The organism is Hungatella sp. SB206 (genome assembly GCF_051132295.1).
GTDB lineage: Bacteria > Bacillota > Clostridia > Lachnospirales > Lachnospiraceae > Hungatella > Hungatella effluvii.
This window is the reverse complement of sequence record NZ_CP096603.1, coordinates 1350515-1408185: the sequence shown is the minus strand read 5'-3', so window position 1 is coordinate 1408185 and position 57671 is coordinate 1350515. Positions and strand designations below refer to the sequence as shown.

The following is a 57671-nucleotide window of genomic DNA, read 5'->3' as shown; positions in this document are numbered from 1 at the left end:
CCGGTTGCAGTTCTGCGATTCTTTCGGCACATTACAACACCAGCGCCGGTGACGCAGCGGCGGCCCTTTTAGCGGAATCAATTCCCAAAAGGTGGTCCGCTTTCCTTTATAAGTGGGATAACTGACCGTATAGGAAATTCCCAACTTCTCCCACCGTTTTTTCTCCCTTCTCACGTAATATACGGTTTCCGGATAGTCCACTGTCGTATGGTTATGTACAATTTCAAATGGTACACCTGACAGATATGCCAGCTGCTTAATCACATTGGAATCTTTTCCTCCACTGTCACACACCACAAAACCTCTCGGGTCATTTAGTATTGCCCGATCAGCTAATACTCGGATTCTTTCAATCGCAACCTCTACTTTATCAACTTCACCAAACAATGTAATATCGTCGAGGATAAGACACCTCTTTCATTGCTCGCTGTCTCTTTTCTTGTCATTAAGTCTCGATATCCTTGAAGTTCCAACCATAACCCGCAATTTATACGGGAACCCCGTTGCAGGCTTTGCCTGCAAGCTGTTTTACCGGCGGGTGGAACCCGCCTATTCCTGCCTTAAGCCAAAATCAAAGATTTTGTTCCTAAGTTTTTGATGTCCCGCAAGCGGTCCATCATTCGCTGCGCTGCTTTCAAAAGCGGAAAAGAATATGGTCGGCGCCCTTACCTGTACTCCTCCTCTCCGAGCATTATTCCTAACGCTCATAACCGTTTTCCTCACTTTCGTATAGATTTACCATTGCTATCCCATCTTGAAACTGGTGATCTGCTGGTATGATTCCCTCCTGGTACAAAGAGACTGCCCTGTCTGCTCCAACAATAATATGATCAAATACCTTTATTGCCAATGCACCGAGCGCATCCCTCAATTGATTTGTAATAGCAATATCCTGCTCGCTTGCCTTCAATGAATTCCCCGGGTGGTTATGAGCCAAAACAACTCCTACTGCGTCTAGCTGAAGCACTCTTTTTAAGAGTTCACGGGTAAAAAAAGGTGACCGGTCCACGGTCCCTTCCGCAACTTTTTCGCAGGATATCACCCCACAACCGGAATCAAGATATGCACAAAGGATCATTTCCCGTTCCCTGTAATATGCCAGTTGCGAAATAAAATATTCTTTCGAACGCTCACTGCCACTTAGTATGATCCGTTCCTCCCACTCGATTTTCCTCAACGATTGATATGCATTTAAAAATTCTCTTAGCTGAACGATCTTTTTATACTGCGCTTCCGTCACCCCCGCCGCAATCGGGTGGTCAACGATATGCAATAAATCAAACTGCTTGGAATACTCCTCTATTTTCCTTTTACTGATTCCGGTGATCCGGCTGAATCCGTCCATGAAATGTTCCCGGCTGGTTCGGACTGTCTCCATGATACATCCCTTCCGTCATATGACTCCAACATGGCAATTGCCTCCAATTTTCTCTCAGTCTCTACTGACAGCCCCAGCACAGGATATTCCCTAAGCAAAGCAGTGAATGGATACTTCTCTAAAAAAGTCTCCATTTCTGTCTTTTCTTCTTCATCAACCTCTAGCAGTGAAATCAAGAGATCGGCCAGCAATATCTCCATATGCTTTTTCCCTATCTTTGTTTCCCCTGTTCCTCCCATCACCGTTCCATTTCCTCCCCCTTCTTTTCCTCCTGTTCCTGCTCTGGAAAATGGTAGTATTCCATCAGATCCTGGTTAAAATCCTTCAAGTGCGGTGTCTGAATCGCCGTCCAGTAACCCAGTTTCTCATATTTCTTTTTCATTTCTTCCGCTTTTACCTGACCATGATTATGCGGCGTCCCATCCGGCAGATGGCCCTCGCTGTCATTGTCATAGCAGAAAACAATCTCCTTAATCTCCGGGTGGTTTTTCAAAAAACGTTCCAATGCGCGATCCGAAAGGCAGCCCTCTGAGATACGGTAATCCTTCGTCCAATCAATCCCAAACCGCTTACACAATGTAGCGTGACTAATGGCATCAATCGGTGCTTCAAACTCGTATACCCGTTTGCTTCTGCCAGGCATAAGAAAACCATAAGTCTTATCAGAATTTTCAACATCCTGTCGGAATCCCCCATGGAGTTTCATTTCCCTCAGAGAACAATAACGGGGCGTATCCTCCTGATCGTAGCCCACGAATGCACAGTTAATATATTTCTTCCCATTGATCTCCTGTCTCACTTGAAAAATCCTGCCCTGATCCATCAACGCATAGACAATATCCTCATCCAGTTTCCGATCGCTTACCAGATATAATGCGGCCCGATTATTATTTCTATCACGGGGCGGCAGAACCATCTTCTTCGTTTTCTCTTTAACGGGTTCCGCAACCGTAAACGTGGAACCGTAAGCGCGGCTTCCCAGGACGCTCTCCATGGCTTCCACCTTGCTCAGTCCAAAGTATTCCATGGCAAATTCAACGATATTTCCATGTTTCCCCGTTGTGAACCAGTGAAATCCACGGCCATGCTTAAATAAATACAACCCACCGCTGTTCTTTACGTGGACCGTATTTGCATCACCCTTTTCAAGAATCAAACCATTTTCTACTGCAAAATCAATGATATTCGTATTGTAAATTTTTTCGACCTCTTCCTTTGTAAATGGCATCGGTTTCTGTTTAGTAACCATGTCAACCTCCTCATTGTTCCATACAATCCTCATAAAAACTCTCTGATTTACTTTCTAGCACTTCATCAACAGGAGTATCTTCGGGCCGCTTATCTTCTTCCATCTGAAATTCAAGTTCCAGAGCCAGATGAACCTGTTCTTTTAATAATTCTCTTAACTTTTCCTCATCTTTAAATGGTTTGGACAACTCCAGCTTTGCAGCCTTTAACTGTTTCTCCAAATCTTCCAGCTTCACTTCCATATCCAGTTTTAGCTCATCCAACCTTCCGATCGTATTCTCAATCCTTGTGATATTTCCCAAACTAGATGGACCTGCGGTAAAACCGTATATGCCTTTTCCAGTCAGTTCAACATTAATGATGCCGCTAATGCCACGAGTCAAAGAGATCGTAAATCCCGCGTAACTTCCAATCACCAAAGTGTCTCCCTCACTTTTTCCCAGTCTCCAAAACAGGAGTTCCAAATGATCACTGGCTTCACTCCTGCCTCTGTGGGCCTTATGTTCTAAAGTCATAGAAAAATCCACTCTCTTGTTTTTGTGGTAGCGTTCTACATCGACTCTGTATTTTTCAATCTGATCCCGACATTTCTCGATCCGGCTTGGATAACTGAAAATCACATCATTTTGAAGCTCCTGGTGATTGGCTTTCCAGGAGGCTTTCAGTGTCTGTAAGCGATAAATTTCATTATCTACTTCCATTTTATGTTTCATCCTGGGATCTGCAGCCAATGTCTTAAACTCTGCATATTGCAGTACCGTTTCATCGATATCCTCACAGCTTCTGGCCGCTGAGCGTCCCGTCATAATCTGGCTGATATACTTCTGCTTCTGCTCTAAAATCTGCCACAGATAAGCGTCAAACGTCTGCTCCGTAATATAGTTAAAAATGGAAATCTCCTCATTTTCATTTCCCTGCCTAAGAATACGGCCATTTCTCTGTGTCAAATCAGCCGGCCTCCAAGGCACATCGAGATGATGCAGCGCAATCAATTTATCCTGTACGTTCATGCCAGCTCCCATCTTTTCCGTACTTCCTATCAGGATCCGGATCTCCCCTGTCTTCACCTTTTCAAACAGCTCTGCCCTCTGTATATCCGTATTATAATCATGAATAAAGGCAATCTCCTCATCCTTTACACCCGCAGCCGTCATCTCCTCTTTTAGCGCCTGATAAAAGCTGTAGCTGCCATCCGGTTTCGGTGTCCCCTTATCGCAGAAGATCAGCTGTGTAGACTTTTTTTCTGCAGTTTCATGGTAAATAGACGCTACATTTTGGGCACATACGTTCAGTTTGGTATTCGGGTTGTAAGAAATACTAAAATCCAGGATCCTTGGATCAATGGCTAATAGCCGGGCCTCATTCGTCAGTTTCAAAAAGTTGTCTTCCGTACTGTCCACTCTCCCGTTTCGGATATCCTCTGCCCGCATGACGAGTTCCGCCATTTTTTCTTTCTGTTCCGGTGTAATCATGGTCTTTACTGCCTGAAATGCTCCGGTCCTCAGCTTTGGAACCGGTATCTCCGGAAGCATATCCGTTGTTTTGATATCGGCAACCAGAGTAAACATAGACATCAGTTCTGGAAGATTGTGAAAATGGGCAAACCGGCTCTTCATCTGGTACCCGGTACCCTCCGGTCGAAGCTCCAGGGAAGATTCCACAACACCAAACGTGCTTGCCCAGGAATCAAAGAGAAAAATACCTCTCGATCTTAATTCCGATGGCTGCAGCGCTTTCTGCATCACATACAACTCACTCATAGAATTTGTAACCGGCGTACCCGTTAAATAGATCAGTCCCTTCTCCCCAGTAATCTCATTGATATACTGACTTTTCATATACATATCCATGGCCCGCTGGCTGCTCTTTCCTCCTACACCGGCAACATTCCGCATTTTAGTAAAGCTGTAGTTGTTTTTATAAGTATGAGCTTCATCAATAATCAGGCAGTCCACGCCCAGCTGCTCAAAATTGATTGTATTGTCTTTTTTATCTTCATTAAATAAATAGTCATAGCGGAATTGCAGATTTTTCTGAAATGCACAGAGCTGTTTTAAGGTCCAGCTTTTCCCCAGCCTTCCTTTTTCGTCTGCAATTGCATCGCTGATCTCATTCAACTCTTCCTGAATCGCCGAAAGCTGTTTTTCCTTCGACAGATTGATTAATTCAAAGCTGCTGTGAGCCATGATAATCGCATCGTAATCTCCTGTCGCAATCCGGCTGACAAAGCGTCTCCGGTTCTTCCTCTCCAAATCCTTTTTCGTAGCAACCAAAAGGTTATCCTGAGGATAGAGTTTCATATAATCTGCGGCCCACTGCCCGACTAAGTAATTGGGTACGGCAATCAGCGGCTTATGGCAGACTCCCAGACGTTTTCGTTCATGCGCAATCACAACCGCGCTGAACGTTTTGCCTGCTCCTACTTCATGGGCTCCCAGAACATTCGTATTTCCATAAATCCCACGGGCAATTAAGTCTCTCTGATTTTTTCTCAAGTGGATGGCGCTGTTTAAATCAGGAAACATTAAGCCGTCTCCATTAAATTCTCTGGGCCGGATATTATTGAACCGATCGTTATAGAGCTTCGTAAGCGCATCTCCCCGTTCCGGTTCCTCAAACAGCCAGCTTTCAAATTCCTGCTTCATCTGTGCCTGCTTTTCCCTTGCCAGAAGGGTCTCTGCGCGGTTTAACACGTATTTCACTTTATCTTCCCCGGTGTAAGAGTCCACATATTCTACCCGGTCTTTCACCTCCACGGTCCTCAGATTTAAGGATATCTCCAGGATTTCATAAGCATTTTTCCTTGCGGTTCCATAAGTTGCGTTGACGCATACGGAATTCGGTTCCGCACTTTTTCGGGTGATGTGATACTCTCCGGTATAGGGAGCAAATTCAATTCCGATGCCAGAACTTCCGCCCTGCAGATAACTCGGCGTCTCAAACTTTTCGTACATAAATGCTTCATAGTACTCGGTCGGTATCCAGGTGGCTCCCAATGTAAAACTGATATCCTCCGGTGTCAGCGGCTGCGGCTGAACCTGTTGCAGTGCTTCCACATTGCGGTTAAATCGCTCCGGTTCTTCTTTTGCGTAGAAAACAGCTTCCTTCAGCTTATCTTTTACGTAACCGCTCAAATACTCTTCCGCTATGACCCAGCCTTTATAGGGTTTCCCATCATAGGCAGCCGGATCCTGATAAATTCTCGTCCCCAATTCTGCAATGATCTCATCCTTGCTGAAATTTTCATGATCAGGCGTGTGGTATAGATACTGTATATAATCCAAATCAATACGGCCTTTCATGTTAATGGATAACTGAAGCGCTTCTTCCGCACTATCTGCCCGTTTCGGAACCATTTTCGGTCTCACTGTTGCCTGATAGAATACAATAGCCTTTTGATACTCTCCTTTGATCTTTTTTCTGTCTTCGTCCTTTTTGGGGTCCTCAATGGAACGAAGCAGTGGACTGTCACTATCCTTTGCAAAAGCAGTTATATTGGCAAATGAGTTCACATACCCATATCTGGCAGTAAACCGGTCATATACCAGATTCAGTTCATTTAAATATCGTTTCAAACCGATGTCAAAGTCCGCAGGGTATCCGTCATCAATCCGTTCCTCTTCTGTCCTGGATTGGAAATTAATTAAGTTCCATAGTGCGTCCTTTATCTCCAGAAGCCCTTTTATCCGTTCTTCCTTCATTCCACCGATGGCCTGCAAATACATTCTGGAATCTTCCCGATAGTACAGCTTGTCTTCGATCAGGGCATAGCAGCCATTCTTCACCTCAGGTCTTGCCGGAAGCCAGTCTTTCACTTCCGAATCACCATCCACTGCAAGCTCTGTATCGGGCTCCCGATAAACTGCCTGCAGCTTCCCCACTGCATTGTTAAGCAGCTCTTCCAGAGGCTGATCTTCAAAAGGAAGGCAGCTTGTAGTAGCCTCATTCGCATACATACTCGCGTCAAATGCCATTGTTCCCAGTATCATTTCCGGATGATCGATGAAATAAGAATTGACAGGAACACCATTTTCATCTTCCTCGATAGAAAGCCAGTTAATCTCCCTTTTATCCGGAACAATCTCCTGTTCCCGTTTCTGTAAAAACAAAATATCCGTCGTCGCTGTCGTTCCTGCAACTTGATAAAATGCATTTTTCGGCAGACGGATCGCTCCAATCAACTCTGCACGCTGCGCGATGTAGCTTCGGATCGAAGAATTTTTCTTGTCCAGGGTAAACTTCGATGTAATAAATGCAATGATTCCACCAGGACGGACTAAATCCAGTGTCTTTGATAGCGATAGGTAATCCTTTGAAGTTATCTTCGGATTTTCCCCCGCTCCACACCGTGCGTGCGACTTTCACCGCACACGGCGTTCCACCGTTTATGATTCGGTATTAACTAAAGTAAACTTACAATTTTCGAGCAGTAAAGAAACTCATTTTAATATTAGATGGCTTGCATATTTGCCAGTTGGCGTAGCTTGTTCAGCTTTGCCTTTTGTTCGTAGGTGAGCTGTAGTTGTGAGAGGTAAGCCTTGATTGTTTCTTCTTTTGTTGCGTGTAGCAATCGGTGTATATCCTTGTGTAAAATAATCAAGTTTTCGTATCTGTCGTCTCCACCTTGACTGACAGGCTTTTTGTGGTGACAATGAATTTCGTGTAATTCCAGTATTTTCCCTGTAATTGCACATTTTCCGTACTGTGCCACATAGAGAGAAATTCGGTTATCCATATACTCAACACTTCGACCTACTTCCTTTGTTCTCATAAGGAGAAGCATTGTTCTGGTATCTATGCCAAGATTTTTATGAATTTCTCGTCTGCCCTCTGACGTGTATTTGCCTACCGATTTTTTCTTCCACATTGGATTTTTGTGCTTAACATAAGCAACGGGTATCAAAGGTTTGCCACTATAGAATCTGATTTGTTTGCTTTTTCCGTATTTCTTTTCAATGAACGAAAATCCTTTGTAATCTCCTTTTGCGGAAAGTGCCTTTCGCTTTAATTGGCTTAGTTTCACAACATCAACTTCTCGCCCCATATCTGCGAAATCCGAACTCACACAGGTTGCAATCTGAAAATAGTTATGCATACCCATAATCATAGAATTGTATTCGTTGATAAGAGTAGCTCGTTCCTCATCGTTTTTGGGATGTGCTATCTTTTTGATTTGACCTTTCAGTTTGTCCGTTTCTCGGCGCTTTGCTTTGTCGCATATATGCGATTTGACAACATAGGACGCCCCTTTTTTCATAAGAGTGAGCTTAAACCCAAGAAATTCCGAATAGCCTTTTTTCAGATTGACGATTTTAGACTTTTCTTCGCTGATTTCCAGCTTCAATCGCTCCTGAAGCCACGCCTTCGTTGCATGATATGCTCTGTCGGCATCTTTTCGGGTAGCGCAAAATATCTTAAAATCGTCAGCGTATCTTACCATGTGCATCTCTTTTAATCCCGATTTACGAAATGCGTCATAAGCTCGCCCTCTGTGGATTGCTCCTGTTTTCGTGATATGGTCACGAACATTATGGGCAGGTTGTTTCTCCCACTGGCTTATTATCCACCAGTCCAGTTCATTAAGAACAATGTTGGACAGTAGAGGCGATAGGATTCCGCCTTGCGGCGTTCCTTTCTGGGGGTAAATTGTGTCGCCGTTTGGCAAAACAATCGGAGCTTTTAGCATCTCCTTAATCACACATAGCAACTTTTTGTCCTGTATTCCTATGTTCCACATCTGCTTTATCAGCTTGCTGTGGTTGACATTATCGAAGAATCCTTTAATATCAATGTCCACAACAAAGTGCAGATGGGATTTTTGCATAAACGCATATGCTTGTGCAATAGCGTGCTCTGCTGACCTGTTCGGTCGAAACCCATTGCTTCTGTCGCTGAATTTAGCTTCACAGATAGGTTCAAGGATTTGCAAAATACATTGTTGGACTATCCTATCCCATATCGCAGGGATACCGAGCGGTCTTAACTTTCCGTTCGGTTTTGGAATTTCAACTCTTCTTACTGCTTTGGGTTTATACCATTGGAGTTTCTTTCTCACAATTTCAACAAACTTTGTTTCGGGAATCTTTTCAATATCCTTAATCGTTAGCCTGTCTATTCCGCTTGTATTGCTTCCAGAATTGCGTTTTATGTTTCGATAAGCAAGGCGAATGTTTTCTTCGCTCTCAATGAGTGGCATGAGATTATTGAAAATCTTCCCACGCCCGCTATCTGCGTACAATGTGTCAAGCGTATTTTGCAAGTCATAATACTCCAAATGGCGTATTTTTGAGTTCTTTTTCTGCTTCGTAGTTGTCACAGGCATCTCCTCCTTTCGGATTTGATTTTCTTTGTCATACTCGAAGCTGTGAATGTTTACTTTGTTATTATTTGAAAATCATAGACGGCTAATGGCTGTTCCTCCGTTCCCATTACAGGAACATCAACGGTCGTGCCATCGCTCTCACAGAAAACTCACGCAGTTATGATTTCCTGCGTTAACTAACCTTTGGTTAGCTTTTCTGCTTTCCTCGTTCCAACAATTCTATCTATACATATACCCGTAGGTGTCCTCTCTGAACCTGTATGCTTGATCCCGCCTGTAACGGCATAGGGTATTTCATATCTTCGATTTTTACTTTACCCCACATACTATCCCTCTGGATAACTGCACATTTCTATACAGCCTACTTATAGACCCTTACATTCGAGGATTCGTCAGACTTTTTACAGTCATTCTCACCATAGATATTTTGTAGACCTCCGGCATATAGGCTACACCATCCACCTCTGGATAGCTTTCGTTACAGTTGTTTTCACAACTGTAAGACGGTAACTCTCTGCCGACTTCACCGAGCTTCTGAACATCTGCCTTTTGAGCAGAGCCAGTCGGAGTATCAAGGTTGGCGTTTCTGGGCGTTACCCCATCATTCCACCAATCGAATTGTTAGTTTGCAAATATACTGTTTCACCTCGCTTTCCAATTTACACCTAAGCTTTTCACTTAGGAACGAGTCGCACCGATAAAATAGTCATGGATTCGGAATCCATATCGGTCATACCGGCGGTCACTGATCTTAATAGAGTTAAATGGAATATTCCCCACCGCCACATCAAAGAAGTTATTAGAAAATTCTATATCCTCATATCCCTTTATCTCGATATAGGCGTTGGGATATAATTCCTTTGCAATGCTTCCCGACAGCCGGTCAATCTCTACCCCATAAAGAGCCGATTTTTTCATGCTGTCTGGAAGAACCGAGTAGAAATTTCCGGTTCCCATAGCGGGATCTAAAATATTTCCTTTTTGGAATCCAAACCGTTCTAAAGCTGCATAAATATGTTTAATAATCTGCTGTTCGGTATAATAAGCTGTCAGAGAAGATTCTGCAGCACTCCGCATTTCGTCCTCATCGAGAAGGTTCTGCAGGGTATCGTATTCCTTTTCCCAGCCGCGTTTTTCTGGTGTCAGTGCGTTGGCAAGCCCTCCCCAGCCTACGTATTTAGCAAGGGTAAGCTGCTCTTCCGGCGTTGCATGGCGGCCTTCCTGTTTTAGTGTTTTTAACAGGCGAATCGCCTCGATATTGTTTCGGCATTTTTCTTTCGGACCGCCATCGTATAAATGGTGATTTTCGGAATAGACGTAGTTATATCTGACTGCAGGCGGTTCTTCTGTGACTGATTCTTCTTTGGTTGATTCCTCTTTGGTCGATTCTTCTTTGGTTGATTCTTCTTCGTCTGTTTTTTCTATTGTCGATTTATCTTTATTTGATTCTTCTGTAGTCTGTTCCTCAGTGACTTGTTTTTCTGTAACTGATTCTTCTCTACTTGATTTTTCATCTTTTCCCTTAGATGCTGGTGGTTCTTTGATGACTGGTATTTCTATCGCGGTTTTATCTGGAATCACTATTCTCGTTTCTTCAGGAAGTTCCCCCAGAATACCGCCCACGTCATCGGTATTCTCATCAACTAATCCGAATTTGAAAAGGCTAATCTGGGAATCGCTATCTTTCTCAAAATCTCTTCTATCTCTTACACTTCGCTCTGCAAGATCTGCTACTGGATACAAAATCGTATCCGTCAAAATCTCCCTATAATACTGCCGGTTCTCTCCATCGTTGTATCTTCGTGGTACAAAAAAAGCACGCCCCGATGAACCTTTCTCTCCATCAGACCGTGCTGTTTCTCTGTCTTCTATTCTGTTTATCTCATCTGGCAGACTACTTCCCGAATAATCACTTCTTCCGCTGTCATCATTAAAAGATTCATGTGTGCCGCCCGGTTCATCATGGTTCCATTCACCGGCATCGGCTGATTCTCCAATAATTTCTGTATCAGCTGTTCTTTCCGCTCCTCCGCTTCCTCGTCTACTTTCGTTATCATCCGGTTGATTTCTCCCCTCAGGATTAACTCGGTCATCCGTTCCGGATGGCATTCCATCATGAACTCCTTCCAGATTTTCCCGTATTTTCCGGTCGGTATCTGGTCGTACTGTTTCTCCTTTGAAATGTTCAGGTTCGGATACAGCATTCCATCTTCCCTCTCGGTGTATTCCAGAGGCATTAAGGCTTCTCTGCTCATATAAGCGGCTCCTTTCTTCCTTGATATTCTCTATTTCCTGATAAATCTGCCTCAAAACCGTTCGCGCAGCTGCTGTCGAACAGGCACCCAGCTGCATAAATAATTCCAGGCTTCCATAATGGCTGATATGGTTAAAAGCATCTTCACTTATGATATCCGTGGAAAGACCACATTTCTTTAATACGATATAGACAGCGCTGTTTTGAACGTATGTGGCAAATTCATCTTTCACAGCCTCCAGTGGCGCTCCATATAAGATTGATTCCGGTTCCCGCACCGCAAAGCCTTCCATATAAAGGTTCAATATTTTTTCTGTTTGCTGCATAACCATCTGAACCAGTGCTTCTTCAATACTCTTTCCGGCAGTTCCATATTTCTCTTGAAAACGCATCAGCAGATCAGATTTATACTGATTTTCTACTTTCCAGATCAGTTCCATCGTCTTCTGAAGGCTCTCCAAGTCTCCATGCGTATCGGCAAAATCGAAATAATACGTTAATCTTGCTTTCGGATCGCTCATATCCAGCACGGCAATCGCTTTTGAGTGTTTATTGACATAGCGGCCGGTTCTGATATTCCAGTCCCTCATTGTGGCAATCAGCCCGGCCTCCGGTCTCTGCATATACACCAGCACATTTTTATCGAAAGACAGCTTATAAAATTTAGCTGCGCTTGCCAGAAGTCCGATCCATTCCTGCGGGTTCTGGGTCAGCATTTTGACAGCGTTTTGATAAAGTTCACATAAATCAGTTGCTCTTGACAACGGTCTGCTCCTTCATCTCGTCTTTGGAAAAATATAATTCCAAAGCCTTTTCAATGGTCTCTTCAATCTCCTTCTTACTTTGAACGGGTGTAAAATAGCGTGAAATAACAGTCGGCTTTAATCGAAAAGTTTTATGCTTTGCTATTTCTAATATTTCACTTTTCTGCCCTGACAAAATCTCTGCTATCGTTTTCTCCGTGAGATTGCCTTCTTTCGCATAAGAATGGAACAGTGCAGCTTTTGTTGTATCCAGACGATATCCACCTTGTAAGTATTCTTCCAGTATTTCCTGATACGCTGTGTTTTCGATAAAAGAAAGATCATAGGCCGCGAGAAACGTGATCTCTCCCTGGTCAAACCGTTCTAATAAAGGTGGAATCAATCCAGCGATCCGGACATATTTGGCAACCTTATCCCGGTTTAATCCATACTTTTCTCCCAGCTTTTCATCGGTCCGAAACCTCGTCACAGTTTTTGACACAGTTGATGCTTCGTTCTCTGGCGTTTCACCATTCTGCGACCTCGTCACAGATTCTGACACGGTTGAAGCACCTGCGTTATCATCAGAATTTAGTAACTCATCTAATTCATTTAACAGGTCTGTACGTTTCCCCTGACTTTTTAAAGCATCATAATGCTGCTTCAAACAAAACGCGCGCTCAGACTCGCTTAAATCAGAGAAAGAACGCTGTCTTAAATTCGTCTCCGCCATAATCAAAACAGCCTCTTCATGCGACAGGTTCTCCTTTATCACCACAGGTGCTTTCTTTAAACCTGCCAGGATTCCCGCATTCCGCCTGTTATAACCGCTGAGGAGAATATATTCCTCCCTCCTATGCCACAAAATCAACGGCTGCAAAATACCATAATTTCTTATGCTGTCCACCATATCTTCCAGGCGTTTTCCTGTATAGAGTTTAAATCGGTGATCGGAAAATGGCTTCATCTGATCAAACTCCATCTCTAGTTGTTCTTTTGAAGCAGCAGAAAATTGGTTCCTTTCCGTTAATACTTCCGACACTCCTGGTTTCTCTGGTTCCCCCTTTATCGGGAAATCCAAAACATTATCTGCACTTTCCAGACTGATTGACAAAAGCGAACTCTTTGTAGGAATTTTCGGAATTCTAGTTGCCACTGTCGATCACCTCCTGCGCAAATCTCTCATATGCCACGGCTGCCGGGTTCGCCGGTTCCAGTTCGCAGATTGTCATTCCAGCATCCACGGAATCTGCAACCCTGACAGAACGCGGTATGGTATTAGAAAAAATATGTACCTTTTCTCCCAACGAGTTCTCCACCTGACTTTTCACTCGCTTGGAGACCCTGGTCCTCTGATTGTCCATCGTAAAAAGGATTCCTTCTATTTTCAAGTTCTTATTGCATCGGCTCTGTATCTTATGGTAAGCCCGTAGAAACGCGCTCATTCCCTCTGCCGCCAGCGTCTCAGATTGCAGCGGAATAATAAGACTGTCCGCACAGATCATAACATTAATCATTGGAATTCCCATCTTTGGCATACAATCAATGATAATATAGTCATAGCTGTCTCGAATGGTATCCACGAACTCTTTTAGTTTGTACTCACAGAACGTAGCATCACTCATCAGCTTTTCAAAGTTATCGAGTTTCTCATTGGCAGGTATTAGGTGAACACCGTTTTCTGTCTGAATGACATACTCGCCTGCCTCCGGCAATGGCTCATCCATTACCAGCCTTTTCAGAAGATCATAGATAGTAAATGGTAACTGCTCCGGGCACAGCACTCCGGAAAGAAGTGTACTGTGCCTCTGGCCGTCAAAATCAATTAATGCAACCTTGTACCCCCTTTTCGTTAGCAAGTACGAAAGAGTGGTGGCGGTAGTGGTTTTACCCACTCCGCCTTTCTTATTTACGATACCGATTACCTTTCCCATTTTTGTAATTCCTTTCTTGCTGCTTCAAAGTTTGGATAAAAAAGAAAAAACGACACGATCCTCCTCTCATTGGTACTTTACAGTATGTTTTCTCTTCACCTATTCAGATTAAATGGATCAACTGTAGTCAGATATCAGGACTTCAATGCAGACAGCTCTCCTTCATTAATTTTGTCACTGTAATATTCCATTCTCTACTGTTTTTATCCCCTACGTCTGAATTGCTGAATGAATAGAAAATAAGCATAACCCGGTGAAAGCCGCATGGTTGCAAGCTTTTCTGAGGTTATGCTTATTATAACTCAGGCGTTTGCCGGGAATCCGAGGATAAAGGCCAGCAGTATGACGCCGTCCATTCCGATGATCTGGGCGAACGGATCCAGAAATCCGGAGCAGTGTGCAAGGAGTGTCGCATCGCCCACGGAAATATTGGCCATCAGCCAGATGATGAGTCCCGCCGGTGCTGCGACTACGATGGCACGGCCCAGGACGAACAGGGTTCTGTCAAAAATCGAGCGTACGATGACTTTTCCGATCTGCGGCTTCCGGTATGGCGGCAGCTCCAGCGTGAAGGAAGAGGGAACGCCTTTTAATACCGTGGCGGACAGAATCTTCGAGATCAGAAGTGTCATGAGCACTCCCAGAACGATGACTCCCGCCAGAATTGCAGCAGACAGGACTGAGGAGAATGCCCCGGCAGCGCTTCCTACGAAAAACATGGTAATAATGGCGATCATCGTCGGAAAACGTCCGTTACAGGGCACAAAGTTATTGGTGATCATGGCGATCAGCCGCTCCCTCGGAGAATCGATAATACGGCATCCGATGATTCCGGCGGCATTGCAGCCAAATCCCATGCACATGGTCAGTGCCTGTTTTCCGCAGGCGGCACACCGCTTAAAGCACCGGTCCAGGTTAAATGCAACTCTTGGAAGGTAACCGAAGTCTTCCAGCAGCGTAAACAACGGGAAAAAGATTGCCATTGGAGGCAGCATAACCGATATTACCCATGCCAGAACCCGGTAAACGCCATGAACGAGGAGATCATTTAAAAGCACTGGCATACCGATGGCAAGAAACAGCTCGCTGATCCGGTCTTCCACCCAGAATAAGCCTGTGCTCAAAAGTTCGGACGGATAGTTGGCTCCCGTAATAGTCAGCCAGAAAACGCCTAAAAGAATCAGAAACATAATGGGAAATCCGGTTGCTTTGCTTGTAAACAGACGGTCCAGAAGACGATCCTTCTTATCATACTTCTGATTCTCGTACACCACTGCCCCCCGGCAGATAAACTCTGCTTTTCGTACAAAGACCGATGCCATGTCATCACTTACGCGCTTCTGCGTGATGCCCCGTTCCTTCCACTCTTCCCGAATTTCCGCCAGAAGGGAACTTACTTCCAGCGATTCTGCCACGGGAGTGAGATATTTGCGGACGGCTTCCATCAGGTTCTCGTTAGAATCCAGGAGCCGTGCGCAGAGCCAGCGGATATTGACGCCATCGCCAGCCGTCTTCCTTACCACAGGTGTGAGCCGGGCGATGGCCGCCTCGATGTATTCCGGATACCGGATAAGAATCCGCGGCGCCGGATTTTCATCGAATCGTCTGTCTGCCGCCTTCTCTGCTGTTTTTTGAACTTCGCTTTCTGAGTCTTTTACGTTTTCAGCTTCTGATTCCGCTGCTTCCATATCTCTTGCTTCTATATTTCTTGCTTCTATATTTCTTGCTGCTATGTTTTTTGCTTCCGCTTCTGCTTCCTTTACAGATTCTGCCGCTTCCGCTTCTGCTTCTGCTTCTTTTGATCCCGCTTCCTCTATTTTCATTTTCGCTTCCGCATTTTCTGTTTCTTCTGCTTTCGCTTCATCTTCAGCTTCCATTTCCACGTCTTCCGCTTCATCTTCGGCTTCCATTTCCAGGTCCGCAGCTTCCGTCTCAGCATATTCGCCCTCCACCACTTCCATGTTTCGGGCGCTCTCCAGCCTCTTGTTCAGCTCCAGCACGTGTTTCAGGCCTTCATAAATCTGTTCCAGTCCTTTTCCGCTCCTGGCCGCAGTTCCGATGACGGGCACCCCCAGGCGCTCCTCCAGGACATCGAACCGGATAGAGATCGATTTTTTCTTAGCCTCATCCATGAGATTGACGCAGACCACCGCCCGCCGGTTGGCCTCCAGAATCTGGAGCACCAGATTTAAATTTCGTTCCAGACATGTGGCATCGCAGACAACGATAACCGCGTCCGGATTTTCAAAACAGATAAAATCTCTTGCCACCTCTTCCTCTGAGGAATGAGCCATCAGAGAGTAACAGCCAGGGATATCCACCATAACATATCCCTGCTCTCCATCCTTTGCATAGCCCTGGGCGTTTGCCACCGTTTTTCCGGGCCAGTTTCCGGTATGCTGATTCATCCCTGTCATTTCATTAAATACGGTACTCTTTCCCACATTTGGGTTGCCGGCCAGGGCGATCACCTTATCGTCTTCCTGGCGCTTCCTGATTTCCAGCCCGCAGTCTACGGACTTGATTCCGACAGAATCTCTGCTTAACCCCATATTACGTCCTCCGTTTCCTCCTGTTCTGACTTGCCCTCACAGATCGAGGCAGTATCTGCGGCCGAAACCATGCCTGGATTCTTCTCCGCTTTTGCTTTCCGGTATCCCGGCTCCATCCTGCATACCATCACACGTCCGGAGTCTTCACTCCTCAGCGCAATAACGGCCCCGCGGATCACATAAGCGCAGGGGTCTCCCAGAGGGCTCTTCCCCACACACTCCACTACGGTTCCTTCAATCAGACCGATGTCCTGAAGACGTCGTCTCATATCATCAAAAACGGCCAGCTCGGATATAACTGCCTTCTGGCCCTTTTTTAAATCGGTTAACTGGATTACTTCTGTCATTAAAATTTACCTCCGAAAATGTTTCCATATCCTAACATATGCGAAGGCTGGTACAGTGGTTCCGCAGGATTTTTGCATTTTTTCAGACAGCAGGCTAATACAGCGTTGCATAAGTTCCGGTGAATTCTGCACTCGCTATTCACGCCAGGATCACGTCCACGAAGCTAGACATAGGGTCCACTACGCCGTCGCTTCGCGGACGCGCCCCTGACGCAAATATCAAGCACACAATTCACCGAAACTTACGCCGGGCGGCACTAGTTTCCCTGACCGCAATGATTAAGAAGCGCTTCCCCAGGCCTGTCATAGAACATTCTCCGCCGGAATATACTAAACTGATATGCGGATACCGACAAGGAGGTAACAAATGGACCAGGAAGATAATTTTTATACATTAAAAGGCTATTCCCTGCTGGAACACGTTCAGATCACCTACTCCATGGAGGACTATTTGGAAATGATCTGCCGCCTCAGCCAGGACGGCACTCCGGTCCGGATCGGAGACCTCGCCAAATGCCTTCATGTCCGGCCTTCATCCGCCTCAAAAATGGCCGGAAACTTACGCAGCAGCGGGCTTGTGAGGTTCGAAAAATACGGTACGGTCACACTGACCGAGGCGGGTCTTCAGCTTGGACGCTATCTCCTGTTCCGCCATACGGTGCTGCAGAATTTCTTCTGCTATATTAATCAAACCACCGATGAACTGGAACAGGCCGAGAAAGTAGAGCATTTCATCGATCCGAAAACCGTGTATAATTTAAAAAAATGGCTGGATAAATTTACATAGACAGTCTTGTGCGAATCCGTAATTCGTCGTATACTATAGGTTACACGATGAAATTGTAACAGTTCAGACGGCACATCTTCTTGACCGAAAAAGCCGGTCAAGAAGCATCGGACATTCATCCGATGTAAAAATTGGCGCATAAAGCCGCTTACAAGCTAGCTTGACGCTACTTCCTGCGCCAATTTTCCCGCCATCTGAACTGTTACATGAAATTCAAGGAGGAACAGACACATGGATAAGATTAAGATGACAACCCCCATCGTCGAGATGGACGGCGACGAGATGACCAGGATTCTCTGGAAGATGATCAAAGATCATTTACTGCTTCCCTACATTGACTTAAAAACAGAATACTACGATCTCGGCCTGGAATACCGCGACGAAACAAACGATCAGGTCACCGTCGATTCCGCCAACGCCACTAAAAAATATAAGGTTGCAGTCAAATGTGCCACCATCACCCCCAATGCCGCCCGTGTAAAAGAGTACAGCTTGAAAGAGATGTGGAAGAGCCCCAACGGCACGATCCGCGCGATCCTGGATGGCACCGTATTCCGTGCTCCGATTGTGGTTAAGGGAATCGAACCGTGTGTAAAGAACTGGAAAAAGCCGATCACCATTGCAAGGCATGCTTACGGCGACGTATATAAGGGTTCCGAGATGAAGATTCCGGGAGCCGGTAAAGTCGAATTAGTCTATACGGCAGAAGACGGAAGCGAGACCCGTGAACTGGTACATAATTTCGCAGATGCCGGTATTGTACAGGGCATGCACAACATAAATAATTCCATAGAAAGCTTTGCCAGAAGCTGTTTCAACTACGCTCTGGATACGAAACAGGATTTATGGTTTGCCACCAAGGACACCATTTCCAAAAAATATGATCACACCTTCAAGGATATTTTCCAGGATATTTTCGACGCAGAGTATACTGCAAAGTTTGAGGAAGCCGGAATTACTTACTTCTATACTCTGATCGACGATGCGGTCGCCCGTGTCATGAAGTCCGAAGGCGGCTATATCTGGGCCTGCAAGAATTATGACGGTGACGTTATGAGCGACATGGTTTCTTCCGCATTTGGCTCTCTTGCCATGATGACCTCTGTTCTCGTATCTCCGTATGGCGATTACGAATATGAGGCAGCCCATGGAACCGTACAGCGCCACTATTACAAGCACTTAAAAGGAGAAGAGACCTCCACCAACTCGGTGGCCACCATTTTCGCCTGGACCGGTGCTTTGAGAAAGCGCGGAGAGTTAGACGGCAACAACGATCTGATGGATTTCGCAGACAGACTGGAGAAAGCCACCATCGATACCATCGAAAGCGGTGAGATGACAAAGGATCTGGCACTCATCACCACCATACCGAATCCTACTGTGTTAAACAGTGAGGATTTCATCAAAGCAATCGCTGCCCGTCTCTAAGGGAGAGCTTCACTCAACAGCCTTCAGCGGAACGTAATCTGACTGCTGCTATTACAATCCCTCCGAACCGCGAGTCTTCTCACGGTACCGGGGGGGATTTTCATAAACCAGCACTGGTATTTGCGCAATACAGTACTGGCTATTCATTATTATCAGGAGGCTCTGTCCATGAGATACAAACCCAAAGACCACACACTGAAAAACGGTGTTCTCTGCCACTTAAGAAGCCCTCTTCCCGCCGACGCGGCTGCCATCCTTCATCTGATGAAGGCCACCTCAGACGAGACAGACTTCCTGGCCCGGTACTCCGACGAAATTACCATGCCCACCCTGCAGGAAGAAAAATTTCTGGAGTCCACGCTGAGCAGTCCCACCGACTTAATGATCTGTGCCGTTGTGGACGGAACCATCATCGCCCACGCCGGCATAAGCCCTATCGCCCAGAGGGAACGGTACCGCCACCGCGCGACCTTCGGCATATCCATCCGGAAAGAGTACTGGGGCCTGGGAATCGGCTCCCTGCTTCTGTCGGCCATCATTACATGTGCCGGAGAAATGGGGCTGGAGATGATCGAGCTGGAGGTTGTCTGCGAAAATAAGCGTGCGATCGCCCTTTATGAAAAACATGGCTTCCGCATTTACGGCACCCGCCCCCATTCCTTTAAATACCGGGATGGCAGCTACGCCGATGAGCATCTCATGCTGCTGGATCTCTGATTGTCCGGACTTCGAAGTACGGTTCACAGACTGTCTCCCATGACTCTTCTGTGAACCGTTCTGATTTTCGACATTAATTTTAAAAAAAGGACAAAAATCCCTGTTCAATTCATTATCAGAATGATATAATATTTATTATCATATGTTGTATTGGTAATGGAAGGGATCCTGATCATGAATTTAAGACATCTTACTATCTTCAAAACCGTCTGTGAAGAGGGCAGTATTACCGGAGCGGCGAAAACGCTGTCCATGACGCAGCCGGCTATTTCTCACGCGATCAATGAACTGGAGGAATCCGTAGGCGCCTCTCTCTTCGACCGGGTTTCCAGGAAAATTGTCATCAATGAGAACGGCAAATTCTATCTCTCTAAAGTGATACCGCTTCTGGAGCTTTATCACGATCTTGAAACCTGCTCCGGCTCCTTAAACCGCCAGACTCCTCTTCGGATCGGCTCCTGTGTGACTCTGGCCAGCTTCCTGCTGCCCGGAGTTATTTCCCGTTTTATGAAAAGCAATCCGGAGTCCGTCGTCAAGGTCACGGTAAATAATTCCAAAGAGATTGCACAGCTGCTGCTGAAAAATGAGCTGGATATCGGCCTGATCGAGGGCGTCGTGCCGGGCGAACAGCTGGAGAAAATTCCATTTTCCTCCTATCCGCTGGCCGTCATCTGCGCGCCCGACCATCCATTTGCCCGCCTGGCCAGCCAGCCCGTATCCCTGGAACGCCTCGTGGAAGAGCCTCTCATCCTGCGCGAGGAGGGCTGCACGATCAGAGACGCCTTCGACTGCGCCCTGACTCTGCACAACTTAACCGCCGCGCCGCTGTGGTCCAGCACCAATTCCGACGTAATCGTCCAGGCCGCCCGTGAGAACCTGGGAGTCGGCGTTGTTCCCCGAATCTTTGCAGACCCCTACATTCAGCGCGGGGAGATTGTGGAGATAGACGTAAAGGATTTTGATGTCAGCTGTATGAACCATGTGGTATTTAATAAAGATAAATTTCAGAGCGAGAGTTTCCAGGCATTTATTAATCTGGTGCTATTCGATTAATCTTGTTATCCAAAAAGTACGGCGGTGAAACAGGCTATTTACAAATCCACTACACTACCACAGAAAAACCTCTTTCCCCGCAAGCTTCATCAACGCCTCCAGAAAGTAGTAATCTCCATATATAATCGAAAATTCGTGTTCCGTGTCGTGGTAGGCCGCCGTACATTTCTCCAGCAGCTGATCTTCTTCCTCATTCCAATTGCACCGCTCCGAAGCAAGCGTTCTCAAAAGGCGCAGCGCCGCCTGCAAATAGACACGGCTTTCCCGGCCCTTTACCTGCTTTGCAATCTCAATAAGCCCGCAGGCGCCGATGGCGGCGGCGGTGGAGTCTTCCAGCCCGCAGTCCTCCGGCTGCCGGAAATCCACCGGAATCAGATTGCTCTCCGGAATATTGGCGATAAAGTAGTTGGCGATTCTCTTGGCGGCGTCGAGATACTTTCTGTCATTCGTGTGTAAGTAGCTCAGGACAAATCCGTATAAGCCCCACGTCTGGCCTCTGGTCCAGGAAGAGCCTTCGCCGTATCCCTGGCCTCCGTAGTCTCTGACCATCTCCCCCGTTTCAGAATTGAATTCCACGATATGACGGACAGACCCGTCAGGCCTGACAAATGCATTCATCGCTGTATCCGCGTGATCCACGGCGATCTCATAGAATCTCGGGTCCTTCGTCTCCTCAAAAGCCCAGTAAAGCAGCGGAAGGTTCATCATGCAGTCGATGATGGCCCAGCCGCGGTTATCTTCCTGCCGATACCCCATCCCGTCGTTCCAGGCCCGTAAGAACCTGCCCCGCGGATTGTAGCGGCCCGCCAGGTTACAGGCGGCCAGCATACTGCGGTTTTTCGACTTCCCGTCACCGGTCAGCCGGTAATCGGCAACGGAGGTCAGAAGCCACTTAAATCCATTGTCATGGGTCAGCCCTTCCGCGCACATCAAGTTTCTGTCCATCTTCTCTTCCGTTTCCACGGCGATTTTCTTATATTCCTCATCATGGGTCAGAGCATACAGCTGCCACATCATGCCTCCCCAGAATCCATTAGTCCACCAGTCTATCTGGTCATCCCCCGACCGGTCGTCATGAACGCCGTCAACGGTCGTATACGGGATCTTGTGGGCGGAGCGTCCGCTCACCTTCTTAAGTTTCATTTCTGCCCTCTTCAGAGTTTCACCGGCCCATGCCAGCTCCTCTTCCTTTAATAGTAATTGTTCTGTCATATTTTCGTCTCCTCCGTCAACCTTTCACCGATCCAATCATAACGCCCTTTACAAAGTATTTTTGAATAAACGGATAAATCACAAGTACGGGAACCATGCTCACCACGATCAGCGCGTACTTGATTACGCCCGCCGCCTGGGCGAGCTGTGCCTGCAGCTCCGGATCCGTCACAGTGGATGGATCGATCTGATCCGCCATTAATATCTCCCGCAAAAACAGGGTCAGCGGGTACAGTGCCTTGTCATGAAGATAGATCATGGCATTGAAGTAGGCATTCCAGTGGCCCACGCCGTAGAACAGCACCAGCACCGCCACAATTGCCTTCGAGAGCGGCAGGACGATCCGGATAAAATACATGAAATCCGAGCAGCCGTCTATCCTGGCTGCCTCCAGCAGTTCTCCGGGAATCGAATTCTGGATAAATGTCTTCGCTATAATCAGGTTGTAGACCCCGATCGCCCCCGGAAGCAGCAGCGACCACACCGTATTCAGCAAATGCAGCTTCTGCACGAGTATGTACGACGTAATCATACCGCCATTAAAGAACATGGTAAATGTAAAGACCAGCATGATCGCGTTCCGCCCAGGAAGATCGTCCCTGGACAAGCAGTAAGCCGCAGTCAGCGTCATGATAATATTGACTGCCGTCCCCACAAACGTATAAAACAGGGAGTTACGGAATCCCGTCCACACTGTCTTCGTATGAAACACGGTCTTATACCCCTCGAGACTGAAATCCACCGGGAACAGGACCACCTTGCCGCTCTGCACCGCGGTGCCGGACGAAAATGACGCGCTGATCACATAGACACAGGGATACAGCACAAGGACAAAGAAAATCGTCAGGAGAGCCGTAATCACAACGTAAAACACTTTGTCATTCAGACTGTAATTCTTAAATTTCCGCATTTTTGCCCTCCTTAAAAGATCCCATTGCCGCTCAGTTTCTTGCTCCCCCAGTTTGCTATCATCAGAAGGATAAAGTTGATTACCGAGTTAAACATACTGATGGCCGTCGATAGCGAGAAATCATTGATTCCGCTGGCGAGTCCCACCTTGTATACATAGGTCGATATAATTTCACTGTAATTCAGATTCAGATTATTCTGCATCAGCAGGACTTTCTCAAATCCCACATTCATGATGTTGCCAACCGCCAGAATCAGCATAATGCTGGCGGTTGGGAGTATGGTTGGAACGTCGATGTAGAGCAGCCGCTGGAACCTGCTTGCCCCGTCAATCTCAGCCGCCTCATGAAGGGACTGATCCACACCGGCCAGCGCAGCAATATAAATAATCGCGCTGTAGCCTGTGCCCTGCCATACCCCCGACCAGACGTAGATGTGCTTAAACAGCTTCCCGTCCGCCAGAATATTCGGCGCCGTCCGGTTAGTAAACATCGTATAAAGACTCCCATAGATTCCGCTCCGGTTGTTCAGCACCTGGAAAATCAGCCCCACCATGACTACGGTCGATATAAAATACGGCACGTACGTGATCGTCTGGATCGCCTTCTTATACCGCTTCCCCAGCATTGCATTCAGCAGCAGCGCGAAGATAATGGGAATTGGAAATGACACCGCGAGGCTGTATAAGGAGATCATCAGTGTATTTTTCATGATGATCGGGAATTTGTATGAGGTGAAGAACTTGACAAAGTTGTCAAGTCCCACCCATGCGCTGCCCCAGATTCCCTGCCTCACATTATATTTCTTAAATGCAATCACCAGCCCGCCCATGGGAACGTATGCAAACACCGCTATGTAGATGAGCGGCAGCAGCAGCAGCAGATACAGCTGCCATCTGGCGAGAATCTGTCTCTTCAAATCTCTTTTGCCCGCAACCGGGCTGTCTTTTCTGTTTCCTGCCACAATAAATTCCTCCGGGTTCCTCTCTATTCCACAGAACGGTCATAGGCCGCCTGCGCGCACTTTTGCCACTCATCGAGGCCCATTCCCTTTAGTTCTGACATATAAGCATCCCATCCGCTCTCAATATCTCTTGCCCCGGTGATAAACTCTGCCATCGTCTGGTTTACATAAGTTGGTATATTAGAAAGGGCTTCCTGAATCTGCCCTGCCTCATCCTCGGTATAGTGAAGAAGCGGGAGAACCTTCTCCGGATGCTTGTCAAAATAATACTCATAACTCTTGGCATTTAGCTGTGTCTTGTCTTCCGGGTTGTACGTTACCATGCCGTTTGCAACGGTGTTCATCTCCGCAAGGCTCGCATATCTCGGTGATACGCCGTGCCATGTCTTTGCTGCCGGCTCCAGCCAGTAGTTGGAGATATAAACCAGCGTCACCTTGTCGTAGAGGCCGGCCGCCACATAGGCATTGTTCATCTTCTCCAGTTCCGCCGGGTCGTCGGTATAATCAACACCCTTTTCACCGAATCTGGCTACCGTGGATGCCTCATGGTCATAGAACGCGTCCGCCAGTTTCACAGCCATATCTACATTTTTACAACCATTAAAAATAAAGAATTCCTGATTTGGCGAGTATTCTGTATATGGTGTATAGTTGGTTCCGTCCGGTCCCTTAACCGGATTTAAAATCTCCATTTCCAGGTAATTGCTGTTGTTTGCCGCATCCGGATAGTTGGAGAGGGAACCGAAGGACACCAGCCCTACCACATTGGTTTCCTCGTTTAAAGTAGCCTTAAACTGCGTATCGTCATCGGTAAAGATGGCCGGTGAGAGCAGGCCCTCATTGTAAAGATCGTTCATGTAAGTCAATCCGGCCTTCCAGCCCTCCGTCGTAAACGGAGCGATAACAGTCTTTCCGTCCTTGTCAAGGGCGAGGCCGCCGTTTAAATTGCCGCCGTTCCAGAATTCAAAGGAGTTCATGAGTGCGGCCGTGATATTCTGGCCGTAGCCACCTGCCTGATAGCCGTAAGCGCCGATCTCATCCTGCACGCCGTTTCCGTTGGGATCCTGATCATGGAACGCCTTCAATACGGTTTTCAGTTCATCCGTTGTCGTCGGCATGGTCAGTCCCAGTTTGTCGATCCAGGCTTTATTGATAAACATACGATTGGGCGTTACATTCCAGGTCTCCGGTTCATATTTGGATAAGCTGTACATGTTACCGTCCGCCATTGTCTGGGCCGCTTCCATCACCTTCTTGTCTTCTTCCGGGATTGCGTTGTAATTCGGCATCCTGGAAGCATCCTCTGTATATTCATTTAAAGGCAGGAACACTCCGCTGCTGCCGTATTCCAATATTGTCTCCGGTGTCAGTGCATTATCCACAATCAGCACATCCGGCAGATTGTCATTGGAGGTGGCCATCAGGGACACCTTTGTCCTGACCTCATCCGTAGCCGCCGGAAGCTGATAAAACTCAATCTCAATCCCCAGCTTATCTTCCAGATATTTCGTGAAGTAGTTGTTATCGTAATCCGTCACATAGCTGTTTGTCTGGATCGCAACCACCAGCTTGTTGTCTCCGCTGCCCTGTGCCTCCGTCACAGCCGCCGTTGTATCGCCTTCTGCGCGGTCTGTCCCGCCGGCCGGCCCGCCGTTTCCTTTCTGGCAGCCCGATAATGCGGCTGCGGCCATCACTGCGGCCATTCCCAGCGCCGCTGCTCTCTTCCCATTTTTTCTCATGATACTTCTCCTCCTTTAAGATCGTTTCTCATTACTGCTTCCTGGTAGGAATACGTACGGCCATCGGAAAAAGCCACTTCCATATCCCCATCCTCTATGTTTTCACCCCCGTAAACGCGGCAGGCCGTGACCTCCCCTGCGCCGTGCGGGTATAAAACCGTTACCATTCTAATAGTGTCAGACTCTGCACGGGCGACGATACAGTTGATCTCCCGGTACATTCCCTGCTCGGTCCCTGTGGCCGCATACCCCTGCCACTCCGGCTCTTCTCTCCCGCGGATTATTTCCATGGTTTTCCCGTTCCCGGAAACGCAGACGGCCATCTCCTCCAAGTCCACCCCCGCCTCCGTGATCACTGGATTTTCACTGTCTACATGCCAAAGGAAATCGTACACATGAGTATTCCTGGACTCCAGCCGGTCCACCACAAGGAAAAACGGGTTCAGCCCCTCCGGCGCTTTTTTGATAAAATAGACCGATCTTGTATGACGCACGCCGGTCTCCTTGGGCGGAACATCGTCTTTTGCATTCTCCTCATTCTTTCCGGGTTTTCCCCAGTTCCAGCATTCCATACCGCCGTACGCCCCGTCATAGCAGCCTTCCGCCCAATCACAGGAGTCTCCGATTCCCCACTTCATCCCGGAAAGCTTTTCGATATCGCTGTCTTCCCAGACATACGAAGCTCTTCGATTCTGCCCCTTGTGGTCCACGAGGACCGTATTGTGTGCCCTGGAGGACAGACAGTAGTGTCTCATCTCGGAATCGTCGTAGGCATAATTTCCGCCTTCGGTCAGCAGGTACTTCCCCTGTGCGTAAATGAGTAAATTCAGCTTATCCTCATGCTGATGGCCGCGACCAAATGGCGCGGCGTCCAAAAGTCCCCAGACGCTGCCGTTCTCCCATCCATTTCTCATAATGAAGAAACCCGAATAGGGAAGTGCGGTTGACAAGTAATCAGGACGGGTTCCCCGTGTTCCGCCGCTGGCCGCCCAAAGAATAGTTTCCGCCTTCTCTTCTCTTATGAAGGAAAGCTTTGGCTCCAGCAGTTTCCGGCTCGCCTCCCTCCTTCCATCGTTAATATCCGGCAGACATCCATCAGGCATCATAAGCTTCACATCGATCTCACAGGCGGTTGTCAGCCGCTCCATCATTCGTTCCGGGACCGGCACACCGAAAGCCCTAGCCACCAGAATCAGCCGCTCGTAGTTATTGATTACAACATCGTGATATCCCGTGGACAGTTCATACTGGAAGCCATCCGGATATATCTGACGCCCCAGCTCTTCCTCCAGCGCGGCAAACGCAGACTGAAGCCACTCTTCCCGCTGTTTAAACTGAGGATAGAGAATTCCAATCTGAGCCAGCCCGTTCATCTCCATAATCAGCCAGTTTCCATGCGTCCTGTTTCTGTAAAGCCTCTGCCCGTGTTCCCAGACCGATTGATACCAGTCCACCAGAAGATCGTCGGTAAACGCCTCCGTATCAAAGAATGTGAAAAGCACGTACGGCCAGTTCGCTCCCATCCGGATCCCGCATTCGATCGTTCTCCAGCACTCGGTATCGTACCCGGATACTGACTGCTCCGGGCGTACTGCCTGGCGAACCCAGGAACGGAAAAATTCCGCAGCCTGATAAGCGTATGCCTCCTTCTTTGTCCGGTTGTACTCGTGAGCCAGCATCTTCCACTCATGATGGCGGTTCAGCTGCCACGTCCACTCCCTGTACTGATTATAGGTAGGATTGGCTTTCCAGTTTATCTCCCCCGCTGCCCCAAAATCACAGGGGACCCCTACCGAGATCAGGACGTGCTTTTGCAGACGCTCACATGCCTCCTCATCCGTCTCGCCCGGATATTTATAGACGTTCTCCGGTTCCTCATACGGGATTGCCAAAAAGCGTTCCCTCCTCGCGGCAAGACCGGACCGCAGCGAAGCTGCCAAAGCTTTTCTCGCCTGACCGTAATCATGGTTCTCTGCAAAATGGCGCACTTCGCTCATTTCCGGCCGGTCCAAATCGAGACAGCTATGGAAAAATGTCTCATCCGTAAGAAGAGGGCCTTTTTCTGTTTCCGGCATCTTTATGCCTCCTCTCCAATATGAAATTTTTTGTATGGCCGTATCGTACCATACCTCTCTGTCTTTTGGATACTGTCATTGAATAAAAAGAATACCGGAGGGTAAGAAAATGGTATCTCATATTTTTCCTGCCCTCTCATATGGTAAGAATTCAAATTCTGCTTTCATTTTATATGGTTTTGTTGCATAATAAACGTATTGATTAAAATAGGAGATTGAATATATGGATAAGAAAAAAGAATTTCTTGATTACCTCCTGGAAAGATTTCAAATCGAAAGAAAAAAGTTTGACCGATCAGGAATCTATGGTTATACCCAACGGTTATTAGCCTACAACTCTAATAAGATTGAAGGAAGTACATTAACAGAAGAACAGACTGCATCTCTGTTTGACACAGGTATTTTGCCGGGAACAGATGATTACTATAGAGCAAAAGATGTGGAAGAGATGAATGGACATTTTCTTATGTTTAATAAAATGCTGGAAACATTAGAGGAAGACTTAACACAAGACCTGATCAAACAATTTCATTATGAGCTTAAAAGTGGTGTATTTGAAGACCGGGCAAATGGGTATGCAATTGGAGATTATAAAAAAAGGCCCAATATGATTGGCACATACCAGACTGCACGGCCGGAAGACGTAAAAAATGAGATCATTTCTTTATTACACTGGTATCGCAAACAGGAGGTTAATCTGTCTGTTCTGGCCGAATTTCATGCCAGTTATGAATGCATCCATCCGTTTCAGGATGGAAATGGCAGAACCGGCAGACTGATCATCTTTAGAGAATGCCTGAAAAATGGACATGTACCGGTTATCATTGAAGATTCGAACAGATATCGATATTGGGAAGCGTTAAAACAATATAGGGAAGAAAAAATTGTAAAAAATCTTGTTAAATTATTTGAGGAAGAGCAGCAAGTCTATTATGATAAAGCGATTTATTTTATGTAAACAATACGATTTGGCTTTTGATTCCTGGCTAAGATTTCTGCCGTCACAGAATGTACCGTCAAAACAACATAAGGGACAGCGCTGATAAAATTCTTTCAGGCTGTCCCTTGTATGATCTGACATGAGAGTCCCTTACCGGGCCTCACAGTTCTCCTTATACACCTTCGGTGTGACGCCCACCTGTTTACTGAAATTCCGATAAAATGTATTGACCGCACCGAAACCGGTCATCTGGGCGATCTTATCGTTGCTGTAGTCCGTCGTCGCCAAAAGTTCCTTCGCCTTCTCAATCCGCAGCCGCAGAAGGTACGAGGAGAAGGTCTCACCGGTCTGTTCCTTCAGGAACTGTGATAAATACTTTTCGGAAATTCCGATCTCGCTGCTGGCCCGGTAGGCCGAGAGACCGGCCTCCTCGTAGTGGCTGTTTAAGTACTGGGTAATCTTCTCCTTCAGCCCCTCGTTCTTGCTTTTCTTCGTCTGGCTGATGAAGTCACAGAGTTCGGCAGAACTTCTCCGCAGCATCTCCATCATTTCCCCGCACTTTAAATTCTTCTGGAAGACCGGAAAATTCTCCCTGGAATCCGTCTCTCCGTCCAGATGGAGCCAGGCCGAATACATGATATTCCGGATCGAATAGAAAATCTGTTCCTTCTGTGCCTCATATAAATAAGGCATCCTGCTGTAATAGCTCTCCACCTTATCCAGCTGGGTGCAGATTTCCTCCTGCTGCCCGCATATGAGAAGAGTATAAAAATGATTCAAAAAATCCATATTGACCGGATTTGCGTAGAGAGCGTTAGCAGAGATATCGTACGTCTTTACCACATTTTCATTGCTGCAGGCATACTGTGCCCGCACGACCTGGCGGGCCTGCTCATAACATTTGTTCACATTGGCAAGGTCTGTTCCGATAGCGCTGATTCCGACATGAAGAATCACGTCGTACGCGGCGGTAACCATGACGGCCACCTCCTCAAAGAGCTTCTTGATGCCGGAAACATTGGCCTCCTGTTCCGGTTTCAGTTCAAAAAGGAACAGCTCGTCGGTCAGACCGCTGTATACATTCGTAAATTTCCCGGGATAATGCTTTTTTAAGTACTCCACCATGGCAAGTGTTATGATATCTGAATTTCCGTATTCCTTCTGCTGAAGGCGCACCACTGCCACGCAAAAGAATTCCGGCACCTTCTCAAAGCATTTCTCAAATACCCGCCGTTCCTCGGGAAGCCAGATTCCCATAACGATCAGATGCTCCAGCATCATGGCTTCATTCTGCTTCGCCAGCTCCTCCATCTTCGCGCGGTACTCATTGCCGTTCTTCTTCAGGGCCAGTATATTGTCTGTCAGAATCCCGTACTCGTCAAACCTCTTTTTGCTGCTCTCCACTCCGTTTTCCGCAGGGAGGGCAAATAAAACCCGTTTCATGCCGGAATACTGCTGGTAACTGTAAAATGCAGTCAGCCCGATTACCAGCAGCAGACCGATGCAGAGATAGATGATCAGGAGTCTGCTCACCGGCCAGATCTGGCTATCAATAAATGTCATGGGAATCCCGGTAACGATCTTCCACTGCAGGTCATCCTGCTGCTTCACAATCAGGCGGTAACTGCCCCCGTCCCCGACGATCTGTCCATTCTCATACGCGCCGATCCCCTCCGGGACATTCCCATACTCCAGCAAGACATCCCCTGTCCTGGAATCCTGAATATAGAGGAATCCATCCTTCTCCAGCTCTGGCATCATAATGCTTTTAATCAGATAGTCTCTGTCGATGACAAAGCACGACAGGTACTGCGGGTTCAGCCGCGTAAATTCACTGCTCGTTAAGTAGAGGATCGCGTCATGAAGCTTACGTTCCTTCTCATTATAGATAAACTTTATCTGATCCAGACGGACGAACTGGCTATGCTTCGCATACCGGCCAAACAGTTCGTCACGCACGGCATCCGAGTCAGAAAAGTCCACGCCTTCCCGCTGGATCCGGAGAAATTTATTGTAGTAGTCCTGGAAATTGAAGCTGCACTGACTGGTGGATAAGTACAGGTCATTCTTTTTGAACAACATAAATACGTAGGGGGTGTAATCCGCCACAAAGCCAATCTCACTGAACATTTTATTGGCCTCCTTAAGCTTTAGCACATCCTCCTTTGGAATCTTTCCCTGCTGGTAGACAATGGTGCTGAAGGTCTGATTCTTCGCCATCATTTCATTGATCAGCTCCATTTTATTTACCATCTCATAAATACCGTTGATTCCCTCCTGGTTCTTCATCTCCCCTTTTTCAATTATGTAGTCCTCAATACTGCGGCTGGCTACGAAGGCCACCAGAATACTGCTCAGGAAAACAATCAGAAAACCCAGAAAGTATTTTGTTATGTAGTGCATCAGCATTTTTGTAAATTTCATAAATTTCGGCTCCATTTTTACTTCGACTGTTTTAATCATCGTGTGTTGAGGCTGTGATTCATGACTTTGCCGGCAGCATACACCGACAAAAATAAAGTCATATATCGTATTATAGAATGCAAACCAGGTATCAAAAAAATAAGGCACAGAATACTTATATTTCTGCCCCTTACTTTTCTGTTTCTATCTATTTATAAAATTCGATCCTCAGTTCATCTCAGCCAGCAACTTATCAATGCTCACAATCTTCACACAAAGTGCGAATAATTCCATCGCCAGAATCAGGTCAGATAACGGCGGATAGGAAGGAGCGATACGGATGTTGCTGTCGTGCGGGTCCTTTCCATATGGATAGGTGGCGCCGGCGCCGGTCATGATGAGACCTGCTTTTTTACATCTGCCAACGATGGACTTCGCACATCCGTCCAGAGAATCGAAGGAAATGAAGTATCCGCCCTTCGGACTGGTCCAGGAACCGATTCCAAGGCCGCCCAGTTCTCTCTCCAGAATCTCGATTACGGCTTCGAACTTCGGTCTCATGATGTCTGCATGCTTTCTCATGTGCTCCACCATGCCGTGGATATCTCCGAAGAAACGCACGTGACGCAGCTGGTTTACCTTGTCATGGCCGATGGTCTGGATCTTTAACTGTTTCTTGATGTCTACCAGGTTGTTCTGGCTGCAGGCGATGGCCGCGATACCGGAACCCGGGAAGCTTACTTTGGAGGTAGAAGCGAACTTGTAAACCAGGTCCGGATTTCCCGCTCTCTTGCATTCTGCCAGGATTTCGATTAAGTGATCCTGGTCGTGGTCGTATAAATGATGGATCGTATAAGCATTATCCCAGTAGATTCTGAAATCCGGAGCAGCCGGTTTTAATCTTGCAAAACGGCGTACAGTCTCGTCGGAGTAGGATATCCCCTGTGGATTGGAGTACTTCGGCACACACCAGATTCCCTTGATGGAGTCGTCATTTTTAATCAGTTCTTCCACAATATCCATATCAGGGCCTGTTGGCGTCATGGGTACATTAATCATCTCGATACCAAAATATTCCGTAATGGCAAAGTGTCTGTCATATCCCGGAACCGGGCAGAGGAATTTTACTTTGTCTAACTTACACCATGGAGTATTTCCCATCACACCATGGGTCATAGAACGGGAAACCGTGTCATACATGACGTTTAAGCTGGAGTTGCCATAGATAATAATCGTATCCGGGTTAACCTCCATCATGTCGCCAAGCAGTTCTTTCGCTTCCTTGATGCCGTCGAGCACGCCGTAGTTGCGGCAGTCTGTACCGTCTTCACACGTTAAATCGTCGTCGCTGCTTAAGACATCCATCATTCCCATGGATAAGTCCAGCTGATCCACACTTGGCTTTCCTCTGGACATATCGAGGCGTAAATCCTTGCCCTGATACTCCCTGTACTTGGTGGAAAGCTGTTTTCTAAGTTCCTGTAACTCTTCCTTCGTCATCTCTGCATACGGTTTCATCGCTTTCTTCTTCCTCCTCATATGATCTCCTTCATTCAATTCCGGGTTTTTGCCTCCCATGGCGGCATCTGCCCGGGTTACAGCAGTTCCTCTAATACCTTGTTTACCATGGCGGGGTCAGCTTTCCCTTTCATCGCCCGCATCGTCTGTCCTACCAGAAAGCCTCTGGCTCTCTCTTTCCCATTATGGTAATCTGTCACAGACTGTGGATTTGCTGCTATAACCTCCCGGATCACGGCGCGGAGCGCTCCCTCGTCACTTACTACCTTAAGCCCGTTTTCTTCTACGTAGGCCTCGGGATCGATATCTTCAGCGAATATTTTTTCAAATACTTCCTTCGCTACCGTGCGGCTAATAGTACCATTATCCACCAAAACAATTAATTTTGCAAGATTTTCCGGTGAAAATCTTATGGCCTCCGGTTCCAGGGCCTCTTCCTTCAACAGCCTCATGGTCTCGACCATCAGCCAGTTGGCCGATTCTTTCGGCTTTCCACACAGGGAAACAGTGGCTTCGAAAATATCCGCCATGTGCTTCGCCTCCGTGATGATATCCGCGTCATACGCGGAAAGGCCGTACTCTTCCTGGTATCTCGCCATCTTTTCGGTCTTCAGCTCCGGCTGGCGGTCCTTTATCTCCTGAATCCAGGCATCGCTTATGGTCACCGGCGGCAGATCGGGATCCGGGAAATAGCGGTAATCTTTGGCGTCCTCTTTGGAACGCATGGCACGGGAGCTTTCCTTATTATCATCCCAGCGCCGCGTCTCCTGAACCACCTTCTTCCCATCCTCCAGAAGCTCGATCTGGCGCTTCCTCTCGCCCTCGATCGCTCTGGCAATGGCCTTGAAGGAGTTTAAGTTCTTCATCTCTGTCCTGGTACCAAACTCCAATGCTCCCGCTTCCCGGACGGACAGGTTCACATCCGCCCGCATAGAGCCTTCTTGAAGCTTGCAGTCCGACGCTCCGAGATACTGGATGATCAGCCGCAGCTTCTCCAGGTACGCGATCACTTCATCGGCGCTTCGCATATCCGGCTCCGAGACGATCTCGATGAGCGGTACGCCGCTTCTGTTATAATCCACCAGGGAACAGTCTTCCCATTCATCATGGATCAGCTTTCCCGCGTCCTCCTCCATGTGAATCTCGTGAATCCCCACCTTCTTTTTACCGCCCGCTGTCTCGATTTCCACGAAACCGTCGTGGCAGATGGGGAGGTAGAGCTGGGAGATCTGGTAGTTCTGAGGATTGTCGGGGTAAAAATAGTTTTTCCGGTCAAACCGGCAGTACTGGTTGATTTCACAGTTCACTGCCAGCCCCACCGCCAGGGCGTATTCCACCACCTGCCTGTTGAGGACGGGAAGCGAACCTGGCATTCCGGTGCAGACCGGACAGGTGTGGGTATTGGGCGCTCCGCCAAACTCCGTGGAGCAGGAACAGAAAATCTTCGTTTTCGTGGCAAGCTCCACATGGACCTCCAGTCCGATGACTGTCTCATACTGTCTGCTCATTTGCTCTGCCTCCTTTCCTGCTGACGGCTCCTCTCAAACGCATACCCCGCGCGGATAATCAGTCTCTCCTTAAAACAGTCCCCGATTAGCTGCAGGCCAATCGGAAGGCCTTTGGAATCTGTCCCGCAGGGAACGGAAAGCCCCGGAAGCCCTGCCAGGTTGATGGAGATCGTATAGATGTCGCCGAGGTACATTTTAAGGGGATCGCTTAAGCTCTCTCCCAGTTTCGGCGCCGTAACCGGCGACGCGGGTCCCAGTATCACATCGTAGCTCCCAAACGCACGGTCAAATGCTTCTTTGATCAGCGCCTTCGCCCGGAGAGCCTTCAGATAGTAGGCATCGTAGTAGCCGGAGCTCAAGACGAAGGATCCCAGCATGATACGGCGTTTCACCTCCGGCCCGAAGCCCTGGGAACGGCTCTTTTTATACATATCGTGAAGCCCTTCATACTCCTTTGCCCGAAAGCCGTATTTTACGCCGTCAAAACGTGATAAGTTGGAGCTGGCTTCCGCGGATGCAATCACATAATAGGCAGGAATGGCGTATTCCACCATGCCAAGATCGAATTCCTCCACGACGGCGCCCTTTTCTTTCAATACCGCCGCGGCTTTTAAGATGGCCTCCTTTACCTCCGGATCGAGGCCGTCTCCCATATAATCCCTCGGAATTCCGATTCTCATTCCTTTCACGTCGTCCACCAGGGCCGACGTGAAACGGGTACTCTCCTGCACCTCCATGGAGGTGCTGTCTTTTGAATCATGGCCTGCCAGCGTTTCAAGGATCACCGCACAGTCCGTCACATCCTTCGCCACCGGACCGATCTGATCCAGAGATGATCCGTAGGCAATGAGACCGTACCGGGAAACGGTTCCGTAGGTTGGCTTTAAACCGGTCACCCCGCAGAATGAGCTGGGCTGCCGTATGGACCCGCCCGTATCGGAACCAAGCGCATAAAAGCATTCATTTGCCGCAACCGCGGCGCAGGAACCGCCTGACGAACCGCCTGGCACATGATCCGGGTTCCAGGGGTTTCTCGTGACTCCGAAGGCGGACGTCTCCGTCGTACTGCCCATGGCAAATTCGTCCATGTTCGTCTTACCGATAATTACGGCCCCCGCCTTCCTTAAGCGCTCTACCGCCTCCGCCGTATAGGAAGGCACAAAGTTTTCAAGAATCTTCGAGCTGCAGGTGGTGCGCATGCCTTCGATGCACATATTGTCTTTTACCGCGACCGGCACCCCGGCCAGCGGTCCGGTAAGGGTGCCTTCGTCGATCCCCCTCTGTACCTCCTCGGCCTGCTTAAACGCCTTTTCCTCTTCCAGCGTTACGTAGCAGTTAAGCTCTGGCTCCCGCCTTCTTATCTGGGCAAAGACGGCCTCCAGCGCCTCTCTGCACGTTACTTCTCTCTCTTTTATCTTCTTTCCCAGCTGAACCGCAGTCAGTGATAATATCTCTTTTTCTTTCATGGGATCTCCTCCTTATTCCACTGTTTTAGGAACCTTAAACGCACCGTTTTTCTGCTCTGGTGCATTTTTCAGGATGGATTCCCTGTTGATGAGCTGGCGCTCCGCCAAACCAGGATGAGGAAGGCTTTCTTCTCCCGGTATATCCTCCCGGAATACATTGGTCAGGGGGAATCGGTGAGTCATGGGTTCTACGCCCTCTGTATCCAGCTCGTTCAGCTTGTCGATATAGGCAAGCATGCGCTCCATGTCCCTTTTGGCTTCCTCTTTTTCGGCCCCGGACAGCTCAAGCTTTGCCAGAATTCCCACGTATTCGATCATCTCATCACTAACCGCTGGACGAACGTGAATGGGGCCGGCTTTTGAAGTCTTTTCTGTTATATCTGCCATGGTTCTTTCCTCCGTTTCTATGGCTCCAGTCTGGTCACGTCGCGCGGAAACATGGTCGTCTCACGGACATTCTGCTCGTTTAACAACCGCATGGTCAGTCTCTCCAGACCGATTCCGAGACCTCCGTGAGGCGGCATACCGTATTTGAATATCATCAGGTAGGATGCCAGCTCCTCCGGGTCCATGCCCCTCGCTTCCATCTTCTTTATGATGGCATCGTAATCGTGGATTCTCTGGCCTCCTGTGGTGATCTCCAGACCACGGAACAGCAGGTCGAAGCTCAGCGTATACTTCGGATCCTGGGGATCGTCCATGGCGTAAAACGGCCGCTTCTTTGACGGGTAATGTGTGACGAATACAAAATCGCTGCCGAACTCCTCTTTAAAATACCGGCCGATCAGATTCTCTTCCTCCGGCTCTAAATCGTAGGGGTTGCGGATCGGACGGCTGTATTTCTCTGAAACGAGTTCCTTGGCCCGTTTAAAGGTTACAGCAGGAATCTTTGATACGTCCGGAAGTGTAACATTTAACATCAGGAGCTCCTTCTCATATTCCTCAGAAAGAAGCTTCATTACGTATTGAAGCATGGCAGTTTCCATGGCCATCACATCTTCAAAGCCGTCGATATACCCCATCTCAAAATCTAAACTGGTGTACTCGTTTAAATGACGGGTGGTGTTGTGCTTCTCGGCTCGGAACACCGGAGCCGCCTCGAATACCCGGTCATAGACACCGACCATGGTCTGCTTGTAAAACTGCGGGCTCTGTCCCAGCTCTGCCTTCTTGTTAAAGTAATCCAGCCGGAACACATTGGAGCCGCCTTCTGCGCCGCGGGCCACGATCTTCGGCGTGCGGATTTCCGTAAAATGCTGGGAATGAAGGAAATCCCGGAAGCCTCTGACGATGCCTTCCTGAATGCGGAATTTCGCCCGTTCCATGGGGTTTCTCAGCGTGATGGGGCGAAGGGCAAGCTTCGTCTCCAGGGAAGTGTTCAGCTTCCACTTGCTGACGGCGATGGGAAGAACCTCGGCCGGAACCGAGAGAACCCGAATCTCCGACACGCGGATTTCCAGGCCGTGGGGAGCACGCGGCTCCGGCGACACGGCGCCGGTGACGATGACGGTAGATTCTTCTTTTAAGTCATCGGCGGACGGCGGCTCCGCGCCCTCCGGGGACCGCTCGCGGACACACTGGATTAAGCCTTCTGCTTTTCTCAAAATGATAAAGCTCAATTCTCCCATGTCGCGTATGGTGTGGACCGCCCCGCTTACGGATACGGTCTTTCCGGTGTAAGCACCGGTGAGTAAATCGGCCAGTTCTGTTGTTTCTTTCTTTTGGATACCTTTGATAAATTCCATGTCTGCACTCTCCTTACCATAGTTGCTAATGGTTGGATTCCGGGAGAGGGTTTTTTTCAACCTGGCTGACGAGTACGCAGGAACCTTTCAAATGCTTCGCATTCGAAGGTCGCGGGCATTGTTCCAATACCTGCGGCCGCCAGCTCCGTGCTGTAACTATTTGCCTTCGCGAAAAGAAAGAGCCCCGCCCCGGAATACAGTTACATATTCCGGGACGGGGCTCTCTATGATAAGATCCCGCGGTACCACCCGCATTGAGATACTTTGCTTGCTATCTCCACTCTTTCACTTAACGCGTGTCACGGACATACCTACTCCTGACACCGGAATGCTTCCGGCCGCTTCGGGATGTCGGCTCCGGAGTGTTCCCTTAACTCAGTCCCTCATGACGGCGCTCTCAGTCGGTGACGCCCTCTTCCTGTCAAGTTTCTTAAGTCAGAGTCTCTTTCTCAGCCTTTGGTCTTATAAACAATTCACCACTTCACTACGATGAATTTCATTTATGATAGCACACCGGTTTTCTCTTTGCAATACCTATTTTTCACAAAAGAATCGGGGCTTGTTGACTTTTATTGTCGAAAAGGTTACAATTATCTGCACGTTTACTACGTAAGATAGGGGGGTTTTACATGTCAAATATTACCATCTCTGAGGCGCCGGCTGAAAACAAAATGGGTGTCATGCCCGTCAACCGCCTGCTGTTCTCCATGTCTCTGCCCATGATACTTTCCATGCTTGTTCAGGCCTTATACAACATCGTCGACAGCATCTTTGTGGCTCAGATCGGAGAGACCGCGCTGGCGGCCGTATCGCTGGCATTTCCGGTGCAGAACTTAATTATCGCGGTGTCCGTCGGCACCGGAGTCGGCGTCAATGCGCTTCTGTCCCGCTCTCTGGGAGAAAAGAACCAGGAAACCGCCAACCTGGCGGCCGTTAATGGGATCTTTGTGTTCTTTTTAAGCTATCTGCTGTTCGCTGTCTTCGGCCTCTTTTTTGCCAGGACGTATTTTACGGTTCAGACCTCGAACCCGGAGATCATTGAACAGGGGACCATTTACTTATCCGTCTGCTCCATCTTTTCCTTTGGGATCTTTTTAGAGATTGCGCTGGAGCGGATCATGCAGTCCACCGGGCGGACAATCTATAATATGATTACGCAGGGACTTGGAGCCATCATCAACATCATTCTGGACCCGATTCTCATCTTCGGGCTGTTCGGATTTCCCCGAATGGGGATTCTGGGCGCCGCGGTAGCTACGGTAATCGGCCAGATTATCGCCATGCTCCTGCTGCTCTATTTCAACATCAGGAAAAACAGCGACGTGAATCTGAATATGCGCCGTTTCCGTCCGGACACAGCGATTATCGCTGAAATCTACAGGGTTGGGCTGCCTTCCATCATCATGCAGTCCATAAGCTCGGTCATGACCTTCGGTGTCAATAAGATCCTGCTGCTCTTCTCTGAGACAGCGGTATCCGTATTCGGAATCTATTTCAAGCTTCAGAGCTTCATCTTCATGCCTGTATTCGGCTTAAATAACGCGATGGTGCCGATCGTCGCCTACAACTACGGCGCCGCGCGGAAAGACCGTATCATGAAGACCATCCGCTCCAGCGTGACTGCGGCGGTCGCCATCATGCTGGCCGGGCTTGCCATATTCCAGATTTTCCCGGAGCAGCTTCTGTATCTGTTTGACGCTTCGGAGCATATGATGGGAATCGGCGTTCCGGCTCTCCGCATCATCAGCTTAAGCTTCCTGTTCGCAGGGTACTGCATCGTGATCGGCTCCGTATTCCAGGCACTCGGCAACGGCGTCTACAGCCTGATCACCTCAGCCGCCAGGCAGCTGGTATGCATACTTCCCGCCGCCTGGCTCTTCGCTTCGGTGTTCGGCCTTCACGCGGTCTGGTACGCATTCCCGCTGGCGGAAATCATATCCGTCGTACTTACGACCCTTTTATTCCGCAGGATCTATCAGAAGAAGATTCAGTTGTTGTAAAGATACAGCAAAAGGCTGGCGCATCTGCCAGCCTTTTTATTTCCCCTCACGATCCTCCGGCAGCACCAGGCAGTACGCCTGCCGGTACTCTTTGGCCGTGATTCCCATGTATTTTTTGAACAGCCGGCGGAAATAATCGACATCCGTGTATCCGCACTCGTAGGCGATCTCACTGCCCGTCAAACTCGTTTCAATCAACAGGCGGCAGGCTCGGTTGATTCTGGCCTCGTGGATGGCATCGGTTAAGTTTCTGCCGTACACGGCGTGATAGACCCGGCCCAGATGATCGGGGCTGCATTCCAGCCTGTCGGCGAGAAACGAGGCGGACAGCGGCTCTTTCCAGTGCTCCCTGATATACCGCGCCGCCTGGTTGGCCAGATAAACCTTCTGCCCGCTGACCTCCAGCGGAGAGAGGGAGTCGGAAAGCTCACACAGCAGCTCCAGAAGCACCAGATTCAAAAATGTCTTATCATCGCGGCATACGTTCTGCCTCCGGATAAACCGCCGGAACAGCTCCTCAAAAGCCTCCGGCTTCGCCAGACGTATCAGCTGCGGAAGGGCCATAATATCGCTGCCCATGCGGAGAGCCTCTTCCTCTATGGTAAAATGGAGCCAGTAAAAAGTAAGGTCCTCGTCAAAATCTCTGGTTCCCCCATGATGGCGTCCCGGAAACAGGATGAGCGCCTCCCCTTTTTCCACATCGTACTCCACGTCCTCCTCGAATATCCCCAGAGTCCCCGAATTGACGTAAATAATCTCAAATGTATCCATGGTACGCTCCACATGGCGTCCCCGTCCCTTTGTCACCAGATAGCCGGCATTTAACGCCTGTACCGGCAAAAGTGCCTTTAAATGCAGAAAATGTTCCATCCTTCTCTTTTCCGATAGTCGGAATCCTCCAGTTATTCTCTCCTTTCTCCTCTTGTATAATGCCACGGAAACTGGCAAGATAGAGAAAGATAAGAATTCTTATAAACGCGGAAAAAACCGGTCAATTTCCCGCCTTACCAACACAAGAATACCAGAAAATTTTATAAATGAAAAGAGGATAGCGGCATTTCAGCCGCAAATATTGGCTTATGGTTACAGTTCTACAAATTAAGCAGATGGTGTCCCAGGCCTATTTCGGGGATGCTGTCATGACGGAAACGGATTATTCCAGGGGCCGGAAGCTGTTTATTGCCGAAGGCTGCTGCGCCAACGGCGTCGTCACCCTGACAACGGGAGCGTTTCTGTCCGGCTACGCAGGCTATCTCGGCGCTGACGATTCTTTAAACGGAATCATCGGTTCTATTCCGGTGCTCTTATGCACCCTGCAGATGTTTTCTTCCGTCGTCCTGGAAAATTTAAGACAGAAGAAATTTTTAATCGCCTGCTTCGCGCTGATCCACAGGCTTCTGCTCTCCTCTGTCTTTTTTGTGCCTCTGGTGGTCGAAGATAATGCGGGCCGCCTGGCGGCGGTCGTGGCCATCTATGTAGTCGCCCATTTCTTCGGCGCGTTTATCGGCACCGGTACAGGCAGCTGGCTTCTCTCCCTAGTTCCGGAAAACATCCGCGGAACCTATCTGGGGCGGAAGGACGCGTTCGCCTTTGCATTTACCACGGTACTCAGCCTGCTCTGCGGCCGTATTCTGGACTGGATGAGAGGCGCGCATCAGGACCTGCTGGGGTATTATATCATCGGACTTATTGTACTTTCCACCGCCTTCACGGATTTCTGGTGCCTTTCCTCAATCCGGGAACCGGTGCAGGAGACTCACCGGCGCAGCTTAAAGGCCGCTGTCATCGACCCGCTCCTCGACAGGGAGTACCGGAAGGTCATCGGCCTTTACATGTTCTGGAACCTGGCCCTGCAGGTAGCCGGACCATTTTTCAGCGTGTACATGGTTACCGGCCTCTCGCTGGATTACACCTATATCACCTTCCTGGGGCTGATCGCTTCCTCCGTCCGTGTCGTGGCGGCCTGTTTCTGGGGACGTCTGGCAGACGCCACCTCCTGGCTTCACGCGGCGCGCTGCTCCATGCTCCTGCTGGGCCTTGTACATACGTCGTGGCTGTTTATGACACCGGCCACCTGCCTGATTTTACAGCCCATACTCCAGGCTCTCTCCGGGGCCGCGTGGGGCGGAATCGCCATCGCGGTTTTCAGCCTTCAGTACCAGTACGCCCCGGCCGACAAGCGGGTCACGTACGTCAGCGCCAACTCCTCTTACGCAGGCTTATGCGGATTCTTCGCCACGCTGCTTGGCGCGTCCCTGTTAAAGATCCTTCCGGAGTTTTCAGTCGGGGGATTTAAAGTGTCCGGGATGCAGATGATTTTCGCATTGTCCGGAGTGTTGATTATGCTGTGCGTGAGATACATGAGACGGTTAAAATAAACATTTGCCCGCTGCAGAAAAAGGCAGCCGCTTCAGAATATTCTTTAGCGGCTGCCTTTTTCCTATCGGTATGCATCCATGCACTGATCCAGATATCTCGGATAATTTTCATTGATCCACAGATTGGTGAGAAGAGTCTCGGCCTCCTCAAAGCTGGCTTTTCCATAGTCTGTCTTATCCAGCACCTTCAAAATTCCCTGGGAAGCTCCGTAATCCAGACAATCGCTGTACTGTCCCGCTGACATGCCGCGGGTCTGCTCCGCAAGCCAGGCCAGTTCTTCATTATCGCGCGGCAGCTGGTTCGAATCATATTCCACCTCTTCATATTCAATCGGTGTCGAAAATCTTTGGCCGGCTGCCTCTGTAATCAGCTCCGGGGGCGTCCCATTCTCCAGTTCCTCCTTCACAAAGGCCCATACTGACTGTAATTCTTCAGGATACTCCCCGACCTTCATGCCATAATACATATAGATACCAACCCTGGCTTTACAGCCCTTATCCAAATAAGCGTCATCCGCCTGCTCATATAACTCCTGAAGCTGTTCTTTCGTTGGCTTCAGCCTGGTCTCCAGGAGTTTTTCCTTCAGAGCATCCCTTACTTCCATCTGCGTCCTGGATATGTATTCCATCAGACCGTATGTTTCCGGCCCATAGGCAGTCTGTCCAGGTTCCGCTCTCCTCTTATTTTCCCTGTCCAGGGATTTTTTTATGTCATCCAGAGTGATGTCCACTTCGATTTCATACCTGGCTGCCTCAATCCGCTCCACCGTATCCGTAAACAGCGCATTGACCGCCTCTGTCCGCAGAACCTGGGAAGGCGTCTCCCCCCCAATCGTGCTGTCCCAGAATCCCTTTTCGTTGGGGTCCTGCTGATAGGTCTGGTAGAAATAGGAGCTGACCTTTGCCCGGAGATCATCCTGGTACAGCGCCAGATGTTCCCGGGTGATCGCATAGTTTCCAATCCGCATAACAGGCTTATCCGCCTTTTTATACAGCCAGATTCCCGATGCCACCATTCCCGCCATCAAAAGCCCCAATAAAATGCACATCAACGCATTGGGGTAGGAAAGCTTCTCAAGTTTTAATCGAAACGCCATTCGCCTCATGATCTCCTCCGCTCCTCATTTCTGCCGTCACATTCGGGTATGAGCTGTTTTCAGCCCATACCCGCCATAACTCTCTTAATTCTTTCTGTATTTTACCATTTCCTGTGTCAAAAGTCTCTCTATTTCGTGAATTTCTTCCATAGAAGCATCTGCATCGGCAAGTATGCGCTCTGCGTCAGCGATAAGCTGTTTTAATCTGGCTTCATCTACATGACTGAACTCGCTTGTTTGAATCTCCTTTGCCAGATTCACGATGAAGCTGAGATTCTTTTTCACTATTTTTTCCGGCTCATACTCTGATTTCCACGTTAATGCCGGTTTTACCGCCCCCTCCTTTGCAGTTCTGGAGGAGTGGATTCCTACATAATTGTTTGAAGCAGCTGTCGGGATACTGATCTCAAAGGATATTTCCCGTTCCCCTTCACGGATCGCATCACGCACAGCTTTGGTCACATCAAGCTGTTGGACCAGACTTTCCGACGCCATGCTTTTTGTCATAACTGCAGCAGGTTCTGCATCGACTCTTTCCGGGAAGCTGTTAAAGGTTACTGTCGCTCCCTCCCAGTCATTCTCCACCCGGTAGATATGAAGCAGCTCGAAATCAACGCTTGGCATGCCAGTTAATTCATATGACAAATAAATATGTTCCGCGTCCCCGGGCACATGTTCCAGATCAAACTTCATTAAGGACTTTCTCGTATAACTCTGAGCGCCCGTATCGTATTTTACAATCAGGCTGGAGGAGCCGCTGAAATTCTTATCTCCATCGGTTCCGCCCTGAACGTAGACGTCATCCATCGCGGCCGCCGCTTCATCTCCCACCTGTACCTCTACCGATGCGGTAATTCCTGCGGTGTTAAAAAGCCCCTCTGTCAGCTGTAAGATTCCGGTCAGTGCATACACACCGTAAACGTCCTTTTGATAATCGCCTCTCTCCCAGGTAATTCCCAGCATATGGGTATTTCCCGCGTTGTCATAGGCCTTAACGGTCTCCGGAAGCGCTATCCCGGCAAATTTTGTTCCAGGCGCCACCTTAATTCTGTCAAACTCTTCGGCAAGCCCGACAAGCTCAGGCTTATCCGTTTCAGCGATTTTCAAAGTCACTTCGCTCGTCTTTCCCGTCGTTCCTGCGGTTTTTACGGACAGCTTAATAAATGGTGTCTTCTGAATCACCTCTACGTTAGCAGCCTTTTCTACAATCTCTCCTCCGGCGTATGGGATTGAGACTTCGATGGTTCCGTTATTTTCCTGTGTCGGGTCTGACACGCCTACCGACACCAGTCCATCGCTTACCTGCATGGTCACAGAAGCGGCCTTGCTTGAGGTGATCCCTTCCACCGTCTTTCCCTTGCTGTTCCAGAAATTCACAGCGGTCAATCCCAGTGAGTTTTCTCTTACTGCATGAGCGTCCCCGCTGCATTCCAGGACTTCAATATCAGGATTGGCAGCATAATTTTCCGTTTCTTGCGCATCCTTGCCCGGCAGAATGACATAAGAGTAATCCGCATCGGTTGGTTTCTTTCCGTGCTCAAACCAAAATGCCGCAAACTGGTTTGTCTCTTCGCCTTCCGTGGTTCCCTGGGTGTTCCAGTTGCCGGTTCTCTTCTCTTTTAAAGCCATGATATCGGCTTTTCCAGGGAAGTAATAACCAATGTCGGAATGATCGGTATTTCCTTCCAGATAGATCCACGATGCCTCCGGTATTTTTGTTCCTTTTCCTGCGCTTTCAGCACCGTCGTCTCTGATCGATCGTTCTTCACCGTCGATTAAGACCTGGTTGCTTCCATCTTCCTTTAATTTCCTGTTTTCAATCACTGTTTCCACATAATTTCCTGTGGAAGAGGTAATTCCGCTTCCGACTGCAACGATCTCATCGTCAAACAGGAACCAGGACTTTTTCGCATCCGTACCGTTTCTTGTGCTTCCACTGTTTCCCAGTGTTTTATAATGCATTCCGGCCGTTCCGTAATCTCCCAGGCTGGAGCCGCCAACCCAGCTGTAGATATTCCTGGTGCGGTCTCCTGCTCCGTCTGGACGCGTGACGTACTCTGTCGTTGTTCCTGCCAGACGCTTCGGATCCACCGTAGCCCAGTAACCGGTTCCGTATTGATCCTGATCCCCGTTATAAAGGTAGGTCATGCCGTCTGAAATGTTCCAGGTGCGTTTTCCTTCATCATTGATCAGTTCATGTCCATATGTTCTGTCTGAGTGCATCGACAGTGCAAAACCGTAATCCGGCCTTATATGCACCAGCTTATCCATGCTGGCAAACAGCTTATGAAGCACGTATTCGCTTCTCGGCTCAATGGAACCGTCATTCATGATCTGATTCGCCTTCATCAAGGACGCGATATGGCTGCTCTGGCTATAATAATACGCCTCGTCAATGCCGACATAATATTTGATCATGCTGTTAAAGCGCTCCTGCTGCTCTTTTGGCATCGCATCCCCGATCAGCATCATTGCATCCAGGATTTTAGCCCCTCTCAGCCTGTCATTGGACGTATTTCTCGTTATATCTCTTCCGGAAATCATGTCCATACACAATCCATTGTAAATAAACGGTTCAATTCCATCAAATACCATATCGAAGATGAGCTGCTCCGCTTCGTCGTCATAAGTCAGCTCGTACTCCGATCCGGCAAATACGCTGAAAAGGATACTCAGCTTTTCATACAGCTGCGAACCGTATCCGCCCATATAGGCCAGCGCCTGATGTTGAATAAAGGAACCATCTTTGTAGAAACCGTCTCCCGAAGTCACATACTCAAACACGGTCTTGTACGCATTCTTTACATGCTCCAGTTTGCTTCCGTTATCCGTCAGAAGCCCTGCCTGAGCCACTACCATACCTTTATCGATCAGGTTGGCCCCCGTCATCGCCGGTGATCCGGGATATCCCGACGGCTTGTCACATACATTGGTAAACCGGTTGACTGCCGCCGCATAGCCCGTGATCTGCTTCAGGGTAAGATCATCGTAAAGAATCAACGCCGTATCCATAAAGGCAATCGGCCCGCCAATCTCCCAGTGCCACCAGTTTCCAAAGAACGGGGTCTTATCGTCACTGCTGCTGTAATGGTTTTCATTCATAAAGTCGAGAGCCCGGATCAGCTCTTCTTTCAGTTCATCGTTTTGATACAGCACACAGCCTTCCGTCGCCCACGCGATCGCCATGTCCTTCAGGCGATAGAATGTCTGAGCCACATTTCCGGAATTCACCTTTGCGTTTGCTCCCGTCCCTGCTATATAGCTCATATCGAGATCACTCCAGAGATTGGTTCTGGAAGCGTCATCGCTCTTAATCATGGAGCTCCAGTACTCTCCGGCCTTCTCATCCAGACCTGTTATGTACGTCACCACAGCCTGATTTCCAGTATCCAGGGTGCCGCCTAACAGGTTATTCAGCCATTTTTCTCTCAATTCCACAAACTCCGGATCCACTGGCTTGTCCGTTTTTGAGAATTCCAGTTCCGCGATCGCAGTGGCCATCTCCGCGGCCAGTTCATTGATTCGCTTTCTGACCGGCTCCGTAAATAGGCTCTCAGAGGGCGGCCCCACCTTTTCATACGTCAAATCGCTCTGATCATACTGTATTGCAAAAAGGGCTTCCGCTTCTTTCATAAGAGTTTCCAGTTTTTGATAAGAAGCCGCCGTATAATCAGCCGCATTCCGCTCTTTTGCATTCTTATACACTGCCGGAAGATTCGGCAGAGTTACCGTGATATCATATTCCGGCATCCAGGCTGAGGTCTTAAAGTTTCTTGCCTTGAACACAATACTGTCATCGTATATCTTCACGTGATAGCCGGTTCCGGTTTCCTTCACCCCATTCTCAGAATCATTATACGAGGGGAGATCAATCATGGTACCGAATCCGCGGTCAATGGCTTCCACGACTCCAAACCCGTTATGTATATGGCCTGACAGATAGATTACCTGAGGGTATTTCGAGAATATCTCCTTTACCCTTTTATCCTGATTGCCGAAGTCATTTAAAATATTGCTTCTCCAATGAGTATCCTTTAATGCATTATGCCCCAGCACAAAAATCGGTTTGTCAGGACTGGCGTTTTCCGCCAGCGTTTTTTCCAGCCATTCCAGCTGATCGTCTGATAAATACATCGCATCCTTGATGCCGTTTTCTGTGTTAATGGCGATAAAATGATATCCGCCCAGCCAGCGGTCAAAATACACCTTTCCGTCCGTATCCGGCATATATCTGGAATTTCGCTCCAGGTAAAGTGCCTTTGCCGTCGGCCAGTACTTGCTGATCACGGTCTCGTCCTTATTCCAGTCTGCGGAGCTGGTCCCTCTCACATCGTGATTTCCCAATGTGATCATGATCTTATCGTCCGAAACAGGAGAATACTGATCCATTATCCTGTACATCGCGTCATACTGGGCCTTCGTGCCGCTCTGGGTAAAGTCTCCCAGATTCATGATGCCAAGCGTGTCCGGATCCATGGTCCTGATATCCTTCAGCCCCGCAATCATATTGACTGCGTTTGTTTCCGTAAGGTCATCTGATTTTATATGGACATCCGACACGACCTGAAAGCTGGCCAGAGGCTTGCTGCCCTCCAGGAACTGATTGTACCTCTCTTTCAGTGCTCTGACTGCAGCCATAGCTGCAGCCGTTGTCATTCCCTCCAGAGCACTCTTCGTTTGCCTTATCTCTTCTGCCATAGAATCAATTCTGTCCTGTGGATATTCAGAGCCGGGTTTTATCACAGACAGCTGCTCCGCCATATGGTCAACGATGGCGGAAGCCCCTTCTGCCTCATAGATGGTTTTTACGGTTGTATCCGCAAGCACCTTGTTATAAACCCGAAGCTCATCCACCAGGCAGCCGCTCATGCCATAACAGCCTCTGCCGTCACCTCCCAGGATAAAATCAAGCTCCGTATCCACAGTTTTTCCACTGTGTTCCGCCATGGAGATGGAGGAATACTTCTCCCCATCCATGTAAACAGTCATGCTTCCATCACGGTCAAACGTGCCGACTACGTGATGCCACTGGTCATCATTCGCGGATATCTTCTTGATCTCGATCCGCTTTCCGGATATTCCGGAAAAATTCATGCGCACATCCGTATCGCTGCTGTTATTGTAATTTCCAAATGCCCATCCTACGTTGCTGCCGCTTAAGTAATTTTTATTGGAAAGTATGGTTCCGTTGTTCTGTCCATGGTTCTCTGTCTTCATCCAGAAGGACAGGGAATAATCAGAGTTACCGAACATCAAGTCCTTCGCACGGCCGTAATTTACGTACTGTTCGGCCTTCGTATTCCCCTTTCCCGCAGATTCTCCATTGTTCAATGAGATAGCATTTCCGCGAATTCCCTTCACATATGCGGGTGCTCCGATCACGGTTCCATTGTTTCCGTTTCCTGTAACATCCGTGATCTGACCTGCTGTAACGCTGCCCTCATCGAAGGTGGAGTGCATGACAAGGCCGTCTTTCAGCAGCTCCTCCGTCCCGCTCTCATCCATAGAGGCTCTTCCATTCGCCAATGGGGCCCCATATGTCAAATTCCCCATAGCCATGGTCACTGCCAGCGCCGCTGCGCACAGTTTTTTCCATTTTAATTTCATATAGATTTCCCCCTACTGAATCCAGGCTCCGTTTTCGTCTACCTGGCAGCCATCAGGTGTTGTAGTTCCGGTATAGAGAGCTCCCATGGAACGGCTTCCGCTTTCCGCACTGCCGCGATTCCACTTCCCGTCTTCTGTATTCTGCCATCCGGTATTGCCCTGCGTAACCGGATTTAAGTAATACCACGTACCGTTTACCATGGTCCAGCCAGTCATCATCACTCCGGATTCATTTAAATAGTACCACTGGCCATCGGCTTCCTCTTTTACCCATCCCGTGTGCATGGAACCATCACTGCCTAATTTATACCACTTGTCTCCATCCAGAATCCAGCCCGTCTGCATATAGCCGCTGCCGTCAAAATGGTACCATTTGTCGTTTATTCTGGCCCACTCGTTCTTCGCGTAGCTACCATCACTCTTCTGGAATCTCCAGGTATTATTTTCTGCTGCCTGCCACTCACCGCTCACATTGACAGCCGTCCGGTTCACTCTCACAGAGCTGGAACCACCTCCTGAGCTGCTTCCCGAGCTGCCTCCTGAGGACGATCTCTTCACCACCGTGATCTGGAAAGTATCTGTGAATACTTTAATCGCATCGTTGACTGCGATTCGATAGGTAACCACGACATCCTTCGTTCCGGCTGTTCCGGTATTCACATCTCCGATCTCATATCCGCTTACCGTCTTCGTACTTCCGTCACTGTACACGGCCGCTACGATCAGGCCAGATGAGCTGAAACGTTCTCCCACTTTATATTCTGTTTTCGATGGAAGCGCCGTAATCTTAATTCCAGTCATCACCTTTGTAACCGGATCTGTTTTTCCGCTTAATACAAGAGCGTCAACGGCCTCCTTCAGGTTCTCATATGCCTGATCTACGATCGGCTGGTCTGCCTTTGTCAGCGTCTTATCCCTTAAGACTGCTTTTGCCTCAGATAATGCCTCTCTCATTGCATCGTACGTTTCCTCGGTATAATCTTTCTTCTTTTTCGACTCCGCAATGAGGACGAGATCACGAAGTGCATCTGTATCCGCCTTCTGGTTCTCTTCCGAGTCCATATTCCAGATTGCTTCCATCAGCTCTGTATATGCCGTATGTACTTCCAATTCCGTGGCCTTTGTATTTACCAGAACTTCAGCTGCTTTATTAAATGCCTTCATAAAGCGGTTCTTTGCTGTTTCTGTCAGCTGTCCCACCTCACCGCTGTTAATCAGTCCAGCCGCTTCCGTATAGAGGACGAGAAGTGCATTCTTATCTTCCGGCTCAATGATGCTGACTGATACGGCTGCAAACTTCTGTTCCGGATTCTCGATGGAATCATGATTTGCCAGATCCAGATAACCGATACAGGTATAAGAAAATTCCTTTTCCGGATCGTAGGCATTGTCCGGGAACCAGTACTGGATACCGACCTCCGCCTCCTGTCCGTTATCCAGCAGCACGGTTGCCATTTCCGGAAGTCCCAGTTCCTCCCACGGTGTTCCCACCAGCTGAATAATTCCTGGAATATCCTTTACAGCCACTACCTTGTGCAGCGCTTCCATAACATTGACAGTACACGTAATGGGCAGATTGATGCCTTCTGCTTTTCCGTATACGACAAAGGTTCCTTCTGTCTGATAATTTGCAGGGCTGATCGAATTCCATTCTACGGACACACTCTTTGTTTCATCATTGGAATACGTAACGGTAACCGTCTCCGGAAGGACCGGCTTCTTTCCTGCAGATGTCGATACGGATACAGCATCTACCTTCATCTCATATACATTGCTCAAAACAATCGTCGGCTCCATCATTCCGGACGCTTCCCTGGAAGCAAAGTCAATCCCTCCGTTGTCGCCATTTGCATACTCTCCGAAATAATCGGTCAGCATGAGGAAGGAGAATTTTGTCTGGCCATTTTCAGCGTAGGCTTTCTTCACCCAATCCGTCACATCCAGCTCTACTATATTTTCGTGATTGTCCCTGATGTCTTTATAAACGATTTTTTTGTCTTTTATCACCAGATTATCAGCGGAAAATGCAGGAGTCGTATTCCATGTCACAGTCTCTTCCTGCCACTCGTCCCCGATTTCATAGACCTTCAAATAAAAATGGTTATTGATATTTTTATAGTCGCTGTCGCTGACCGGTCTGGTCATCTGAAGCTTTATAGTGATGTTTGTTGCTGACTTCAGCATCTCACTTTCATTTGTCAAGTCAAATCCGAGCAGACCTCTTCGCGTATACGCCGGATCACTGCTGGCCGTCTTAACCTTTATCACATTCGGAGTAAGCTTCCCGTAAGCTGCGTCGCCATCCTTTTCCTGCGTAAATGCGTCCTTGGCTGCCCCGGTTTCTTTTATGGTCTTTCCGTCACCAAGATCACCAATTACCCTGACTGTCGCCGCACACTTTTCCTTTAATCCGGACACACGGCCTTCTACGGTAAATTCCCCTTCGCGCGAATACTGCTCCAGAGTTAATTTATCCCATACTACCTCCAGCTCCATGGTAAGTCCGCCGGCGAATACAGCATTCACCTTGTCCGGAAGTTCCGGATAAATGCCTGCAAATGTCGTAACATCCACGCTTTCATAGCTTTCGGGTGCATCTGCCACGACAATAGTCGCTGTCACCTGGTTCGACAGTCCGGGAAGTACGCCTGGAAGTTCGATGACGCCCGCCTCCATACAGTCTTCTTTTGTCAGCTCTTCCCATTCCACCGGATACTGATACGCTGTTCCGTCCAGAACAATTCTTAACGTCCCGGGCAGTTCCGGCACAACGCCCAGTGTTGTGACCAGATTGACTTCCTCTACCTCTTCCGCCTCTTCATCCTGGCTTGAGAATTCCAGCGCTCCGATGTCTACGCGGCCGGCAATGGTATTGCCCATGATATCCTCTGTCGGCATACCTTCTATTCTCTGGCCTGCTAAAATACAGGGAGAACCCTCTGTCAGCTGGTACGGCTCTGCCAGCCCCTGAATCCTCTCTTTCGTAAAATCAGAATCGATCAGGTCTTCCAGATCCTCTAAAGGATACTGATACGAGGAATACGTTTCTCCCGCCTTATAGTCTTTCAACATCGGATCCGCGAAAATATTGCCTTTTGCGATCAGGCTGTCTTTGTCCAGGACGCTGCCCGCGTTTGTGTTGGCAATGGTATCCGGATAGAAGCAGTTGTTTTCAATCACACTGTCTTCATGAATTGCAGATCCCTGTTCCAAAACCGCAAAGTCAATAGCAGCGCCGTCTTTTGCCAGCACGATGTTGTTCCTAAAGTCCACAAAGCAGGTTCTCTTGCTCTTACCGCCAAACAGAGAGGTCTGTTTTCCTTCTCCGAATAGAACAATTGTGTTATTGTAGATTTTCCCCACATTCGGCCCTGCCGAGCTGGTGTTGTCATAATGGAAGGTCTGCTGCTGCATCCTGCTTCCGTTCGGATACGTACCAGTTCCGTCATTGATGCTGACATTATAACGGAAAATGGTGTTTTTCTGGCTGGACATGAACAGCATGGCGCCGCCGCCGCAGTCGTGGCTTAAGTTATACTGGAATATGTTGTCCACGTTCATCATGTCGGAATCAAAGGCTTCTCCGTCATCGTAGCCATACTTATTGCCGTATGCCTCGTTGTACTGCACGATTACGTCGTCCGCAAACATGGTCCAGCACTGAGCATAGTTTACAGTTCCCCGATCCAGGCCGCAGGAGGAATTAATCATGTTTCCTTCCACCAGACCGCCTTTCGTCTCCGTCAGTACAATACCGTCGCCGACCACATCTTCCAGATAGTTGTTTCGTATGGTCACGTTGGAATAGTTTTTGAGGAATTCATTCTTTCCCCAGCCGCTGCTTCCGATATCCGTGTTGCACTTGTTCCGGATACCTTCAATTGCCACATTTTTCACATAGTTGCCTTCAATCAGGACATCCTCGAAGGCCGCGCGTCCCATAGCCTTCGGGGTCAGATTGCCGTTGTCGTCAATAGTAACCCGGTTACCGTCCTTATCGAGATAGTGTCCCATGACGATAATACCGCCGGAGGTTTTTCCTCCCTTAAAATTTGAGTTTACATCGTGGACATAACAATTCTTAACCACAATGTGCTTATAAATCTCTTTCTGATTGGAGGAATAGATCAGGATACCGGCGCGTTCGCTGGTACCGCTGTCCATGGCCTCCCCCATCTCATCGGTACTCTCCAGGTTCGTTACTTCCAGATTGTAGATTTCCCAGTACTCTTCGTTGTAAATGGTGACGGCCCCGGTAATCGACGGGCCAGAGGTGCCGTTTCCATTAATTACAGGGCGGCTTCCTTCGCCGTACCTGTCAATGGTGATGGGAGCGCCTTCCTGGCCGCTTCCTTTTGGATTCAGCGGCTGGTTCCAGATACAATCTGACTTCAGGAGAATTTTATCTCCAGGAAGAAAGGTTTTGGAATTTACCCGGTCAAAGGATTTCCAGGCGGTATCCTCTGTCTTTCCGTCTGCCGTGTCGTTACCGTCTCTGGCATCCACGTAATAGGTCGTCCCCTCCGTCTGCATCTTTAACGCATTGGATGCGGTAGAAAGGCTGGCATTGGAATCTGTCGCGGTACGGTCATTTGCAGCATATCTGTCCCGGCTGTTCACTGAGGTATCAGCAAATCCAACCATATTAACAGGCAGTGCGCTCATCATCATGACTGCCGCCATCATGCCCGCGGCTTTTCGTTTGAAACGTTTACTTGTTTTTTGCATAACAATATTTCCCCCTTGCTTTTTTTTCGCCTCTTTTTCAAATCAATCAAACGCCGTTTATCTTCTTTTTTTCATTTTTTAACCTCCTTACGCTTGAATTATCTTATACTGGTCATACCAGTTTTTGATTTTGAAAGTATAATACTAATTATGGTGGACTTAATTTTTCAGTATTGGGGAATAGCGGCTTCCGCACGCATAGAAGAAAAAATTTCTTTTTATAAAAGAGGCTGAATAGTCAGAACGCGAATAGACAGATGCAATATTTAAACACAAAAATACCGATAATACTTGACATAATTAGTATTATCGGCAGTAAGGAAACCTGCTTCTGCATTCCAGAAGGCAGTAAATGATAGGATATATGGAAAGTATAGCATTGGGAAAAACTGGCAAAAATAAATAATTTGCTGAATTATATTAAAATTTTAATATTCTGCCTTTTTAAAAATGTAATATTACCATATTCTTGTACTTTTTTATTTTTTTGCCCCTTTTTCGCATAGAAATCACCGTCACCCGGATATGAACAGTCAAAATAACCGGGAGCGCCGATCACATGCATTCTGTGTTCGACACTCCCGGTCATCTTCGTGGTGAGCAGAAAGCCCGACGGACGCGGGATACCATCGGAACTACTCTCCTTTTCCTCTCTCCATGCAGGACTCTCTCACGATCAGCTCCGGCTTCAGGATCCGTTCCACCCGGCTTTCCTCATCCGGCACGCCCTTTATCTTTTCCAGCAGCAGCTCTGCCGCCATAGCGCCCAGCTTTTCCTGCGGATGGGCGATGGTTGTAAGCTTCACCGCCCCGTTTTCTGCAATAAATGAATTGTCGTATCCCGTTACGGAGATGTCCTCCGGAACACGTATTTTCTTCTTTTGAAGCGCCTTTAAAACCTCCAGCGCAATCTGATCGTTATAGCAGACGATGCCGTCCATGGCGGCTCCGCTCTCCAGCATCAGTTCCAGCACCTTCGCCGGCTTCACCGCCCGGTCCTCCGTATGGAACCAGATCACCATATCGGGATCGTAGGGATAACCGGCCTCAAAAAGCGCCTTCACATACCCCTTGTGGCGCTCCCTTCCCTGGCTGTCGTCCGCCTTGAAGATCCCCAGAATCCGCCGGTGTCCCAATTCGATCAGATAGTTTGTCACCAGATAACCGCCCATACAGTCATCCATCAGGATGTGCGGCTTATTTTTCATCTGCGCATAGTATCCCTGTATGAAGACATAGGGAATCTGGTAAAAATCAAGTTTTTCATACAATGCCATATTGGCGCAGAGAATCTCGCTCTTGCTGGGTTCCACGATCAGACCGTCGATATCTTTCTCCAGGATTTCCTCGAGACAGCGGTTTTCCTTCACGCGGCTGTTGCCGGTATTTTTCAGGATAATGCTGTATCCCTCCGCCGTCAGTACGCTGTCGATGCCCTGGATCAGCCTGGGGAAAATATAGTCCGACAGGTACGTGGTGATAACCGCAATATTCCCCGAACCCCTGTTATCCATTCCGCCGAACGAAAGCGAGGGGGACTTCCCTCTTCTAATTTTTCTGGAGACAAAGGTCCCTCTGCCGTGCTCCGCTTCTATAAATCCCTCCTGCGCCAGGATGGACAGCGCCTTTCGCACCGTATGGCGGCTCACATGGCGGGAGGCGGAAAGTTCATTTTCCGAAGGAAGCTTATCCCCCGGCCTCAGCCGGCCGGCAATGATATCACTCTTCAGTTCCTCCATCAGCACGTAGTATTTCGTCTTCCCGCTCTCGCCCTCTTCCCGGCCTGACGGGCTGCCGTTACTTCTGTCCATAATACGCGTTTGGTCCATGCTTGCGCATAAAATGCTTATCCTGCATGGACTGCGGCGCGGGTTCCACACCGCGGTTTAACATCTCAGTCACAAAATTCATCTTTGCAATCTCTTCCAGCACCACGGCATTATGGACCGCGGTCGCGGCGTCTTTTCCCCAGGTAAAGGGTCCGTGGTTCTTGCACAGAACCGCCGGCACGTGAACCGGATTTCTGTCGCGGAAGGTCTCGATAATCACCATACCGGTGTTCTTCTCATATCCTTCTTCGATCTCCTCCGGCGTTAAATTCCTGGCACAGGGAATCTCCCCGTAGAAATAGTCCGCATGAGTCGTCCCATAACACGGCAGCGCGCGGCCCGCCTGCGCCCAGGCCGTAGCCATGGGAGAATGGGTATGGACGATCCCGCCGATTTCCTTAAACGCCTTATACAGCTCTAAGTGAGTGGCTGTATCGGAGGAGGGATTTAAGTCCCCCTCCACCTTATTTCCATTTAAATCCATGACCACCATGTCTTCCGGCTTTAACTTATCGTAATCCACACCGCTGGGTTTGATAACAAACAGTCCCTTTTCCCTGTCAATTCCGCTGACATTTCCCCATGTATAGGTGATAAGCCCTCTTCTTGGCAGTTCCATGTTGGCCTCATAGACCTCTTTTTTTAATTCTTCCAGCATCGTGTCATTTCCTCTTTTCCATTTTTTGTTTTAGAGCGTATTTGAACTGTTACGATTTTTCAGACACGCCCCGGCAGACACTCGACTGCGGCGCGCTCAATCGGCAGGCCGCTTATGTACCGTTCCATAAATACCTCGAAGCCGCGCTCATCCGCTTCCTGCGGCTCCATTACCACGCCTTCTTCGCCGGCAAATACGCTCTCTGCCAGGTACTTGTCGAGAGAGGCGCTGCCTCCGTCTTTTCTGTAACGCATATAGGAAGCCAGGATTGCCGCGCCCCATGCGCCGCCTTCTCCGGCAGTTTCCATGACGGTCACCGGTACGCCGGCCGCCGCCGCCATAATCCGCTGTCCCACGCCCTTCGTCTTGAATAATCCGCCGTGGCCCAGCAGACTGTCCAGCTTCACGCCTTCTTCCTTAAACAGGATATCCATGCCCACACGGAGCGCTCCTAATGCCGTATATAAGTGAACGCGCATGAAGTTCGCCAGATTGAACCGGCTGTCCGGCAGACGCACGAACACCGGACGTCCCTCTTCAAAATGAGTGATGTGCTCTCCCGAGAAATAGTTGTAAGCCAGAAGACCGCCGCAGTCCGGGTCGCCTTCCAATGCCAGGTTATATAAGGTTTCAAACAGCTGGTTTCTGTCCGCCTTCATCCCCATGGCCGCAGAAAACTCTTCAAACAAATTCACCCATGCGTTTAAATCAGAAGTACAGTTGTTGCAGTGCACCATAGCAACCAGATCACCGGCCGGCGTTGTCACCAGATCCAGCTCCTCGTGAACCTTTTTCAGTTCCTTTTCCAGAACTACCATGGCAAACACGCTGGTGCCTGCAGACACATTACCGGTGCGCTTCGCCACGCTGCCCGTAGCCACCATACCGGTTCCTGCGTCCCCCTCCGGCGGACAAAGCGGAATACCGGGTCTTAAGACGCCGGTCGGGTCAAGAAGCTTCGCGCCCTCTTTTGTCAGTTCTCCGGCTTCCTCTCCCGCGGTCAGCGCCTGAGGAAGAATGTCACGGAGCTTCCACGGCAGATTCTCTCCGGCCGTCAGCTCGTCAAACTGAGCGATCATTCTCTCATGAAAATCCTTCTTATCGGTATCGATCGGGAACATACCGGCGCAGTCGCCGATTCCCAGCACCTTACGTCCGGTCAGTTTCCAGTGTACATACCCCTCCAGTGTGATCAAGTAATCAATCTCCGGCACATGCGCCTCTTTCTTCAGGATCGCCTGGTACAGATGGGCAATGCTCCATCTCTGCGGGATATGGTACTGGAACAGCTCCGTCAGCTTTTCCGAAGCCTCCTCCGTCATGGTATTTCTCCAGGTACGGAACGGCACCAGGATTTCTCCGGCCTTATCGAAAGCCATGTAGCCGTGCATCATGGCGGAAATGCCAATGGATCCGACGGTCGTAAGCGTCACACCGTAGCGTGCTTTTACATCCTCCGCCAGCTTTGCAAAGCTGTCCTGAACGCCTTCCCAGATGTCCTCTAACGTGTATGTCCAGATATTGTCCACGTACCGGTTTTCCCAGTCATGGCTTCCGGAAGCAATCGGTTTCTGGTGCTCATCGACCAGAACCGCCTTGATTCGTGTAGACCCCAGCTCCATACCCAGAGCCGTTCTTCCGTCTAAAATGCTTTGATATACGTCCCCCGTGAGAGCGTCCCTTTTATCATTTAAACCATCAGTCATAGTCTTTCCCCCTCTTTAACGATAAGCAGCAGAATTCCATCTCAATTCATTCTTAAGGCTGCGGATTGTAGTGTCCTCGTCGATGTAGACGGCTTCAATTCCCATGGAAGCGGCCCAGTCGCCCATCTGCTCTGCAGTCAGATCGTAGGAAAATGCCGTATGGTGTGCGCCGCCGGCCAGAATCCAGGCTTCGGCCCCGGTCTTTAAGTTCGGTTCCGGAGTCCAGAATGCGGTGGCAACCGGAAGCTTCGGCATCGGTTTCTCCACCTTTTTGCAGTTCACGGTATTGATGATGAGGCGGAACCGGCTGCCTAAGTCCACCAGAGATGTGGCCACTGCCTTTCCTTCCTTTGCGGTAAATACAAGGCGGGCCGGATCCTCCCTGTCTCCCATGGACAGCGGACATACCTTGATGGCGATCCTGCTG

At 48.7% G+C, this 57671-nt stretch carries 37 protein-coding genes (2 of these 37 running past the window's edge); 7 read left to right on the top strand and 30 right to left on the bottom strand.

Features of this window, described 5'->3' with window-relative positions; genetic code table 11:
* The 11 genes from M1L66_RS06180 to M1L66_RS06130 all read right to left on the bottom strand — a co-directional run.
* Nucleotides 1–294, bottom strand: partial view of a phosphoadenosine phosphosulfate reductase family protein gene (locus M1L66_RS06180; RefSeq protein WP_167594004.1) — the start only. 498 nt of this gene lie to the left of the window's left edge; only the first 294 of its 792 coding nucleotides appear in the window; its start codon is at nt 292–294; its stop codon lies beyond the left edge, outside the window.
* A 403-nt stretch (nt 295–697) separates the two neighbouring features.
* Entirely contained in the window at nt 698–1345 is a 648-nt protein-coding gene (locus tag M1L66_RS06175; protein ID WP_006771474.1) for a JAB domain-containing protein, read from the bottom strand.
* Nucleotides 1300–1620 (bottom strand): hypothetical protein, encoded by a 321-nt coding sequence (locus M1L66_RS06170; RefSeq protein WP_147335879.1) that lies wholly within the window; start codon nt 1618–1620, stop codon nt 1300–1302. The genes M1L66_RS06175 and M1L66_RS06170 overlap by 46 nt, the downstream gene beginning before the upstream one ends.
* Nucleotides 1617–2627: a DUF3991 domain-containing protein gene (locus M1L66_RS06165; RefSeq protein WP_029467356.1), complete on the bottom strand. Its 1011-nt coding sequence runs from the start codon at nt 2625–2627 to the stop codon at nt 1617–1619. The genes M1L66_RS06170 and M1L66_RS06165 overlap by 4 nt, the downstream gene beginning before the upstream one ends.
* A gap of 10 nt (nt 2628–2637) precedes the next feature.
* Nucleotides 2638–6807, bottom strand: coding sequence for a helicase-related protein (locus M1L66_RS06160; protein ID WP_006771477.1), 4170 nt, complete (start codon nt 6805–6807; stop codon nt 2638–2640).
* A 269-nt stretch (nt 6808–7076) separates the two neighbouring features.
* Nucleotides 7077–8948 (bottom strand): group II intron reverse transcriptase/maturase, encoded by a 1872-nt coding sequence (ltrA, locus tag M1L66_RS06155; RefSeq protein ID WP_117502192.1) that lies wholly within the window; start codon nt 8946–8948, stop codon nt 7077–7079.
* Nucleotides 8949–9626: 678 nt separating this feature from the next.
* Nucleotides 9627–11792 (bottom strand): hypothetical protein, encoded by a 2166-nt coding sequence (locus tag M1L66_RS06150; RefSeq protein ID WP_243008248.1) that lies wholly within the window; start codon nt 11790–11792, stop codon nt 9627–9629.
* Between the two features lie 157 nt (nt 11793–11949).
* Nucleotides 11950–13101 carry a ParB N-terminal domain-containing protein gene (locus M1L66_RS06145; RefSeq protein WP_006771480.1) on the bottom strand — a complete coding sequence of 384 codons (1152 nt, stop codon included), beginning with the start codon at nt 13099–13101 and terminating at the stop codon, nt 11950–11952.
* Complete coding sequence (locus M1L66_RS06140; RefSeq protein WP_006771481.1) at nt 13091–13879, bottom strand: ParA family protein; 789 nt, start codon at nt 13877–13879, stop codon at nt 13091–13093. Before M1L66_RS06140 ends, M1L66_RS06145 begins: the two co-directional genes overlap by 11 nt.
* A gap of 302 nt (nt 13880–14181) precedes the next feature.
* Complete coding sequence (gene feoB / locus M1L66_RS06135; RefSeq protein WP_434691570.1) at nt 14182–16431, bottom strand: ferrous iron transporter B; 2250 nt, start codon at nt 16429–16431, stop codon at nt 14182–14184.
* Nucleotides 16422–16778, bottom strand: coding sequence for a FeoA family protein (locus M1L66_RS06130; protein WP_110323873.1), 357 nt, complete (start codon nt 16776–16778; stop codon nt 16422–16424). The genes feoB and M1L66_RS06130 overlap by 10 nt, the downstream gene beginning before the upstream one ends.
* A gap of 367 nt (nt 16779–17145) precedes the next feature.
* Here M1L66_RS06130 and M1L66_RS06125 point away from each other — a divergent pair, with 367 nt between their 5' ends.
* The 4 genes from M1L66_RS06125 to M1L66_RS06110 all read left to right on the top strand — a co-directional run bounded on the left by M1L66_RS06125 (nt 17146) and on the right by M1L66_RS06110 (nt 20763).
* Nucleotides 17146–17565 (top strand): metal-dependent transcriptional regulator, encoded by a 420-nt coding sequence (locus M1L66_RS06125; RefSeq protein WP_002601302.1) that lies wholly within the window; start codon nt 17146–17148, stop codon nt 17563–17565.
* 231 nt (nt 17566–17796) lie between these two features.
* A complete protein-coding gene (locus tag M1L66_RS06120; protein ID WP_434691567.1) occupies nt 17797–18993 on the top strand; it encodes an NADP-dependent isocitrate dehydrogenase in 1197 nt (398 codons plus the stop codon).
* A 168-nt stretch (nt 18994–19161) separates the two neighbouring features.
* Nucleotides 19162–19710, top strand: a complete 549-nt coding sequence (locus M1L66_RS06115) for a GNAT family N-acetyltransferase (RefSeq protein ID WP_187023196.1) — start codon at nt 19162–19164, stop codon at nt 19708–19710.
* 174 nt (nt 19711–19884) lie between these two features.
* Entirely contained in the window at nt 19885–20763 is an 879-nt protein-coding gene (locus M1L66_RS06110; RefSeq protein WP_187023197.1) for a LysR family transcriptional regulator, read from the top strand.
* A gap of 54 nt (nt 20764–20817) precedes the next feature.
* On the opposite strand, the gene M1L66_RS06105 is transcribed toward M1L66_RS06110, so the two are convergent.
* Genes M1L66_RS06105 through M1L66_RS06085 form a run of 5 tightly spaced genes read right to left on the bottom strand, consistent with a single transcriptional unit; the run spans nt 20818 to nt 27661 of the window.
* Entirely contained in the window at nt 20818–21975 is a 1158-nt protein-coding gene (locus M1L66_RS06105; protein WP_434691563.1) for a glycoside hydrolase family 88 protein, read from the bottom strand.
* Nucleotides 21976–21991: 16 nt separating this feature from the next.
* Nucleotides 21992–22885: a carbohydrate ABC transporter permease gene (locus M1L66_RS06100; RefSeq protein WP_055658963.1), complete on the bottom strand. Its 894-nt coding sequence runs from the start codon at nt 22883–22885 to the stop codon at nt 21992–21994.
* 11 nt (nt 22886–22896) lie between these two features.
* Nucleotides 22897–23847 (bottom strand): ABC transporter permease, encoded by a 951-nt coding sequence (locus tag M1L66_RS06095; RefSeq protein WP_187023199.1) that lies wholly within the window; start codon nt 23845–23847, stop codon nt 22897–22899.
* A gap of 23 nt (nt 23848–23870) precedes the next feature.
* Nucleotides 23871–25586 (bottom strand): hypothetical protein, encoded by a 1716-nt coding sequence (locus M1L66_RS06090; protein WP_434691559.1) that lies wholly within the window; start codon nt 25584–25586, stop codon nt 23871–23873.
* Nucleotides 25583–27661, bottom strand: coding sequence for a heparinase II/III family protein (locus M1L66_RS06085; protein WP_434691557.1), 2079 nt, complete (start codon nt 27659–27661; stop codon nt 25583–25585). The genes M1L66_RS06090 and M1L66_RS06085 overlap by 4 nt, the downstream gene beginning before the upstream one ends.
* A gap of 223 nt (nt 27662–27884) precedes the next feature.
* On the opposite strand from M1L66_RS06085, the gene M1L66_RS06080 reads away from it, so the two are divergent.
* Complete coding sequence (locus M1L66_RS06080; RefSeq protein ID WP_187023202.1) at nt 27885–28619, top strand: Fic family protein; 735 nt, start codon at nt 27885–27887, stop codon at nt 28617–28619.
* A 132-nt stretch (nt 28620–28751) separates the two neighbouring features.
* On the opposite strand, the gene M1L66_RS06075 is transcribed toward M1L66_RS06080, so the two are convergent.
* From M1L66_RS06075 to aspS, 6 genes are all read right to left on the bottom strand, one after another.
* Nucleotides 28752–31025 (bottom strand): helix-turn-helix domain-containing protein, encoded by a 2274-nt coding sequence (locus M1L66_RS06075; RefSeq protein ID WP_434691554.1) that lies wholly within the window; start codon nt 31023–31025, stop codon nt 28752–28754.
* A 207-nt stretch (nt 31026–31232) separates the two neighbouring features.
* Nucleotides 31233–32522 carry an aminotransferase gene (locus M1L66_RS06070; RefSeq protein ID WP_187023310.1) on the bottom strand — a complete coding sequence of 430 codons (1290 nt, stop codon included), beginning with the start codon at nt 32520–32522 and terminating at the stop codon, nt 31233–31235.
* Nucleotides 32523–32599: 77 nt separating this feature from the next.
* Complete coding sequence (gatB, locus tag M1L66_RS06065) at nt 32600–34030, bottom strand: Asp-tRNA(Asn)/Glu-tRNA(Gln) amidotransferase subunit GatB (protein WP_434691551.1); 1431 nt, start codon at nt 34028–34030, stop codon at nt 32600–32602.
* Nucleotides 34027–35496 carry an Asp-tRNA(Asn)/Glu-tRNA(Gln) amidotransferase subunit GatA gene (gene gatA / locus M1L66_RS06060; protein WP_187023205.1) on the bottom strand — a complete coding sequence of 490 codons (1470 nt, stop codon included), beginning with the start codon at nt 35494–35496 and terminating at the stop codon, nt 34027–34029. Before gatA ends, gatB begins: the two co-directional genes overlap by 4 nt.
* Before the next feature lie 12 nt (nt 35497–35508).
* Nucleotides 35509–35883 carry an Asp-tRNA(Asn)/Glu-tRNA(Gln) amidotransferase subunit GatC gene (gene gatC, locus M1L66_RS06055; protein ID WP_187023206.1) on the bottom strand — a complete coding sequence of 125 codons (375 nt, stop codon included), beginning with the start codon at nt 35881–35883 and terminating at the stop codon, nt 35509–35511.
* Between the two features lie 17 nt (nt 35884–35900).
* Complete coding sequence (gene aspS, locus M1L66_RS06050; RefSeq protein WP_187023207.1) at nt 35901–37241, bottom strand: aspartate--tRNA(Asn) ligase; 1341 nt, start codon at nt 37239–37241, stop codon at nt 35901–35903.
* A gap of 629 nt (nt 37242–37870) precedes the next feature.
* On the opposite strand from aspS, the gene M1L66_RS06045 reads away from it, so the two are divergent.
* A complete protein-coding gene (locus M1L66_RS06045; RefSeq protein WP_187023208.1) occupies nt 37871–39241 on the top strand; it encodes an MATE family efflux transporter in 1371 nt (456 codons plus the stop codon).
* 36 nt (nt 39242–39277) lie between these two features.
* Here the strand turns inward: M1L66_RS06045 and M1L66_RS06040 are convergent, their stop codons facing one another.
* Nucleotides 39278–40111, bottom strand: a complete 834-nt coding sequence (locus M1L66_RS06040; protein WP_002601319.1) for a helix-turn-helix domain-containing protein — start codon at nt 40109–40111, stop codon at nt 39278–39280.
* A 269-nt stretch (nt 40112–40380) separates the two neighbouring features.
* Here M1L66_RS06040 and M1L66_RS06035 point away from each other — a divergent pair, with 269 nt between their 5' ends.
* Nucleotides 40381–41619 (top strand): MFS transporter, encoded by a 1239-nt coding sequence (locus M1L66_RS06035; RefSeq protein WP_242840505.1) that lies wholly within the window; start codon nt 40381–40383, stop codon nt 41617–41619.
* A gap of 62 nt (nt 41620–41681) precedes the next feature.
* Here M1L66_RS06035 and M1L66_RS06030 read toward each other — a convergent pair whose 3' ends face one another.
* From M1L66_RS06030 to araA, 7 genes are all read right to left on the bottom strand, one after another.
* Entirely contained in the window at nt 41682–42716 is a 1035-nt protein-coding gene (locus tag M1L66_RS06030) for a hypothetical protein (RefSeq protein WP_434691547.1), read from the bottom strand.
* An 84-nt stretch (nt 42717–42800) separates the two neighbouring features.
* Nucleotides 42801–48323 carry a polysaccharide lyase family 8 super-sandwich domain-containing protein gene (locus tag M1L66_RS06025; RefSeq protein WP_434691545.1) on the bottom strand — a complete coding sequence of 1841 codons (5523 nt, stop codon included), beginning with the start codon at nt 48321–48323 and terminating at the stop codon, nt 42801–42803.
* 12 nt (nt 48324–48335) lie between these two features.
* Entirely contained in the window at nt 48336–53051 is a 4716-nt protein-coding gene (locus tag M1L66_RS06020; RefSeq protein WP_434691543.1) for an Ig-like domain-containing protein, read from the bottom strand.
* A 635-nt stretch (nt 53052–53686) separates the two neighbouring features.
* On the bottom strand, nt 53687–54862 hold the full coding sequence (locus tag M1L66_RS06015) for a GntR family transcriptional regulator (protein ID WP_434691540.1): 1176 nt from the start codon (nt 54860–54862) through the stop codon (nt 53687–53689).
* Nucleotides 54849–55538, bottom strand: coding sequence for an L-ribulose-5-phosphate 4-epimerase (locus tag M1L66_RS06010; RefSeq protein WP_434691537.1), 690 nt, complete (start codon nt 55536–55538; stop codon nt 54849–54851). Before M1L66_RS06010 ends, M1L66_RS06015 begins: the two co-directional genes overlap by 14 nt.
* 59 nt (nt 55539–55597) lie before the next feature.
* Complete coding sequence (locus tag M1L66_RS06005) at nt 55598–57160, bottom strand: xylulokinase (RefSeq protein ID WP_434694206.1); 1563 nt, start codon at nt 57158–57160, stop codon at nt 55598–55600.
* 99 nt (nt 57161–57259) lie between these two features.
* Nucleotides 57260–57671, bottom strand: the end of a protein-coding gene (araA, locus tag M1L66_RS06000) for an L-arabinose isomerase (protein ID WP_187023215.1). 1082 nt of this gene lie beyond the right edge of the window; only the last 412 of its 1494 coding nucleotides appear in the window; the start codon falls outside the window, past its right edge; it ends in the stop codon at nt 57260–57262.

Coding starts and splice junctions, on each gene's coding strand:
- M1L66_RS06175 (WP_006771474.1), bottom strand. CDS start 1,345: ATGGACGGATTCAGCCGGATCACCGGAATCAGTAAAAGGAAAATAGAG.
- M1L66_RS06165 (WP_029467356.1), bottom strand. CDS start 2,627: ATGGTTACTAAACAGAAACCGATGCCATTTACAAAGGAAGAGGTCGAA.
- ltrA (WP_117502192.1), bottom strand. CDS start 8,948: ATGCCTGTGACAACTACGAAGCAGAAAAAGAACTCAAAAATACGCCAT.
- M1L66_RS06150 (WP_243008248.1), bottom strand. CDS start 11,792: ATGAGGGACTGGAATATCAGAACCGGCCGCTATGTCAATAAACACTCA.
- M1L66_RS06140 (WP_006771481.1), bottom strand. CDS start 13,879: ATGGGAAAGGTAATCGGTATCGTAAATAAGAAAGGCGGAGTGGGTAAA.
- feoB (WP_434691570.1), bottom strand. CDS start 16,431: ATGGGGTTAAGCAGAGATTCTGTCGGAATCAAGTCCGTAGACTGCGGG.
- M1L66_RS06130 (WP_110323873.1), bottom strand. CDS start 16,778: ATGACAGAAGTAATCCAGTTAACCGATTTAAAAAAGGGCCAGAAGGCA.
- M1L66_RS06125 (WP_002601302.1), top strand. CDS start 17,146: ATGGACCAGGAAGATAATTTTTATACATTAAAAGGCTATTCCCTGCTG.
- M1L66_RS06120 (WP_434691567.1), top strand. CDS start 17,797: ATGGATAAGATTAAGATGACAACCCCCATCGTCGAGATGGACGGCGAC.
- M1L66_RS06115 (WP_187023196.1), top strand. CDS start 19,162: ATGAGATACAAACCCAAAGACCACACACTGAAAAACGGTGTTCTCTGC.
- M1L66_RS06110 (WP_187023197.1), top strand. CDS start 19,885: ATGAATTTAAGACATCTTACTATCTTCAAAACCGTCTGTGAAGAGGGC.
- M1L66_RS06105 (WP_434691563.1), bottom strand. CDS start 21,975: ATGACAGAACAATTACTATTAAAGGAAGAGGAGCTGGCATGGGCCGGT.
- M1L66_RS06100 (WP_055658963.1), bottom strand. CDS start 22,885: ATGCGGAAATTTAAGAATTACAGTCTGAATGACAAAGTGTTTTACGTT.
- M1L66_RS06090 (WP_434691559.1), bottom strand. CDS start 25,586: ATGAGAAAAAATGGGAAGAGAGCAGCGGCGCTGGGAATGGCCGCAGTG.
- M1L66_RS06085 (WP_434691557.1), bottom strand. CDS start 27,661: ATGCCGGAAACAGAAAAAGGCCCTCTTCTTACGGATGAGACATTTTTC.
- M1L66_RS06080 (WP_187023202.1), top strand. CDS start 27,885: ATGGATAAGAAAAAAGAATTTCTTGATTACCTCCTGGAAAGATTTCAA.
- M1L66_RS06075 (WP_434691554.1), bottom strand. CDS start 31,025: ATGAAATTTACAAAAATGCTGATGCACTACATAACAAAATACTTTCTG.
- M1L66_RS06070 (WP_187023310.1), bottom strand. CDS start 32,522: ATGAAACCGTATGCAGAGATGACGAAGGAAGAGTTACAGGAACTTAGA.
- gatB (WP_434691551.1), bottom strand. CDS start 34,030: ATGAGCAGACAGTATGAGACAGTCATCGGACTGGAGGTCCATGTGGAG.
- gatA (WP_187023205.1), bottom strand. CDS start 35,496: ATGAAAGAAAAAGAGATATTATCACTGACTGCGGTTCAGCTGGGAAAG.
- gatC (WP_187023206.1), bottom strand. CDS start 35,883: ATGGCAGATATAACAGAAAAGACTTCAAAAGCCGGCCCCATTCACGTT.
- aspS (WP_187023207.1), bottom strand. CDS start 37,241: ATGGAATTTATCAAAGGTATCCAAAAGAAAGAAACAACAGAACTGGCC.
- M1L66_RS06045 (WP_187023208.1), top strand. CDS start 37,871: ATGTCAAATATTACCATCTCTGAGGCGCCGGCTGAAAACAAAATGGGT.
- M1L66_RS06040 (WP_002601319.1), bottom strand. CDS start 40,111: ATGGAACATTTTCTGCATTTAAAGGCACTTTTGCCGGTACAGGCGTTA.
- M1L66_RS06035 (WP_242840505.1), top strand. CDS start 40,381: ATGACGGAAACGGATTATTCCAGGGGCCGGAAGCTGTTTATTGCCGAA.
- M1L66_RS06030 (WP_434691547.1), bottom strand. CDS start 42,716: ATGGCGTTTCGATTAAAACTTGAGAAGCTTTCCTACCCCAATGCGTTG.
- M1L66_RS06025 (WP_434691545.1), bottom strand. CDS start 48,323: ATGAAATTAAAATGGAAAAAACTGTGCGCAGCGGCGCTGGCAGTGACC.
- M1L66_RS06020 (WP_434691543.1), bottom strand. CDS start 53,051: ATGCAAAAAACAAGTAAACGTTTCAAACGAAAAGCCGCGGGCATGATG.
- M1L66_RS06015 (WP_434691540.1), bottom strand. CDS start 54,862: ATGGACAGAAGTAACGGCAGCCCGTCAGGCCGGGAAGAGGGCGAGAGC.
- M1L66_RS06010 (WP_434691537.1), bottom strand. CDS start 55,538: ATGCTGGAAGAATTAAAAAAAGAGGTCTATGAGGCCAACATGGAACTG.
- M1L66_RS06005 (WP_434694206.1), bottom strand. CDS start 57,160: ATGGAGCTGGGGTCTACACGAATCAAGGCGGTTCTGGTCGATGAGCAC.